The organism is Microbacterium terrisoli (assembly GCF_030866805.1).
Classification (GTDB): Bacteria; Actinomycetota; Actinomycetes; order Actinomycetales; family Microbacteriaceae; genus Microbacterium; species Microbacterium terrisoli.
Genome location: NZ_CP133019.1, coordinates 3,081,983 through 3,138,093, shown reverse-complemented (window position 1 = coordinate 3,138,093; position 56,111 = coordinate 3,081,983). Strand labels below are relative to the sequence as shown.

Annotated in this window: 55 protein-coding genes and 1 riboswitch (2 of these 56 running past the window's edge); of the genes, 36 read left to right on the top strand and 19 right to left on the bottom strand. The window is 70.0% G+C overall.

Translation table 11 applies throughout. The annotated features are described in order from the left end of the window. The 4 genes from QU603_RS14205 to QU603_RS14190 form a co-directional block, all read left to right on the top strand. A protein-coding gene (locus QU603_RS14205) for a substrate-binding domain-containing protein (RefSeq protein WP_308492027.1) crosses the window boundary here: on the top strand, nt 1-464 show its final stretch. It extends 583 nt beyond the left edge of the window; 464 of the gene's 1,047 nt are visible here — the last part of the coding sequence; the start codon falls outside the window, past its left edge; the stop codon is at nt 462-464. A gap of 85 nt (nt 465-549) precedes the next feature. Then, a complete protein-coding gene (locus QU603_RS14200; protein ID WP_308494034.1) occupies nt 550-1,707 on the top strand; it encodes a Gfo/Idh/MocA family protein in 1,158 nt (385 codons plus the stop codon). A 27-nt stretch (nt 1,708-1,734) separates the two neighbouring features. Next, nucleotides 1,735-2,736 (top strand): sugar phosphate isomerase/epimerase family protein, encoded by a 1,002-nt coding sequence (locus tag QU603_RS14195; RefSeq protein WP_308492026.1) that lies wholly within the window; start codon nt 1,735-1,737, stop codon nt 2,734-2,736. Nucleotides 2,737-2,780: 44 nt separating this feature from the next. Then, complete coding sequence (locus QU603_RS14190) at nt 2,781-3,500, top strand: GNAT family N-acetyltransferase (protein ID WP_308492024.1); 720 nt, start codon at nt 2,781-2,783, stop codon at nt 3,498-3,500. A 36-nt stretch (nt 3,501-3,536) separates the two neighbouring features. Here the strand turns inward: QU603_RS14190 and QU603_RS14185 are convergent, their stop codons facing one another. Next, nucleotides 3,537-4,769 carry an MFS transporter gene (locus tag QU603_RS14185; protein WP_308492023.1) on the bottom strand — a complete coding sequence of 411 codons (1,233 nt, stop codon included), beginning with the start codon at nt 4,767-4,769 and terminating at the stop codon, nt 3,537-3,539. Nucleotides 4,770-4,848: 79 nt separating this feature from the next. Here QU603_RS14185 and QU603_RS14180 point away from each other — a divergent pair, with 79 nt between their 5' ends. From QU603_RS14180 to menC, 3 genes are read left to right on the top strand one after another with little or no spacing between them, the layout of a single operon-like run. Continuing rightward, nucleotides 4,849-5,160 carry an ArsR/SmtB family transcription factor gene (locus tag QU603_RS14180; RefSeq protein WP_308492022.1) on the top strand — a complete coding sequence of 104 codons (312 nt, stop codon included), beginning with the start codon at nt 4,849-4,851 and terminating at the stop codon, nt 5,158-5,160. A gap of 46 nt (nt 5,161-5,206) precedes the next feature. Continuing rightward, nucleotides 5,207-5,593: a hypothetical protein gene (locus QU603_RS14175; RefSeq protein WP_308492021.1), complete on the top strand. Its 387-nt coding sequence runs from the start codon at nt 5,207-5,209 to the stop codon at nt 5,591-5,593. 9 nt (nt 5,594-5,602) lie between these two features. After that, the gene (gene menC / locus QU603_RS14170) at nt 5,603-6,736 is read left to right on the top strand and encodes an o-succinylbenzoate synthase (RefSeq protein ID WP_308492020.1); all 1,134 of its coding nucleotides are present in this window, start codon (nt 5,603-5,605) and stop codon (nt 6,734-6,736) included. A gap of 66 nt (nt 6,737-6,802) precedes the next feature. Here the strand turns inward: menC and QU603_RS14165 are convergent, their stop codons facing one another. Beyond that, the gene (locus QU603_RS14165; protein ID WP_308492019.1) at nt 6,803-7,390 is read right to left on the bottom strand and encodes a class I SAM-dependent methyltransferase; all 588 of its coding nucleotides are present in this window, start codon (nt 7,388-7,390) and stop codon (nt 6,803-6,805) included. Nucleotides 7,391-7,600: 210 nt separating this feature from the next. Between QU603_RS14165 and QU603_RS14160 the strand changes: the two genes are divergently transcribed. The 3 genes from QU603_RS14160 to QU603_RS14150 all read left to right on the top strand — a co-directional run bounded on the left by QU603_RS14160 (nt 7,601) and on the right by QU603_RS14150 (nt 11,229). Continuing rightward, nucleotides 7,601-7,999, top strand: coding sequence for a DUF4870 domain-containing protein (locus QU603_RS14160; protein WP_308492018.1), 399 nt, complete (start codon nt 7,601-7,603; stop codon nt 7,997-7,999). A gap of 97 nt (nt 8,000-8,096) precedes the next feature. Further along, entirely contained in the window at nt 8,097-9,485 is a 1,389-nt protein-coding gene (locus QU603_RS14155) for a glycine--tRNA ligase (protein ID WP_308492017.1), read from the top strand. A 229-nt stretch (nt 9,486-9,714) separates the two neighbouring features. Beyond that, on the top strand, nt 9,715-11,229 hold the full coding sequence (locus QU603_RS14150; protein WP_308492016.1) for a fatty acyl-CoA synthetase: 1,515 nt from the start codon (nt 9,715-9,717) through the stop codon (nt 11,227-11,229). A gap of 238 nt (nt 11,230-11,467) precedes the next feature. Here the strand turns inward: QU603_RS14150 and QU603_RS14145 are convergent, their stop codons facing one another. After that, nucleotides 11,468-12,298, bottom strand: a complete 831-nt coding sequence (locus QU603_RS14145) for a universal stress protein (protein WP_308492015.1) — start codon at nt 12,296-12,298, stop codon at nt 11,468-11,470. A gap of 95 nt (nt 12,299-12,393) precedes the next feature. Further along, a complete protein-coding gene (locus QU603_RS14140; protein ID WP_308492014.1) occupies nt 12,394-12,969 on the bottom strand; it encodes an HhH-GPD-type base excision DNA repair protein in 576 nt (191 codons plus the stop codon). A 301-nt stretch (nt 12,970-13,270) separates the two neighbouring features. Between QU603_RS14140 and QU603_RS14135 the strand changes: the two genes are divergently transcribed. The 6 genes from QU603_RS14135 (at nt 13,271) to cofD (ending at nt 17,890) form a co-directional block, all read left to right on the top strand. Beyond that, nucleotides 13,271-14,830 (top strand): protoporphyrinogen/coproporphyrinogen oxidase, encoded by a 1,560-nt coding sequence (locus QU603_RS14135; protein WP_308492013.1) that lies wholly within the window; start codon nt 13,271-13,273, stop codon nt 14,828-14,830. A gap of 66 nt (nt 14,831-14,896) precedes the next feature. Further along, complete coding sequence (locus QU603_RS14130; RefSeq protein WP_308492012.1) at nt 14,897-15,259, top strand: YtxH domain-containing protein; 363 nt, start codon at nt 14,897-14,899, stop codon at nt 15,257-15,259. Nucleotide 15,260: 1 nt separating this feature from the next. Beyond that, the gene (locus QU603_RS14125) at nt 15,261-15,671 is read left to right on the top strand and encodes a phage holin family protein (RefSeq protein WP_308492011.1); all 411 of its coding nucleotides are present in this window, start codon (nt 15,261-15,263) and stop codon (nt 15,669-15,671) included. Continuing rightward, nucleotides 15,661-15,933 (top strand): hypothetical protein, encoded by a 273-nt coding sequence (locus QU603_RS14120; protein WP_308492010.1) that lies wholly within the window; start codon nt 15,661-15,663, stop codon nt 15,931-15,933. Before QU603_RS14125 ends, QU603_RS14120 begins: the two co-directional genes overlap by 11 nt. Nucleotides 15,934-16,122: 189 nt before the next feature. Beyond that, nucleotides 16,123-16,932 carry a uroporphyrinogen-III synthase gene (locus QU603_RS14115; RefSeq protein ID WP_308492009.1) on the top strand — a complete coding sequence of 270 codons (810 nt, stop codon included), beginning with the start codon at nt 16,123-16,125 and terminating at the stop codon, nt 16,930-16,932. A gap of 7 nt (nt 16,933-16,939) precedes the next feature. Beyond that, nucleotides 16,940-17,890, top strand: a complete 951-nt coding sequence (gene cofD / locus QU603_RS14110) for a 2-phospho-L-lactate transferase (protein WP_308492008.1) — start codon at nt 16,940-16,942, stop codon at nt 17,888-17,890. A gap of 13 nt (nt 17,891-17,903) precedes the next feature. Here cofD and cofC read toward each other — a convergent pair whose 3' ends face one another. From cofC to cofG, 4 genes are all read right to left on the bottom strand, one after another. Then, nucleotides 17,904-18,500, bottom strand: a complete 597-nt coding sequence (gene cofC, locus QU603_RS14105) for a 2-phospho-L-lactate guanylyltransferase (protein ID WP_308492007.1) — start codon at nt 18,498-18,500, stop codon at nt 17,904-17,906. 82 nt (nt 18,501-18,582) lie between these two features. Beyond that, complete coding sequence (gene fgd / locus QU603_RS14100) at nt 18,583-19,599, bottom strand: glucose-6-phosphate dehydrogenase (coenzyme-F420) (RefSeq protein WP_308492006.1); 1,017 nt, start codon at nt 19,597-19,599, stop codon at nt 18,583-18,585. Continuing rightward, the gene (locus tag QU603_RS14095) at nt 19,596-21,062 is read right to left on the bottom strand and encodes a flavin-containing monooxygenase (protein ID WP_308492005.1); all 1,467 of its coding nucleotides are present in this window, start codon (nt 21,060-21,062) and stop codon (nt 19,596-19,598) included. The genes fgd and QU603_RS14095 overlap by 4 nt, the downstream gene beginning before the upstream one ends. Next, complete coding sequence (cofG, locus tag QU603_RS14090) at nt 21,055-23,610, bottom strand: 7,8-didemethyl-8-hydroxy-5-deazariboflavin synthase CofG (RefSeq protein ID WP_308492004.1); 2,556 nt, start codon at nt 23,608-23,610, stop codon at nt 21,055-21,057. The genes QU603_RS14095 and cofG overlap by 8 nt, the downstream gene beginning before the upstream one ends. A gap of 224 nt (nt 23,611-23,834) precedes the next feature. Here cofG and QU603_RS14085 point away from each other — a divergent pair, with 224 nt between their 5' ends. Next, entirely contained in the window at nt 23,835-24,275 is a 441-nt protein-coding gene (locus QU603_RS14085) for a hypothetical protein (RefSeq protein ID WP_308492003.1), read from the top strand. A 9-nt stretch (nt 24,276-24,284) separates the two neighbouring features. Here QU603_RS14085 and QU603_RS14080 read toward each other — a convergent pair whose 3' ends face one another. Continuing rightward, entirely contained in the window at nt 24,285-25,112 is an 828-nt protein-coding gene (locus tag QU603_RS14080) for an ABC transporter permease subunit (protein ID WP_308492002.1), read from the bottom strand. Beyond that, nucleotides 25,109-26,863: an ABC transporter ATP-binding protein gene (locus QU603_RS14075; RefSeq protein ID WP_308492001.1), complete on the bottom strand. Its 1,755-nt coding sequence runs from the start codon at nt 26,861-26,863 to the stop codon at nt 25,109-25,111. The genes QU603_RS14080 and QU603_RS14075 overlap by 4 nt, the downstream gene beginning before the upstream one ends. Nucleotides 26,864-26,998: 135 nt before the next feature. Here QU603_RS14075 and QU603_RS14070 point away from each other — a divergent pair, with 135 nt between their 5' ends. The 3 genes from QU603_RS14070 to QU603_RS14060 all read left to right on the top strand — a co-directional run bounded on the left by QU603_RS14070 (nt 26,999) and on the right by QU603_RS14060 (nt 30,387). Further along, nucleotides 26,999-28,069 (top strand): enoyl-CoA hydratase/isomerase family protein, encoded by a 1,071-nt coding sequence (locus tag QU603_RS14070; RefSeq protein ID WP_308492000.1) that lies wholly within the window; start codon nt 26,999-27,001, stop codon nt 28,067-28,069. Nucleotides 28,070-28,292: 223 nt separating this feature from the next. Next, nucleotides 28,293-29,378: a right-handed parallel beta-helix repeat-containing protein gene (locus QU603_RS14065; RefSeq protein ID WP_308491999.1), complete on the top strand. Its 1,086-nt coding sequence runs from the start codon at nt 28,293-28,295 to the stop codon at nt 29,376-29,378. Between the two features lie 79 nt (nt 29,379-29,457). Next, the gene (locus QU603_RS14060) at nt 29,458-30,387 is read left to right on the top strand and encodes a DnaJ domain-containing protein (RefSeq protein ID WP_308491998.1); all 930 of its coding nucleotides are present in this window, start codon (nt 29,458-29,460) and stop codon (nt 30,385-30,387) included. A 4-nt stretch (nt 30,388-30,391) separates the two neighbouring features. On the opposite strand, the gene QU603_RS14055 is transcribed toward QU603_RS14060, so the two are convergent. Next, nucleotides 30,392-31,771 carry a D-alanyl-D-alanine carboxypeptidase family protein gene (locus QU603_RS14055; protein WP_308491997.1) on the bottom strand — a complete coding sequence of 460 codons (1,380 nt, stop codon included), beginning with the start codon at nt 31,769-31,771 and terminating at the stop codon, nt 30,392-30,394. A 33-nt stretch (nt 31,772-31,804) separates the two neighbouring features. Continuing rightward, a riboswitch (TPP riboswitch) is annotated at nt 31,805-31,913 on the top strand. On the opposite strand from QU603_RS14055, the gene QU603_RS14050 reads away from it, so the two are divergent. The 3 genes from QU603_RS14050 to QU603_RS14040 all read left to right on the top strand — a co-directional run bounded on the left by QU603_RS14050 (nt 31,906) and on the right by QU603_RS14040 (nt 34,815). Beyond that, nucleotides 31,906-32,541: an ECF transporter S component gene (locus QU603_RS14050; protein ID WP_308491996.1), complete on the top strand. Its 636-nt coding sequence runs from the start codon at nt 31,906-31,908 to the stop codon at nt 32,539-32,541. It overlaps the preceding riboswitch by 8 nt. 1 nt (nt 32,542) lies before the next feature. Beyond that, nucleotides 32,543-34,009, top strand: coding sequence for an ABC transporter ATP-binding protein (locus QU603_RS14045; RefSeq protein WP_308491995.1), 1,467 nt, complete (start codon nt 32,543-32,545; stop codon nt 34,007-34,009). After that, on the top strand, nt 34,006-34,815 hold the full coding sequence (locus QU603_RS14040; protein ID WP_308491994.1) for an energy-coupling factor transporter transmembrane component T family protein: 810 nt from the start codon (nt 34,006-34,008) through the stop codon (nt 34,813-34,815). Before QU603_RS14045 ends, QU603_RS14040 begins: the two co-directional genes overlap by 4 nt. 139 nt (nt 34,816-34,954) lie before the next feature. Here the strand turns inward: QU603_RS14040 and QU603_RS14035 are convergent, their stop codons facing one another. Continuing rightward, nucleotides 34,955-35,680: a phosphotransferase gene (locus tag QU603_RS14035; RefSeq protein WP_308491993.1), complete on the bottom strand. Its 726-nt coding sequence runs from the start codon at nt 35,678-35,680 to the stop codon at nt 34,955-34,957. A 188-nt stretch (nt 35,681-35,868) separates the two neighbouring features. Here QU603_RS14035 and QU603_RS14030 point away from each other — a divergent pair, with 188 nt between their 5' ends. Beyond that, complete coding sequence (locus QU603_RS14030) at nt 35,869-36,921, top strand: HNH endonuclease family protein (protein WP_308491992.1); 1,053 nt, start codon at nt 35,869-35,871, stop codon at nt 36,919-36,921. A 105-nt stretch (nt 36,922-37,026) separates the two neighbouring features. Here the strand turns inward: QU603_RS14030 and QU603_RS14025 are convergent, their stop codons facing one another. Continuing rightward, complete coding sequence (locus tag QU603_RS14025; RefSeq protein ID WP_308491991.1) at nt 37,027-37,374, bottom strand: DUF488 domain-containing protein; 348 nt, start codon at nt 37,372-37,374, stop codon at nt 37,027-37,029. Between the two features lie 153 nt (nt 37,375-37,527). On the opposite strand from QU603_RS14025, the gene QU603_RS14020 reads away from it, so the two are divergent. Genes QU603_RS14020 through QU603_RS14010 form a run of 3 tightly spaced genes read left to right on the top strand, consistent with a single transcriptional unit; the run spans nt 37,528 to nt 39,911 of the window. Then, complete coding sequence (locus QU603_RS14020) at nt 37,528-38,289, top strand: SDR family NAD(P)-dependent oxidoreductase (RefSeq protein WP_308491990.1); 762 nt, start codon at nt 37,528-37,530, stop codon at nt 38,287-38,289. After that, nucleotides 38,286-39,047, top strand: a complete 762-nt coding sequence (locus QU603_RS14015) for an enoyl-CoA hydratase/isomerase family protein (RefSeq protein ID WP_308491989.1) — start codon at nt 38,286-38,288, stop codon at nt 39,045-39,047. Before QU603_RS14020 ends, QU603_RS14015 begins: the two co-directional genes overlap by 4 nt. A gap of 24 nt (nt 39,048-39,071) precedes the next feature. Then, nucleotides 39,072-39,911 (top strand): SDR family oxidoreductase, encoded by an 840-nt coding sequence (locus tag QU603_RS14010; protein WP_308491988.1) that lies wholly within the window; start codon nt 39,072-39,074, stop codon nt 39,909-39,911. Between the two features lie 16 nt (nt 39,912-39,927). Here the strand turns inward: QU603_RS14010 and QU603_RS14005 are convergent, their stop codons facing one another. Both QU603_RS14005 and QU603_RS14000 read right to left on the bottom strand, forming a co-directional pair. Further along, nucleotides 39,928-40,782: an HAD-IIB family hydrolase gene (locus tag QU603_RS14005; protein ID WP_308491987.1), complete on the bottom strand. Its 855-nt coding sequence runs from the start codon at nt 40,780-40,782 to the stop codon at nt 39,928-39,930. Then, nucleotides 40,782-41,354 (bottom strand): phosphorylase family protein, encoded by a 573-nt coding sequence (locus tag QU603_RS14000; RefSeq protein ID WP_308491986.1) that lies wholly within the window; start codon nt 41,352-41,354, stop codon nt 40,782-40,784. Before QU603_RS14000 ends, QU603_RS14005 begins: the two co-directional genes overlap by 1 nt. Nucleotides 41,355-41,437: 83 nt before the next feature. Between QU603_RS14000 and QU603_RS13995 the strand changes: the two genes are divergently transcribed. From QU603_RS13995 to QU603_RS13970, 6 genes are all read left to right on the top strand, one after another. Beyond that, the gene (locus QU603_RS13995) at nt 41,438-42,193 is read left to right on the top strand and encodes a sulfite exporter TauE/SafE family protein (protein WP_308494033.1); all 756 of its coding nucleotides are present in this window, start codon (nt 41,438-41,440) and stop codon (nt 42,191-42,193) included. 50 nt (nt 42,194-42,243) lie between these two features. After that, nucleotides 42,244-43,482, top strand: a complete 1,239-nt coding sequence (gene rlmN / locus QU603_RS13990; protein ID WP_308491985.1) for a dual-specificity RNA methyltransferase RlmN — start codon at nt 42,244-42,246, stop codon at nt 43,480-43,482. A 241-nt stretch (nt 43,483-43,723) separates the two neighbouring features. After that, complete coding sequence (locus tag QU603_RS13985; RefSeq protein ID WP_308491984.1) at nt 43,724-44,734, top strand: aldo/keto reductase family protein; 1,011 nt, start codon at nt 43,724-43,726, stop codon at nt 44,732-44,734. 14 nt (nt 44,735-44,748) lie between these two features. After that, on the top strand, nt 44,749-45,216 hold the full coding sequence (locus QU603_RS13980) for an NUDIX hydrolase (protein WP_308491983.1): 468 nt from the start codon (nt 44,749-44,751) through the stop codon (nt 45,214-45,216). Between the two features lie 67 nt (nt 45,217-45,283). Next, entirely contained in the window at nt 45,284-47,011 is a 1,728-nt protein-coding gene (locus QU603_RS13975; protein WP_308491982.1) for an ABC transporter ATP-binding protein, read from the top strand. Then, entirely contained in the window at nt 47,008-49,074 is a 2,067-nt protein-coding gene (locus QU603_RS13970) for an ABC transporter ATP-binding protein (protein ID WP_308491981.1), read from the top strand. The genes QU603_RS13975 and QU603_RS13970 overlap by 4 nt, the downstream gene beginning before the upstream one ends. A 239-nt stretch (nt 49,075-49,313) precedes the next feature. On the opposite strand, the gene QU603_RS13965 is transcribed toward QU603_RS13970, so the two are convergent. The 4 genes from QU603_RS13965 to QU603_RS13950 form a co-directional block, all read right to left on the bottom strand. Next, entirely contained in the window at nt 49,314-49,778 is a 465-nt protein-coding gene (locus QU603_RS13965) for a GbsR/MarR family transcriptional regulator (protein ID WP_308491980.1), read from the bottom strand. 24 nt (nt 49,779-49,802) lie between these two features. Continuing rightward, complete coding sequence (locus tag QU603_RS13960; RefSeq protein WP_308491979.1) at nt 49,803-51,422, bottom strand: ABC transporter permease; 1,620 nt, start codon at nt 51,420-51,422, stop codon at nt 49,803-49,805. After that, nucleotides 51,419-52,360, bottom strand: a complete 942-nt coding sequence (locus QU603_RS13955) for an ABC transporter ATP-binding protein (RefSeq protein WP_308491978.1) — start codon at nt 52,358-52,360, stop codon at nt 51,419-51,421. The genes QU603_RS13960 and QU603_RS13955 overlap by 4 nt, the downstream gene beginning before the upstream one ends. Before the next feature lie 75 nt (nt 52,361-52,435). Next, nucleotides 52,436-53,290: a hypothetical protein gene (locus tag QU603_RS13950; RefSeq protein WP_308491977.1), complete on the bottom strand. Its 855-nt coding sequence runs from the start codon at nt 53,288-53,290 to the stop codon at nt 52,436-52,438. 137 nt (nt 53,291-53,427) lie between these two features. On the opposite strand from QU603_RS13950, the gene QU603_RS13945 reads away from it, so the two are divergent. From QU603_RS13945 to prpB, 3 genes are all read left to right on the top strand, one after another. Next, on the top strand, nt 53,428-54,138 hold the full coding sequence (locus QU603_RS13945) for a GntR family transcriptional regulator (RefSeq protein WP_308491976.1): 711 nt from the start codon (nt 53,428-53,430) through the stop codon (nt 54,136-54,138). Next, nucleotides 54,135-55,661, top strand: coding sequence for an MmgE/PrpD family protein (locus tag QU603_RS13940; protein WP_308491975.1), 1,527 nt, complete (start codon nt 54,135-54,137; stop codon nt 55,659-55,661). The genes QU603_RS13945 and QU603_RS13940 overlap by 4 nt, the downstream gene beginning before the upstream one ends. 133 nt (nt 55,662-55,794) lie before the next feature. Continuing rightward, a protein-coding gene (prpB, locus tag QU603_RS13935; protein ID WP_308491974.1) for a methylisocitrate lyase crosses the window boundary here: on the top strand, nt 55,795-56,111 show its 5' portion. The gene runs 583 nt beyond the window's last position; only the first 317 of its 900 coding nucleotides appear in the window; the start codon lies at nt 55,795-55,797; its stop codon lies beyond the right edge, outside the window.

The following is a 56,111-nucleotide window of genomic DNA, read 5'->3' as shown; positions in this document are numbered from 1 at the left end:
AGGACCGGTCGAAGGGGTTCAAGGATGCCCTGAACGATTGCGGGCTGAACGTGGACGCACGCGTCGCCGCCGACTTCACGGTCGCCGGAGGCGAGTCGGCCGCGTCCCAGCTGCTGGCTGCCAACCCCAAGATCGACGCGATCTGGAACCATGACGACGACCAGGGCATCGGCGTGATGGCAGCCATCAACTCGGCCGGCCGCGACGAGTTCTTCATGATGGGCGGCGCGGGCTCGAAGAACGCGATGGACGCCATCAAGGCCGACGACAGCGTGCTGAAGGCGACGGTGATCTACCCGTCGACGCAGGCGGCCGACGGCATCGCCATGGCGCGACTGATCGCGCAGAGCAAGACGATGAGCGATCTGGTCACCCCCAGCATCCCGAACCGGGTCGTGCTGGACGCTCCGGTGGTCACGAAGGACAACGTCGACCAGTTCATCGACCTGGCCTTCAAGTCCTGAGCATCAGCCACGGCGCGGGACGCTTCGCGGCGCCCCGCGCCCCGACCGGGAGGAACGGTTCGTGAGAGACAAACTGCGCATCGCCATGATCGGCCACGGGTTCATGGGAGCCGCGCACTCGGTCGGGTGGCGACAGGCACCTGCGGTGTTCGACCTCCCGGTCGATGTCGAGATGGCGGTCGTGGTGGGCCGCGATGCCGCCGGGGTCGCGCAGGCGGCGCAGAAGTGGGGATGGGCCGAGTCAGCGACCGACTGGCGCGAGGTCATCGCGCGTGACGACATCGACGTCATCGACGTCGTCACGCCGGGTGACCTGCACGCCGAGATCGCGATCGCCGCGCTGGAGGCGGGCAAGCACGTGCTGTGCGAGAAGCCCTTGGCCAACACGGTCGAGGAGGCGTCGCAGATGCTGGCGGCGGCCGATGCCGCCGCCGCACGCGGTCGCATTGCGATGGTGGGCTTCACCTATCGACGTGTGCCCGCTGTCACCCTCATGCGCGACCTGATCGCACAAGGGCGGATCGGGCGCGTGCAGCAGGTTCGGGCCGCCTATCGGCAGGACTGGCTCGTCGACCCCGATGCACCGCTGGCCTGGCGTCTGCAGCGCGAGCATGCCGGCTCGGGGGCGCTGGGTGACATCGGTGCGCACATCATCGACATGGCCCAGTTCGTCACGGGCGAGACGATCGAGGCGGTGTCGGGGACCGTGGAGACCATCGTGGCCGAGCGGCCGCTGCTGGCAGCGGGTGCGGGACTGTCCGGAGTCGCCGGCGACGGTCGGGGAGCAGTCACCGTCGACGACGTGGCGATCTTCACGGGCCGACTGGCCGGCGGTGCGCTCGCCTCGTTCGAGGCCACGCGATTCGCCACCGGTCGCAAGAACTCGCTCACGCTCGAGGTCTCGGGCGATCGCGGCGCGCTGGCCTTCGATCTCGAAGAGCTGAATGTCCTGCATCACTACGATCGCACCGCCCCGGCCGAGCTGCAGGGCTTCACGAAGGTTCTGGTCACCGAGCCGACGCATCCGTACATCGGCGCATGGTGGCCGGCGGGGCACATGCTGGGCTACGAGCACGGGTTCGTGCATCAGGTCGTCGATCTGGTCACGGCGATCCATGACGGGTCCCAGCCGCACCCCTCGTTCGCCGAAGGGCTGGGCGTGCAGCGTGTGCTGGCGGCGGTCGAGCAGAGTGCACGCGACAATTCCGGATGGGTGCGCACGGCGGCGTACATCCCGGCGTGAGAATCCGTCAGACATCGAGGAGGAGACATGACACGTCCGATCACACTGTTCACCGGCCAGTGGGCCGACCTGCCGTTCGAGGAGGTGGCACGGCTTGCCGGAGAGTGGGGATACGACGGGCTGGAGATCGCCTGCTGGGGTGACCACATCGACGTCGGGCGCTGGGACGACGCGGCCTATGTGCAGTCGCGCCGAGACATCCTCGAACGCAACGGGCTGAAGGTGTGGACGATCTCGAACCACTTGGCCGGTCAGGCGGTGTGCGACGACCCGATCGACGAGCGGCACCGCGACATCCTGAACGACCGCGTCTGGGGAGACGGCGATCCGGAGGGTGTGCGCCAGCGTGCGGCCGAAGAGCTCAAGATGACGGCACGGTTCGCCGCCGCCCTGGGCGTGAAGACGGTCACCGGCTTCACCGGGTCATCGATCTGGAAGGCCGTGGCGATGTTCCCGCCCGCGTCGGACGAATGGATCGCGGCGGGCTACCGCGACTTCGCGCAGCGGTGGCATCCGATCCTGGACGTGTTCGAAGAGGTGGGTGTGCGCTTCGCGCTGGAAGTGCATCCCTCCGAGATCGCATACGACTACTGGACGGCCAAGGCGACGCTCGAGGCCATCGGCCACCGCGAGAGCTTCGGGATCAACTTCGACCCGTCGCACTTCATGTGGCAGCAGCTCGACCCGATCGCGTTCGTCCTCGACTTCGCGCCGCACATCTTCCATGTGCACGTGAAGGAGTCGGTCACGAACCTCGACGGACGCAACGGAGTGCTCGGGTCGCACCTGCCGTGGGCCAACCCGCGCCGTGGCTGGACGTTCATCTCGACGGCGCATGGACAGGTGCCCTGGGAGCCGCTGTTCCGTGCGCTGAATGCGATCGGCTATGACGGCCCCACCTCGGTCGAGTGGGAAGACGCCGGAATGGATCGCCTTCAGGGTGCCCCCGAAGCGCTCGCGTACGTGCGCAAGCTCAACGCGATCACTCCGCCGGACGCCGCATTCGACGCCGCGTTCTCGACGACCTGACGACGGCGGCCACAGCGGCGGCGCCGGCGGTGCGACCATGGATCATGGCCGAAACCACCGCGCCCGCCGCCGACATCAGCATCCGCGAGCTGCGCACCGTCGATGCCGTGTTCGCGGCATCCCGTGTCCTCAGCGAGGTGTGGGGCGGGGACGGCAGCGGCATGCCGCCGAACCTGCTGCGCGCCCTCGCCCATTCGGGCAACTACACGGTCGGCGTCTATGACGGCGACCGCATGATCGGCGCCTCGGCGGCGTTCTTCGCCGAGCCCGGCGCCCGGTCGATGCACTCGCACATCACCGGCATCCTGCCCGTCTATCGTGGCCACGGCATCGGCCACACCCTCAAACGGCATCAGCGGGAGTGGGCGCTGTCACACGGCGTCGAGCGCATCACCTGGACGTTCGACCCACTCGTCGCCCGCAACGCGCACTTCAATCTGCGGGCGCTGGGTGCCCACGTGGTCGAGTATCTCGTCGACCACTACGGTGCGATGGACGACGGTGTCAACCGCGGCGACGCGTCCGACCGGCTGCTGGTCGAGTGGAACCTGACGCGCCCTTCGACTGCAGCGCCGGACGACGCGCGGGTCGTGGCATCCGTCGCCGTTCCCGCAGACATCGAAGCGGTGCGGGCGCAGTCGGCGCAGGATGCTGCAGCATGGCGCGTGCGGGTACGTGACGCGTTCCTAGCCCGTCTCGCCGGGGGCCTGGTCGTCGGCGGGTTCGACGACACGCGCGGGTACCTGTTCGTCGCTGCTCGCTGAGCCCGCCGACGGGGCCACGCGACGCTGCGGGTCGCCTCAGTCGGCGCGCCGCACGCGCAGGATGAGGGCGATCAGGGCCAAGGCGATGACCACGGCGCCGTATCCGAGGCAGACCGTGCCGATCGGCAGCGCACTCACGAGCATCCCCGCGATCACCGCCGGCACGCCGAAGGCGAGGTAGGCGACGAGGAAGATCATGGCGAGCGTGTCGGCGCGCTCGGTCGACGGGATCTTGGGTGAGAGCCAGGCGAGCACGCCCGAGAACGCGGTGCCGAAGCCCCTCCCGGTCACCACGACGGCGGCCAGGTAGAGCGGCAGCGACGTCACCGCGAGTGCCACGAGCGACAGCGCCGTGCCTGCGGCCAGTGCGCCGGTGCCGAAGATCAGCGTGGTCCGCGGCGTGCGGCGGCGGATGGTGAACGCTGCGACGGCACCGGCCCCGGCGAGCAGCGTGACAGGAAGGGCCTGCCAGATGTGCCCGCCGGCGCCGAGCTGGTCGCGCACGATGTTCGCGCCGAGCGAGAGGAAGAGCCCCCCGGTCGCCCAGCCGGCCACCACGGCCGGAACCGAGCGCCAGAAGTCGGCGCGGACCGCGCCGGGCACCACCAGTCGGAATCGCAGCGACCGCCACGCACCAGGACGTCGCGGAGCGGTTTCGGGGACGAGCGCGAACAGAGCCGCCAGCACGACGAAGGCCATGGTCATGGCGGCGAACACCTCAGCGAGGGGAGCCCCGGTGACATCCAGCGCGATGCCCGACAGGATCGCGCCGAGGGCCAGGCCGATCCCGGGTGCCAGGGCGTTCCACAGGGCGGCGAGGCCGGTGCGGCCTTCAGGGGCGAGATCGAGGGTGGCCGCCGACAGCGTCGAGATGAGCAGACCACTCGCCACGCCCTGCACGATGCGGGCCAGAATCAGCAGCGCAACCGAGTCGGCGTGCCAGAACACGAACATGCTCCCCGCCAGCAGCACGAGCCCGGCGATGGCGACGGGGCGCCGGCCGACATGGTCGGAGAGCGATCCGGCCGTGAGCAGCGTCAGCAGCACGGCCACGGCGTACGCCGCGAACACGGTGCCGATGACCCCGGTGTCGAATCCGATCCTGTGGGCCAGCACCGGGTAGAACGGCGACGGCGCGCTGGCGCCGGCCATCATCACCACCTGGGCGACGATGGCCAGCACGAAGCCGAAGGGCGTGCGGTGCTGAACGCGAGACGCGACACCGGCCATCGCGGTGCCGCGGGAGACGGTGGAAGAGGTCGTGGTCATGGTTGCTCCTTTTGTTCGAAAAAACTCGAACGGATGGAGCCTAGATGACATCTCACGATAGTGCAACTATTATCGAACCATGCCAGGCGTCGCGGAACTCACACACCCGGAGCGCTCCGAGTTGCAGCTCACGGATGTGCTCTTCGCGCTGAGCGACCCCGAGCGCCTTGCGATCGTCCGTCAGCTCGCCGGCGGTCCGCTGAACATGGCCGCGTGCCAGATGACCGATCCGAATCTGCCGAAATCGACCAGATCGCACCTGATGAAGGTGCTGCGCGAGGCGGGCGTCATCCGCAACGAACCGCAGGGACGCCAGCGGCTGCTCACTCTGCGCCGCGACGACCTCGACTCCCGCTTCCCGGGCCTTCTCGATTCAGTGCTGCGCGACTGATCTCCGCTCATTCCGGCCCACGGCGGCGACCGGCTAAGGTGAGCGGATGCTCCCTTCGGACTGGACACCGCACCGTCGAGACGACGGCGAACTCGTCGGGTGGATCCGACCCGATGGCGACAGCTGGGTCGCCGTCGATCTGCTCGGGCGCGAGGCATCCGCCCCCACCGAGTGGCTCGAGGCCGAAGCCGCCCTCGAGGCCCGCGGCATCGCCTGGCTCGCCGACATCTGGATGCTCGAGAGAGAGGATGCCGCACCCCTGCGCGTGCGGATGGTCGAGGTCACCCCCGACCGCATCGTCGTGCAGACCGACGACTACGGCGCGATCGATGCACCCGTCGAGCGCTTCGAGCTGTCGTGGCCGCTGCCGCCCGTCCTGCGACCGCGCCGTGCGGGCGATCCCGACGGGCGTGTGGTCGGCGCCCCGGCGTAGCCTGTCGACATGCCGATCGCCCGCGCCGCAGCATCCATCGCCCTCGACGGCTTCGAACTGCGCGTCGTGCACCTGCCGCTCGTCTCGCCGTTCACGACCTCGTTCGGCACCGAGACGGTGCGCGAGGCGATCATCGTGCGGGCTCTGACCGCCGACGGCGACGGGTGGGGCGAGATGGTGACCTCGTCCTCGCCGCTGTATTCGAGCGAGTACACGCAGGGCGCCTGGGATGTCGCGCAGCGCTTTCTGGTCCCCGCCTTGCTCGAGCCCGCCAGACTCGCGCCCGAGGAGGTGCCCGGCCTGCTCGAACCGATCGTCGGGCATCGCATGGCCAAGGCGGGGCTCGAGCTCGCGGTGATCGACGCCGCGCTGCGCTCGGAGGGTCGCCCGCTCGGCGAGTACCTCGGCGCGAGCGTCGATCGTGTGCCCTCCGGGGTGTCGGTGGGCATCCAACGCGACCCGGCCGAACTCGTGGAGCTCGTGCGCGGCTACCTCGACGCCGGGTATGTGCGCATCAAGATCAAGATCAAGCCCGGGCGTGATCTGGCCGAGACCGCCGCAGTGCGCGATGCTTTCGGCACGATTCCGCTGCAGGTCGATGCGAACTCGGCCTACACGCTGGACGACGCCGACCTGCTCGCCGAGCTCGACCGGTTCGACCTGCTGCTGATCGAGCAGCCTCTGCAAGAGGACGACATCGTCGACCACGCGACCCTGGCCGCACGCCTGCGCACCCCGGTGTGCCTGGACGAGTCGATCACCTCGGCCAAGGCCGCCGCCGACGCACTCACGCTGGGTGCGGCATCCGTCATCAACATCAAGGCGGGTCGGGTCGGAGGGTACCTCGAGGCCGTGCGCATCCACGATCTGTGCCGGGATGCCGGTGTGCCGGTCTGGTGCGGCGGCATGCTCGAGACGGGCATCGGCCGGGCCGCGAACGCCGCGCTGGCCGCTCTTCCCGGTTTCACGCTGCCCGGCGACGTGTCGGCATCGGACCGCTTCTACATGCGCGACATCGTCACCGAGCCGGCCGTGCTCGAAGACGGCCACATCGCTGTGCCCACCGGCCCCGGGCTGGGCGTCGAGATCGATCCGGACGCGCTGGACGCCGCCACCGTCGAGCGCGTCGAGCTGCGCCGCTGACACGACGTCGCGTTTCGGTCTCGCTGCACGAAGCGTGTCGACAGAACGGCGGTGCCACCCGGCGAGTCAGGGCGCGACGCCTTCGTACAGCAGAATCGACTCGGGTGGCAGTGGACGGTCGTGCACGCGGCGGTGCCGCACCTCGACGTCGGTGAATCCGGCCGCACGCAGCGCGGGCAGCGGATCACGGTCCTGGTGGCATCCGCCGCACCAGCGCTTGGTGAGCGGCGTCGCGACGCGCTGCAGCCCGCGCATCGTCGCGCTGTGCGGTGCAAGGACGTGCTCGACGAGCAGCACCTGTCCGCCGGGGACGAGCACGCGCCGGGCCTCGGCGACGGCAGCTGCGACGTCCTCGACGGTGCAGAGCACGTATGTCGCCACGACGGCGTCGATGGATGCCGCTTCCATCGGCAGCCTCTCGGCGACAGCGTCCAGGGGGTCGGCGTGGTGGCCCCACTCGCGAGCGCGGCGGGCGAGCTCTGCACGCCGCTCGGCGTCGGGCTCGAGACCCTGCCAGGCGATGTCGGGGTGGAACGCGCCGAAGTTCTCGCCGCGTCCGGCGCCCAGCTCGAGCACGCGCCCGCGCGCCCGGCCGATGAGTTCGCGCTCGAGGTCGTCCAGGGCGTCGTCGTCGATCATCGGAGGCTTCGCCATGCACTCAGTCTGCATGCTGCGGGCGCTGAACACGACGCCTCCGGAGTCTGAGCGTAGGGCTCCGTCAGCAGGAGATCCTGCGGCGTGCCGTCGATGGGCATCTTTCCCGAGGAATTCGGCATCCCGTCAGGCATGCCCTGAGCAGGGCCGATGACGGCCCTGGGGATAACCCCGTAGCGCGCCCGCACAGGCAACGCCTAGGCTGGCCGCATGACCACACCTCCGGTTCCCCCGCAGCAGCCGCCGGGACCCCCGCAAGGCTACGGCCAGCCGGCACAGCAGCCGCTGAATCCTGCCGATGAGAAGCTCTGGGCCACACTCATCCACATCGGCGGCATCTTCTTCGAGTTCCTGCCGGCGTTGATCGGCTACCTCGTCTTGAAGGATCGCGGGCCCTTCGTGCGCGCACACGCGAAGACCGCGCTCAACTTCCAGCTGACGATGCTCATCGCCGAGGTGATCGGATGGATCACCACGCTGGCCCTCATCGGCTTCGTGATCCTGGCCGCCGTCTACATCGTGCGGATCGTGTTCTCGATCATCGCGGCCGTGAAGTCGAACCAGGGGCAGTGGTACACGTATCCGCTGTCGATCCCGTTCCTGAAGTGACGTCGCAGGGCCGGGTGATCGCCCGCCGATAGAATCGAGGATGCCGCGGGTTGCGGCATCCTCTTCTGTTTCCCCTTCTGCGACCATTGGAGCCACCGTGGCCGAGCCCAGCCGCCTCGACAAAGTCATCGCCCTCGCCCGCCATCGCGGGTTCGTGTTCCAGGCCGGTGAGATCTACGGCGGTTCCCGCTCGGCATGGGATTACGGGCCCCTGGGCACCGAGCTGAAGGAGAACATCCGCCGACAGTGGTGGCAGACCTTCGTGCGCGGCCGCGGCGATATGGTGGGCCTGGACTCGTCGGTGGTCCTGCCCAAGCGGGTGTGGGAGGCCTCGGGCCACCTCGCCACCTTCACCGACCCGCTCGTGGAGTGCCTGCACTGCCACAAGCGCTTCCGTGCCGACACGCTCATCGAAGACTTCGAGGCGCGCAAGGGCCGCAAGGCCGAGAACGGCCTGGCCGACATCCCGTGCCCGAACTGCGGCACGAAGGGGCGCTACACCGAGCCGCGTGAGTTCTCGGGTCTCATGAAGACCTACCTCGGCGTCGTCGAAGACGAGTCGGGCCTGAACTACCTGCGGCCCGAGACCGCGCAGGGCATCTTCATCAACTTCGCCAACGTCGTGCAGGCCTCGCGCAAGAAGCCGCCGTTCGGGGTCGGCCAGGTCGGCAAGGCGTTCCGCAACGAGATCACGCCCGGCAACTTCATCTTCCGCACGCGCGAGTTCGAGCAGATGGAGATCGAGTACTTCGTGCCGCCGGCAGATGCGCAGCAGTGGTTCGAGCACTGGGTGGAGGAGTGCTGGGACTGGTTCGTCGACCTGGGCCTGTCGGCCGAGAACATGCAGCGGCTGGATGTGCCGAAGGAGGACCGCGCGCACTACTCCGACGGCACCATCGACCTCGAGTACCGGTTCGGCTTCGCCGGCAAGGAGTGGGGCGAGCTCATGGGCATCGCCAACCGCACCGACTTCGACCTGTCCAATCACCAGGATGCCTCGGGCCAGTCGCTCTCGTACTTCGACCAGGCGTCGGGCCAGAAGTACATCCCGTACGTGATCGAGCCGTCGTTCGGACTCACCCGCGCCATGATGGCGTTCCTCGTGGACGCGTACCGCGAAGAAGAGGCCCCGAACGCGAAGGGCGGCACCGACACCCGCACGGTGCTCGGCCTTGACCCGCGGCTGGCTCCCGTGAAGGTCGCGGTGCTGCCGCTCTCGCGCAACGAGAAGCTCTCGCCGTTGGCCCGTGAGCTCGCCGACACGCTGCGCGCCCGCGGCTGGAACACCGACTTCGATGACGCCGGGGCCATCGGCCGCCGCTACCGCCGGCAGGACGAGATCGGCACGCCGCTGTGCGTCACGATCGACTTCGACTCGCTCGATGACAACGCCGTCACGGTGCGCGACCGCGACACCATGGCGCAGGAGCGCGTGCCGGTCGCCGACGTCGAGCAGTACCTGGCCGAGCGGCTCACGGGCGCGTAGGCGGGTCGCCTCCGTCCGAGCTCGCACGCGCGGACCTTCAGCAGTCACCTTCTGCGGGTGTCGCCGTGAAGGAGCCGCATCAGTTGACTGTTGAATCCCGGCGGCGCCGTTCGGCAGGCACTTCTGACCAGCGTCCGTGCACCGGACCCGTATGTGTTGACTGCTGAGGCTGTCGGGTGGTATCGCCCGACACCGCCGGGCCGCGGCATCCCGGCGCTAGGCTTCAGGCATGAACCCCCGCGCCGACAGCGTCGACGGCGTGCTGCGTCGCAGCGCCGCCCGCAATCCTGACCGCACCGCTCTGACCTTCGAAGATCGAACGTGGACTTACCGCGCGCTCGACGACGCCGTCTCGCGCGCGGCCGGCTGGCTGCTGGCCACAGGGGCAGCGAAGGGCGACCGGATCGCGGCGTATGGCACGAACTCCGACGCCTATGTCATCGCGTTCCTCGCCTGCGCGCGCGCCGGGCTCGTGCACGTGCCGATCAACTACGCGCTGCGCGGCGACGAGCTCTCGTACCTGCTGACCACGTCGGGCGCACGCGTGGTGCTCGTCGATCCCGCGCTGGCCGAGGCATCCGCCCCCGTCTGCGCCGCCCTCGCCATCGACCAGGTGGTCCCGCTGCGCTGTGGCCCCGGCTCGCTGCTGGATGCCGCGTCCACCGGCGCGGTGCCCTCGTTCGCCGACGAGGCCGAAGCCACCGACCTGGTGCAGCTGCTGTTCACGTCGGGGACGACGTCGAAGCCGAAGGCGGCGATGATGAGCCACGGCGCCCTGGTCGCCGAATACGTCTCGTGCCTCATCGCGCTCGACTTCACGCCCGACGACCGACCGCTGGTGTGCATGCCGCTGTATCACTCGGCGGCGATGCACGTGTTCATGCTGCCGTACCTGTCCATCGGTGCCACGATCTCGCTGCTGGGGGCGCCGGTGGTGCCCGAGATCCTCGAGCGGGTCGAGTCCGAACGCATCGGGTCGCTGTTCCTCGCGCCGACGGTGTGGGTCCCGCTGGCAAACCACCCCGACCTCGACACGCGTGATCTGTCGTCGCTGACCAAGGCGCAGTACGGCGCCTCGATCATGCCGGTGACGGTGCTGCAGCGGCTGCGCGAGCGCTACCCCGACCTGGGGTTCTACAACTGCTTCGGTCAGTCCGAGGTGGCCCCGCTTGCCACTGTGCTGCGCCCCGAAGAACACGAGGAACGCCCCGCGTCGTGCGGACGCCCCGTGTTCTTCGTCGAGGCGCGCATCGTGGACGCCGAGGGCGACGAGGTGCCGGTCGGCGAGGCGGGCGAAGTGCTCTACCGGTCGCCGCAGCTGTGCGACGGGTACTGGAACGACCCGGATGCCACGGCCGAGGCGTTCCGCGGCGGATGGTTCCATTCCGGCGACATGGTCACCCGCGACGCCGAGGGGTTCATCACGGTGGTCGACCGCATCAAGGACGTCATCAACACCGGTGGCATCATGGTCGCCTCGCGCGAGGTCGAAGACGCGCTGTACACGCACGCCGCCGTCGCCGAGGTCGCCGTGGTCGGGATGCCCGATGACCGGTGGATCGAGGCGATCACGGCGTTCGTCGTGCTGCGCGAGGGGCAGGATGCCACGGCCGACGACCTGATCGCACACGTGAAGCGCATGATCGCCCCGTTCAAGGTGCCCAAGCGCGTCGCATTCGTCGACGAGCTGCCGCGCAACCAGAGCGGCAAACTGCTCAAGCGCGAGCTGCGCGCCCGCGGCTGACCCGCGCGCTCGGCCGAGGGCTCTCGGCCGAGACGAGGGTGCTCAGCCGAGGCGAGGGCGCTCGGCCGAGACGAGGGCGCTCGGGCGAGACGAGGGTGCTCAGCCGAGACGAGGGTGCTCAGCCGAGGCGAGGGCGCTCGGCCGAGACGAGGGCGCTCGGGCGCTGAGAGTCCTCGCGCCGGCGGGCAGTCCTCCGTTCGACACCGGCCGTGGCGGGCGCGGGTCGAGCGACGAGCGCTCAGCGCACGATCGCGGTGACGGTCGCCAGTCGCGCGAGCACCTCGTGGCTGATCGACCCCAGCAGCAGCCGGGCGAACGCGCCGCGGCCGTGGCTGCCGACGACGGCGAGACGGGCCTCCTGCGCCAGTTCGGTGATGATCGTTGACGGGTAACCGCACTCGACCCGCTCGACGATCTCGAGGTCGGGGTACAGCTCGCGCACCGGTGCCAGCGCGCTGCGCAGGATCTCGGCGGTGACGCCCTGCATATCGTCGAGGTAGGGCTCGGGGTATCCGCTCAGCGGCCCCGGGATCGGCATCGGGGTCCACACGCTCACCGCCGTCAGCGCTTCACCGGTGCGCGCGGCCTCGGCGGCGGCGAACGCGAGGGCGGCGGCCGAGACCTCGGAACCGTCGGTGCCCACGAGCACGCCATGGCCTTCCACGTCCAGGTCGGGGACGACCACGACGGGGCACTGCGCGGCCGCGGTGATCCGGATGCCGTGCGACCCGCGCGTGGATCCGGGTCCCGTCGCGTCGCTGCCGATCACGAGCACCGAGGCCGACGGGGATGCCTCCACCAGCACGGTGACCGGATTGCCGCGGTCGACGCGGGTCGAGACATCCGCCCCCGCCTGTCGTGCCCGCTGGGCATGACCGTCCAGCAGCTGCTGTGCGGCGTCTTCGGCCGTGCGCACGACGTCGTCTTCGCCGACGGCGCCCACCGCTCCGCCGACGACGGCGATCAGTTCGAGGTGCTGTCCGAGGGTAGCGGCACGCGCTGCCGCCCAGTCCACCGCGCGCGTTGCCACAGCGGCGGACGTGACTCCGACGAGGATCGTGTCGCTCATGATGATCTCCCTGTGCTCACTGGGGCCGGCTAGGTCCTGTGCTCACAGGCTAGGCCACGCGCTCGCTTCGGGCGACCCCTTGCGGCCGGGTCACATCAGCTCTTCTTCGCCTTTGCCGCCGCTTTCAGCTCGCGCTTGAATTCGCGCACAGCGGCGAGGGTCTCGGGGCTCGTGATGTCGGCGACGCTGCGCAGCGATCCGTCATCGCCGTACGGGCCGGATGCCGCGCGCCAGCCCGCTCCGGTGAACCCGTACTGCTTGCCCAGCAGAGCCAGGAAGATCTTCGCCTTCTGCTCGCCGAACCCGGGCAGAGTGCGCAGCCGCGTGTACACCTCGGCGCCGGTGGGCTCATCGCGCGTCCAGATCGCGGCGGCATCGCCGTCCCAGTCCTCCACGACCTGCCGGCACAGCACCTGCACACGAGAAGCCATCGACCCCGGGTACCGGTGCACGGCGGGAGTCTGGCGGAATGCCTCGGCGAAGGCGTCGGGGTCGTAGTCGGCGAGGGTCGCGGCATCCATCGACCCCACGCGCTGCCGGATCTTCAGCGGGCCGGTGAACGCCGTCTCCATGGCGACCTGCTGGTCCAGCAGCATCCCCACCAGCAGTGCCAGCGGGTTGTTCGTGAGCAGGTCGTCGGCGGCGGTGTCTCCGGTGATGTGAAGGGCCATGTGAACCAGTCTGTCAGTCGGCATGCGAGGTCGGGATAGGTAATCCGGCCGATGTGACGGTCTATCGGGAGTTGCAGGCGGGTGACGCTGATCGGGTGCTCGACGCCTTCTCGTAGGATGCCGAGGAGACGAGCCGCCAGGGCGACGTCCACGATCTCACCACGGCCAGCGCATACGTGGCTCGGATGCTGGACAACCCCGATATGCGCACGGCCGTGTCGGAGGTTGATGTTCAGCGCCATCGGTGCACTCTCCCAGGTGCGCCACGGGTATGCGAGGGTGTGGGTGAAAGGATGGACCGGTGAGCACAGACGACCCGTCCGTCCCCGACGCGGACGCGATCGCCCTTGACGCGCTGGCAGCCCAGGCCGCACGCCGGCATGTCGCCGTGATCGGCGGCGGCGTGGCGGGCCTGGTCGCCGCCTGGGAGTGCGCGAAGGTCGGCCTGGATGTGACGGTGCTCGAGGCATCCGACCGGCTCGGCGGCACGGTCTGCACGGTCGAGTTGGACGGACTGCGGGTGGATGCCGCGGCCGACGGGTTCGGCGCGCGTGCGCTGGATCGCCTGATCGCGCAGCTGGGCATTGCCGACGATGTCGTGGAGCCTGCCACCACGCAGCGATGGGTGTACACGACCGCTGCGGCACCGCTGCCGCAGGACACCGTGCTGGGCATTCCGGAGAACATGTTCTCGGACGAGGCCCGCCACCTGCTGGGCGCGGGCGGCATGTGGCGCGCGTACCTCGACCGGCTGCGCCCGCCGCTGACGATAGGTCATGAGCGTCGCCTGGACGTGCTGGTCAGCCGGCGCATGGGGCAGAAGGTGCTCGATCGCCTGGTCGCGCCGCTGACGGCGGGGGTGTACGGCACGACACCCGACCAGATCGATGTGGATGTCGCCGCGCCCGGCCTGAACGCCGCCCTCACCCGTGCCGGCTCGCTGTCGGGTGCTGTCGCCATCCTGGCCGCCGAGCGCGGCGATGGGCCCGCCGTGCGATCGTTCGTCGGCGGGATGGGCAGGCTCGTCGACGCGCTGGCAGAGCACCTGACGGCTCGCGGTGCGCGTGTGCGGGTGGATGCCGCAGCCACCGCGCTCGAAGCTCCCGAAGGCGGCCGCACCCGGTGGATCGTGCACACCGCGACCGAGTCGGTCGCATCCGCCGAGGCCGCCGCACCCGGCGACGAGGGACGGCAGCCGGAGGAGTTCGACGCCGTCATCGTCGCGACCGACGAGCGCGCGGCGCGGATGCTGCTCGAGCCGGTCGTCGACCGGCTCGCGACCGCCGAGGCCGGCACTGCGGTCGACGGGGGCGCGACCGCCGAGGCCGGCACGGCCATCGAGACGGTCACCCTGGTCGTGGACGCGCCGGCTCTGGACCAGGCCCCGCGCGGTGCCGAGATCGTCGTCGCTCCCGGCGCGAGAGCGGCCGCGAGCGCCCAGCACCTGACCGCGAAATGGGCCTGGCTTTCCGAACAGGCCGCTCGCGAGGCACCGCACCGACACGTTCTGCGCGTCACGTTCGGCTCGGGATCGACGCCGCCCGCCACAGCCGCACTCGACGACGCCTCGGCGATCGAGCTCGGGCGGGCCGAGGCATCCGCTCTCTTCGGCGTCGAGCTGGACGCCGCCTCCGTGCGCGCGGCGACGCGTCAGCGCTTCGTGCTCGCGCCCAACCCCGCCGTGCGCGGACGCGCGGCCGAGGCCGCACGGGTGCGCAACGCCGTCGAGGCGCTGCCGCGGCTGGCCGTGACAGGGGCGTGGGTCAGCGGAAGCGGGCTGGCCCGGGTGGTGCCCGACGCCTCGGCTGCGGCCGACCGGCTGCGTCGACGAGCGCTTTTCGGCGATCGTGCGCCGGGGTGAGAGGGTGGATGCCTGAAACGGCATACAGCGTTACCCTGGGGTGAGGCAACGAGGTGAGGAGACGCGATGAGGGGCAAAGTCGGACTCGCGATCGGGCTGGCCGTCGGCTACGTCCTCGGAACGCGAGCGGGGCGCGAACGGTACGAGCAGATCAAGGAGCAGGCCGAGAAGCTCTGGAACCTTGAGCCCGTGCAGGATCAGGTCGACAAGGTGAAGGATCTCGGCAAGTCGGCTGCGATGGCGGTGCCCAGCATGCTGTGGGACGGGGCTGTCAAGGTCGCCAAGGCCGCATCCTCGCGCGGAACGGCCGGCGAACGACTGGATGCCGCCGTCGATGCGGGGCGTGAGTCCGCCGATGATGTCGCGGCGGCGGCGAAGGTCATCGCCGACGACGCGAGGCGTGCCGCCCGCAACCGCGACAGGGACTGAGATGCCCACGTCACGGAGGTATCGCGACAGGTCAGCGGACGGCTTTCTGACCCTCATCGGCGATCTGCCCGAACTCGTGCGCAATCTCGTCGTCGCCGAGATCGACGCGGCCAAGACCTGGGTGCGTCGGACGGCGAAGGATGCCGGGATCGGCGCGGGCTGGATGGCGGTGGCACTGTTCTTCCTGTTCTGGTCGGTGCCGGTGCTGCTCGGATTCTTCGTCGCGGGTCTCTCGTCGTGGTGGCCTGTGTGGCTGTCTGCGCTGGTCGTGTTCGGCATCGGCCTGCTGCTGGCGGTGGTGTTCGCGCTGCTCGGCCTGCTGCGGTTCCGCCGGCTCACCCAACGCCAGAATCCCGGCCAGGCCGTCGCCAAGGACGTGAAGATCGTGAAGGACGTGACCGATGAGTTCTGACTCCGTCATCCCCCGCACCGCGGTGCCCATCGACATCCAGGACCCCGTCCAGAAGGCGCGCGCGGAGCTGAAGGCGGCGCTTTCTGCGATCGAAGAGAAGGCGAATGTGCCCAAGCGCGTCGCACGGGCCACCGGCGAACGCGTGGCTGCGGCGCGAGAGCTCACGAGGAAGAGCCCGGCGCTGGCTGCGGTCGGAGTGGTGGGGGTTGCCACCGTGGTGGGAGTCGCCGTGTGGGGGCTGGTCAAGCTCTACACGCGGTGACCTGCGATGCGTAGCACAGCCGAGCGGGGTATGCTCGGCTGTTAGGCAGTGGCAATGGTGCGAGTGCTGCCGACGGCGCGAACCCGAGACGCGCATTGTGCGCGCCGGGGCCTAAGTCGCCCGTCGGCTGCTCGAGATGGGCGGCCGGCGTCGAATCTGATGAGCCGACCCCACCCCGAACAGCACATGATGAACCCAGTCACATCGCATCCCGCGGCCGATACGGCCAAGCCATTGGACGGATGGCGCGTCCTCGTGCCTCGAGGCGGCCCGTGGGGTGATTCCGTCGCCGCGACACTGCGCACCCAGGGGGCGGTGCCGGTGGTGGCGCCGCTGATCAACTTCGCCTCACCCGACGACCTCAAGCCGCTCGAGCGGGCTCTGGGTGAGCTCGCCGACGGCGCCTATGACTGGGTCACGCTCACCAGCGCGACCACTGTCGACGTGCTGTTCGCGTATCGGGCGAAGATCCCCGCCGGCACGAAGGTCGCCGCTGTCGGAGAGACGACCGCCGCCGCGCTGCAGTCGGTCGGCTACGACGTCGACCTCGTGCCCGCGAAGGACAACTCCGCCGCCGGCATGGCCGAGGAGCTGATCGCCCTCGAGGCCAAGCCCCGCCACATTCTGACCCTGCGCAGTGAGATCGCCAAGCCGGTGCTGACCAAGCGTCTGATCGCCGCCGGCCACGACGTGCACTCGGTGGTCGCATATCGCACCGTCGGCGTGCCCGTCACCGAGCGCATCGCCCGAGACGTCGCGAACGGTCGGATCAACGCGATCCTCGTGACCAGTGGATCGGTCGCCGAGCAGGTGCGCACGCAGTTCCGCGACATCCCGGACGAGACCCTGATCGCGGCGATCGGGCCTCGCACGGCGAAGGATGCCCGCAAGGCCGGGCTGAACGTGGACGTGGTCGCCGAGCGGCAGACCGTGGACGCCCTGATCGACGCGGTGTCGCAGTTCTCCCTGCCGCACGCGACCGACGAGTTCCACTTCTGAGGCGCGCGTGACCCGCGTCGTGATCCTTGCCGGTGGTGTGGGCGGCGCGAAGTTCACGCTCGGCGTGCGCGCAGCCCTCGCACGCGGCGGTGATCCTGAGGCAACGGTCGTCGTGAACACCGGCGACGACCTGTGGCTGTCGGGCGTGCGACTGCAGCCCGACATCGACTCGGTGCTCTACGCGCTGGCCGGGCAGAACGACACGCAGCGCGGGTGGGGCCGCGCCGGTGACACCGAGCGCGTGAACGCCGAACTGCAGGCGTGGGGTGCGGGCTGGCCGTGGTTCACGCTGGGCGACCTCGACCTCGGCACGCACCTGGCGCGCACCGGCTGGCTGCGCGAGGGACTGTCGGTGACTGAGGTGGTCGCACGACTGTCGCGGCGCTGGCCGATCGGGGTGCGGATGCTGCCGATGACCGACAGCGAAGTCGACACGCACGTGCTGCTGGCACGCGGCGATCGTATGCATTTTCAGGAATGGTGGACGCGTCATCGCGCCGCGCTCGCGCCGGTCGCATTCGAGAACCCCGGGGTGCAGGATGCCGTGCCCGCACCGGGAGTGCTCGAGGCCATCGCCGAGGCCGACGTGGTGCTGCTGGCTCCGTCGAATCCCGTCGTCTCGATCGGCCCGATCCTGGCGGTGCCCGGCGTGCGCGATGCGCTGCGCCGCGCCCCCCGCGTCGTCGGTGTCGCCGGGATCATCGGCGGCACGGTGGTGCGGGGCATGGCCGACGTGTGCCTGAGCGCGATCGGGGTCGACACCCGATCGGATGCTGTGGCCGCACATTACGGTGCACGCACGGCGGGCGGGCTGCTGGATGCCTGGGTCATGGCCGAGGAGGACGCGGCGCTCGCGCCGGCGGTGCAGGCCTGCGGCATCCACCCCGTCGTCGCGCCGCTGTGGATGACCGACGCCGCCACGACCGAGGCTGTCGCCCAGGCGGCATTGCAGGCCTGAGGCCTCGAACGGGTCATCGCAGCGCGCTGGTGCGGGGGCCGAGCCCGAGGGCGGACGCCGCGGCCAGCTGCTCGACCGTGTCGACATCGCGCTGCAGGCCGGGTGCGGCATCCAGCGGCACGCAGCCCAGTGCGCGGTGGCGTGCGTACGAGTCGGGACCGAACGCCGAGGCCCAGGGGACACCCTCGCGCGCAGTGACCAGGGTCGAGCCGGTGCCTTCGGCATCGGCGACGACGGCGCGCTCGAGCCCCTGGGCGGACCGCAGCGCTGCGGTGAGATCCGCGGGCCGCAGCGCGGGCAGATCCCCGAGCATCGCCGCGTGATGACCGGGGGCTGCAGCATCCATCCCCCGCGCGATGGCGGCGTTCAGCCCGGCCGGCGCGCTCTCGTCGACCACGCGCGCCCCGAGCTGCCGGGCGGCGGATGCGATGCCGGGGTCGGCGGTGACCACCACGACCGCGCATGCGTGCCGGGCGGCATCGATCGTGTCCAGGGCGATCGCGCGCGCCAGCGCCGCACGGTCGCCGGGGGCACCGGCCAGCCGGGACTTGCCGTGCGCGGCGGGCTTGACCGGGATGACGACCGTCCACCCCGTGCAGAACTCATCCATTCCGGCGATCAGCGGGCCTCCTGGGTGAGGTCAACGCGCGTTGTGCGCGCACAGTGGTCGAGTTATGAACACGTCTGCCCGTTCACTGCCCGTACTGCCCGAATTTCGCGCGCAGTCGCGGCAGGATCTCTTCGCCGTACATGCGCAGGAACTGCTCCTGGTCGACGCCGGGATCGTGGAAGACCAGGTGGCGGAAGCCCAGCTGAATGTACTGCCCGATCCGCTCGACGTGCTCGTCGGGGTCGGTCGAGACGATGAACCGTGACGCGACACGCTCGATGGGCAGCTCGGCCGCGCGCCGCTGCATCTCGATGGGGTCGTGCACATCGCGCTTCTCTTCCGGCGACAGGGCCAGGGGCGCCCAGAATCGGGTCTTCTGCAACGCCGTCTCGCGGTCGGGGTGGTACGAGACCTTGACCTCCATGAGCGTGTCGACGGCTGCCGCATCCCGCCCCGCCTTCGCAAGGCCCTCGTGCAGCGCGGGCAGCAGCGTGTCGGTGTACAGCGCCGGGTCCTTGCCGCTGGTGGTGATGTAGCCGTCGGCGATGCGGCCGGCCAGACGCGTGGCCGCCGGCCCTGACGCGCCGATGTAGATCGGCACCTCGTGTTCGGGCCGGTCATAGATCGTGGCGTCCTTCACCTGCCAGAAGTTGCCGTCGTAGGTCACGCGCTCGCCGCGCCACAGCTCGCGGATCAGCGCGATCGACTCCTTGAGCCGCTGGAAGCGCTCGGGCGAGTCGGGCCAGTCCAGCCCCAGCGTCACTTCGTTCAGCGCTTCGCCCGTGCCCACTCCCAGGATCACCCGGTCGGGGTAGAGCACCCCGAGCGTCGCGAACGCCTGCGCGATCACCGCCGGATGGTAGCGGAACGTGGGGGTCAGCACCGACGTTCCGATCAGCACGCGCTCGGTGCGGGCGCCCAGAGCCCCGAGCCAGGGCAGGGTGGCCGGGGCGTGGCCGCCCTCGTGCATCCACGGCTGGAAGTGGTCCGACAGGAACACCGAGTCGAAGCCGACCTGTTCTGCCAGTACCCCGAACCGCAGCAGGTCGGCCGGTCCGAACTGCTCGCTCGAGGCCTTGTATCCGAACCGCAGCGTCATCGTGCACCTCTTTCGATCGTGACGGGCAGGAACTCGCCGCCGTCGGTGTCCAGTCGCGCCCGGAACGCGTCGACGGTCCCGGGCCACAGCAGTGTCAGTCGCCCTGAGCGCTCGTCGACGTACCAGTTGTCGCATCCGCCGCTGATCCACGGCGTGGATGCCGCTGCCCGGTCGATCTCGGCGGTGTAGGCCGCCTCGGCGGCGGGATCCACGCGCAGCACCCCGCGCCGGGCCCCGAGCGCGCGGGCGGCGTACGCGGCCTGCGCCTCCATCATCAGCACCGACGAGTTGTGGCCGAGTGACGCGTTGGGCCCGTCGAGGACGAACAGATTCGGAAAGCCGGCCACCACGGTCGAGGCGAACGCGGTCATACCGCCGGACCAGTGCTCGGCGAGGGTCTCGCTCTCACCCCGGACCAGGTCGGCATAGGGCTGCTGCGTGGACTGGAACCCGGTCGCCAGCACGATCGCATCCACGTCGTACCGGGCCCCCGACCCGCCGGTCAGCGTCGTGCCGTGCACGGCGGTAAGCTCCGACGGCTCCAGCCTCACCGCGCCCGAGGCCAGGGCGGGATAGAACGTGTCCGACAGCAGCACACGCTTGCACCCGAACGCGTAGTCGGGGGTCAGCTGCCGGCGCAACACCGGATCGGGCACCTGGGCGCGCAGATGCGCGAGAGCGATCTGCCGCGCGGCCGCGGCGGCATCGGCGTCTCCCGAGCGTGAGGCGAACCGCGCCTCGCCCTCACTGTAGAGCCGATCGCGCAGACGCCGCAGCCGAGCCGGGTCGGCGGCGAACGCGGCACGCTCGGCAGGAGAATACGGCCGGTCATCGCGCGGCACGATCCACGCCGGCGTGCGCTGGAACAGCGTCACCTGGGCGGTCTTGGCCAACTCGGGCACCAACTGCACGGCAGAAGCCCCCGTGCCGATCACCGCGACGCGAGCGCCGTCGAGGTCGGCGGCACTGTCCCAGCGCGCCGAATGGAACAACGGGCCCGAGAAAGACGAAAGACCCGGAATGTCAGGAATGCGAGGCTCGGTGAGCCGACCGCACGCGAGCACGAGGGCGCGGGCCTCGAGCTGCCGACCGGTCGTCCCCGACGACGGTGAGCCGCCCGTGAGGACGAGCCAGCGGTCGGCTGCGGCATCCCATTCGGCCCCCAGCATCGGAGTGCTCAACCACGGCTCGATGCCCTCGGCTGCGGACACGCGTTCGAGGTAGGCCCGGATCTCGGCACCGCGACCGAACACGTTCGACCAGTCGGGGTTGGGATGGCCGTCGAAGGCGTACAGGTGGCTCGGAATGTCGCATGCCACACCCGGGTAGGTGTTGTCACGCCACGTGCCGCCGAGGGAGGAGGCGCGCTCGATCATGACCACGTCGGTGATCCCCGCCCGGCGCAGCGCCATGGTGGCGGCAAGGCCGGCGAAGCCTGCGCCGACCACGACCACGTCATGCACGGACGGCCACCTCACGGTAGTCGGTCGTGCGGATGCGGAACGGCCGGAACAAGTGCGCGGCCAGCCGCGCGGCATCGGCCACCGGCAGTTCGCGGCCGTGCTCGATGCCAGCCTGCGGAAGCACTCGGCCGTCGAGCAGGGTGCCGCCGAGGTCGTCGGCGCCCGACTGCAGCAGCACCGCCGCCGTGTCACGCCCCACCCGGGGCCACGGCACCTGGATGTGCCGGATGCTGCCGTTCAGCAGCAGCCGTGAGACGGCCACCATCGCGCGGTGCTCATCCCGCGCCGAGCGACCCGCCACCAGAGGCACGCCGCCGGCGGGTTCGGGCAGCGGGATCGGCACGAACTCGGTGAACCCGCCGGTCTGGTCCTGAATCGCCCGCAGCCTGCGCAGGTGTGCGATGCGCTCGGCCGCCGTCTCGACGTGGCCGTAGAACAGCACGCTCGTCGAGCGGAGCCCGGCCCGATGGGCGGCGGTGATCCCCTCGATCCAGCGGTCGATCTCGAGGTCGCCGGGGGCGACCAGTGTCCGCACCCGCTCGCTGAGCACCTTCACGCCGGTGCCGGGCACGGTGTCCACGCCCGCGTCGCGCAGACGCGCGAGAGCCTGGTCGAGCGAGAGCACGGTGCGGTCGGCGAAGTCCCAGACGTCCTGGGGACGGTACGCGTGCAGGTGGATGCCGGGGGCCGCCCGCTTCACGGCGCGTACGACGTCCAGGTAGGCGGAGGGGTCAGCGGACTGTGGGATCCGGCCCTGGATGCACAGCTCGGTGGCGCCGAGGTCCCACGCGTCGGCGGCGATCGCGCCGACCTCGTCGAGCGTGAACGCGGCCGGGTCGGCGCGGTGCTCTGCGCCGTCGTTGCTGCGGAGGTCGGTGCTGCGGGCGTCGGTGCTGCGGGCGTTGGTGCTGCGGGCGTCGGCGCTGCGGAGCCCGGTCGTGGTGAGATTGCGGTTCACGACGATGCTGACGGCCTCGCCGACCGTGTACCTCCGCACGTCGTCGGCGGACTGTGTCACCGCGTCGAGGTCGGTGCCGACCGCGCGCAGCAGCCGCTCCCAGTCGGAGTCGTCGAGCGCGGCCGGATCGGCCGCCGCGTCTTCGGCGAGCCGGGCCGGCGTGCCCGGGCGGCCCGGACTCGACGACCCCGCGTGCCCATAACTCCGTCGAACTGATCCGTTCTGCCGCGAAACGCCCGCTTCCTGGGCCGAAGTGTGCGGATTGGCTGAGTTGTGGACGCCGGTCGTCTGGTGACCGATCCGCGGGAGGTCGGCAGCCGGGGCACCCGGAGCCGAGGCCGCCGCAGGCCGCGCATCCCGCGCGAGACCGGTCTCGGGGTCGGCCAGCGCTGCGACCGCGGAGTGCAGGGCCGGATCGATCCAGGTGTCGGCATCCCGAACGAAATGCGGGTGCGCGGTGAGGCGCTCCTGCAGCGCGAAACCTGCCGCGGCGGTGTGTGCGGCCAGTTCGTCGATCTGCGGCCACGGCCGCTCGGGGTTGACATGGTCGGCCGTCAGCGGCGAGACCCCGCCCCAGTCGTCGATGCCGGCGCGCACGAGCAGCTCGAGCTCGGCGGCATCCGACAGGTTCGGCGGCACCTGGATGCGCATGTCAGGGCCCATCACGAGCCGCGCGACGGCGATCGCCGCGAGGTATTCGCGCGGGTCGGCGTCCGCTGCATCGCGCATGGCCGTGCCGGGCTTCGCGCGGAAGTTCTGCACGATCACCTCTTGCACGTGCCCGTACCGCTCATGCAGATCGCGGATCGCGATGAGCGACTCGGCGCGGTCGCGCAGTGTCTCGCCGATGCCGATGAGCACACCGGTGGTGAACGGCACGCGGGCGGCCCCGGCATCCTCGATCACCTGCAGCCGAACCGCCGGATCCTTGTCGGGCGATCCGTAGTGCACCTGGCCGGGCTCTTCGAACAGGCGCCGCGACGTCGTCTCGAGCATCATGCCCATCGACGGGGCGACCGGGCGCAGCAGGTCGAGCTCGGGGCGGCTCATGGCCCCCGGGTTCGCGTGGGCGAGCAGCCCGGTCTCGGCGGTGATCAGCCGTGCCATGTCGGCGACGTACTCGAACGTCGAGGCATAGCCGTGCTCGTCCAGCCAGGTGCGGGCGGCCGGCCAGCGCAGCTCCGGACGCTCGCCCAGCGTCAGCAGCGCCTCTTTGCAGTTGAGGGACTGCGCGTGCCGGGCGACCGTGAGCACCTGCTCGGCCGACATGAACATCGGCTTGTGCAGTTTGGCCAGCTGGCCCGGTGTGTCGACGAACACGCAGTAGTGGCAGCGGTTGCGGCACAGCGTCGTCAACGGCAGGAATGCCTTGCGCGAGTAGGTGATGACGCCGGGCCGGCCGGCACGGGCGAGGCCGGTGTCACGAACGGATGCCGCGACCTGCAGCATGCGATCGCGGTGCGCGTCCTCGGCCTGCGCGAAGGCCTGCAGCAGGGCTTCGGCTTGGGCCGCGTTCAGCCGTTCGCCCTCGGCCGCTGCGGCCAAGGCATCGGCTGCGGTCGTGTGCACGTCGGAATCGATGAGCGTCACCGTCCCAGTCTCGCATCCGCCCGGCGGGCGGGCCGCCGCGCGTCGAAATCATGTGATCTCGACACCGACACATGCATTTGACGTCAAATCGATGTGTCGCCGATGAAGTCATATGATCTCGACGGCAGGGGACGGCAGGGGACGGCAGGGGGAGGCGGCGATCGTTGCGCCACTGTGAGCAAAATCGGCGGGATGCCGCGCCCCGGCGCTGGCACACTGGAGACATGGTGACGCTGCTTTTGGACTCGACCGCGCTCGAGGTCGTGCTGTCGTTCACCGAGCGCACCCTCGCCTTCCGCCGACACAAGCTGCAGATCGATCGGTCGTGCATCGTCAAGGTGCAGCTCACCGACGACGCGTGGACCTGGTTGCGCGGGGTTCCCGACCCGGGCACCTACATCCCGTCCGCGGTGGCGATGGGCACCTGGAAGTCGGCCGGCGGCCGTGACTTCGCGATCATCCGCCGTCGCAGGCCGAGCGTGGTGATCGATCTCGAGGGGCACGAGGAGTTCCAGCGCGTCATCCTGACCACGCGCCACGGGATCGCCCTCGTCAAGGCGCTGCGCATGGATGCCGGCGAAGAGCTCGAAGACGTCGCCGACATCGTCGCCGAGCGGCCCGGCCGCAAAGCGCGTGCGGCCAAGCCACGCCCGGCGACTGCCTGAGCGGCGCGCTCACTCCACGTCGCGACGCCAGCTGGTGAGATATCCGAGCACCAGCAGCACGATCGCGTACGCCAGCAGAACGACCCCGCCGCCCCACCATTCCAGATGGGCCGAGCCCGTTCCGCTGGCGCTCATCGCGGTGTAGACGCTGCTGCCCACGAGTGCATCACTCGCGGCTCCCGGCAGGAACTGCATGACCTTGTCGAGGTTCTCGACGAATGCCGCCGCCACCCGTCCGATCGGTTCGACGAACTGGGTGAAGGCGAGCACGACGACCACGGCGGCGACCTGGTTGCGTACCAGGGCGCCCACACCGATGCCGATCAGCACCCACAGGGCGAACGCGATCACGATGCGGCCGAACATGGCCCAGGTCTCCGGGGCGCCCAACTCGGCATCCTGTCCGAACCCTGCCAGGAATCCGGCCGCGGGTCCCACCGTGGCGATCAGGGCCACGATCGCGTACAGCACGCCGATGCCGATGCCCACCAGTGACTTCGCACTGAGCACCACACCGCGGCGCGGAGTTGCGAGGAACGTCGGAGTCAGCGTCTTGTGACGGAACTCGGCCGTCACCATCAGGGTGCCGATCAGCAGCGGGAAGACGTAGCCGATGGTGGACGCCAGGCTGTACAGGACCGAGGCGAGGCCCGTCGTGGGCACATGGCCGCCCCCTTCCTGCCCTGGCAGCGCACCGGCCGCGGTGGCAGCGAACACGAATCCGAGACCGGCCGCGGTCATGCCGATGTACACGAGAAGGATCAGTCCGAGCACCCACCACATCGCGGTGGTGAACAGCTTCGTCGTCTCGGCCCGGGTGGCGGCGCTCAGGCTCATCGCGACTCCCCTCCATCGTGGTCGGACGCATCGTGGGTGGATGCCTCGTCCGCGGCGTCTTCTGCTGCGGCGGCTTCTGCGGGGGTGTCGTCGGTGGATGCGGCGGTGGACGCATCGCTTTCGCCGGTGCTCCCGTCGTCGAACGCGTGGAAGAACGCGTCGGCGGCGATGTCGGAGTCCGTCTTCTGCTCGTGCGGAACGTCGTCGTTGAGGTGGTCCGGTTCACCGGCGATGTCGTCGATGTCGTCGTCGCCGATCGTCGGGGTCGTGGCATCGTCGGGCGCCGCCGTGCTCGAGAACATCTCGGGCTTGATCGCCGGCGCTGCCGGTGCCCACCAGTCGGTCGGCGGGTTCCACTCTCGTGGGCCGGTGGGCGGCTGGGGCTGCATCGAGGGAGCGACGGTCTCCTCTGCCGGTGCCGGTGTGTCTTCGCCTGCCGGCTCGGCCTCGGCCTCGGTTGCCGGCTCCGGCTCCGGCTTCGCCTCTGGCGCCGGGATGATGTCGATCACGCCGGTCGACGCGACGGCGAATCCGCCGCCCGGAGGCCGGGTCTCGGCGGGCGTCTGCGCCCGAGCGGCCGCGCGATCGGGCTCGGCCTCAGCCTCATCCGGCTGCGGCCGGTCTCTGACGGCGACGACACCGGTGGCGGCGGTGGCGACCAGTGCGGGCGGGTCCTGAGCGGGCGCTTCCTCGTCGGCACCGGCGCTGTCCGCGTGGTCGCCCGCGGCATCCGGCTCCGGCGCCGCTTCGGCCACCGCAGGGCCGGCGCCGGCCTGTGCTCCCGAGTCCGGCGCGGGCGCGCCGGCCGGTGCTCCCGAGTCCGGCGCGGGCGCTCCGGCCTGTGCGGAGGGGTGCACGCGCATGCCGCTGACCAGTTCGAAGAAGACCTGTTCGAGCGCCGGACCCCGACGCTGCAGCATCGACAGTGCCACGCCCGCGTCCGCGGCCGTGCGCCCTACCGCCGTCGGATCCACCCCGCGAATCGTCAGGCCGGACCGCAGCACCTCGTACGGCACCTGCGCATCATGCAGCGCGGTTTCGAGAGCGGCGCGGTCGGGGGAGTCGACGAGCGTCGCATACTCCGATGCGTCCGCGAGGTCTTCGAGCGCTCCCGCGTACACGATGCGTCCTTGCGAGATGATCAGCAGCTGGTCGACCGTCTGCTGCACCTCGGCCAGCAGGTGAGACGACATGAAGATCGTGCGTCCCTGGTGGGCGAGCTCGCGCAGCAGGCCGCGCATCCACGTGATGCCCTCGGGGTCCAGGCCGTTGACCGGCTCGTCGAGCACGAGCACTCCCGGATCGCCCAGAAGCGCGCCGGCAAGACCGAGCCGCTGGCGCATGCCGAGCGAGAATCCTCCGACCTTGCGGCCCCCCACGTCGGCCAGGCCGACCAGACCGAGTGCATCGTCGACGCGTGTCGCGGGCAGTCCGGCTGCGTGCGCGTAGACGGCGAGGTGGGCGGCGGCGGTGCGGCCGGGGTGGAAGCTGGATGCCTCGAGCACGGCGCCGACGGTCTGCAGCGGCTGCGTGAGCTTGCTGTAGGGCACGCCGCCGATCGTCGCGGTGCCGCTGGTGGGGCGCACGAGGCCCAGCAGCATGCGCAACGTCGTCGTCTTGCCGGCGCCGTTCGGTCCGAGAAAGCCTGTGACGGTGCCGGGCTCGACCCGTGCGGTGAATCCGTCGACGGCGAGAACCGAGCCGAATTGCTTCGAGAGCCCCGCGAACTCGAGCACCTGACCTTCTGGCATGCCGAACCTCTCTCCATCGCGGGCGCTGTGTTCCCATCTTGGCCGAAAACCCGCTCTACGTCTGGTACATTCTGTGGCTCTTTCGCGCCCGCGCACGCATCGCGACCTGGACGTCGCCCAGGTAACGTTGCGGGGGTGACAGAGTCGCCCGCAACGCCCGAACCCACCGTCATCTCCCGCACGATCGACAGGCTCGGGCGCATCACGCTGAACCGCCCGCGCGCGATCAACGCGCTCGATCTCGATATGATCCGGCAGGTCTCTGCCGTGCTCGACGATTGGGACCAGGACAGCGATGTCGAGGTGGTCGTCATCGACGGTGCCGGGGAGCGCGGGCTGTGCGCAGGCGGAGACGTACGCAGCCTGTACGACCAGATCATGGCAGGCCATCCGGACGACACGGCGGCGTTCTTCCGTGCCGAGTACGCGATGAACGCCCGCATCGCCGAGTACCCCAAGCCGATCGTCGCGCTCGCCGACGGCATCACGATGGGCGGGGGAATCGGCCTTGCCTGCCATGCCGCCATCCGGGTGGTCACCGAGCGCTCGAAACTCGCAATGCCCGAGACCCGCATCGGCTTCACCCCCGACGTGGGCGGCACGTGGCTGCTGGCGCGCGCGCCCGGGCGCGTCGGCGAGTACCTCGGGGTCACCGGGACGGTGATGGATGCCGCGGACGCGGTCTATGCCGGCTTCGCCGATCACGTCGTCCCCTCGGATCGCCTGGACGACCTGCGCGATGCACTCGCGGCCCGCACCGATTCGCCGACTCCCACCGGCACCGTGCAGTTGTTCGACCAGGCTCCCGAGCCGTCGCGGCTTCAGGCCGCGCGCCCGTGGATCGACGACGCGTTCAGTGCCGACACGATCGACGAGGTCGTGCGCAGGCTGCGCGCGCGGCCCGAGCCGGAGGCATCGGCCACCGCCGACGTGATGGACGCGCTCTCGCCGACCGGAATGGCCGTGACGCTCGAAGCCGTCCGCCGCGCGCGAGTCCTGCCCGACCTGCGGGCCGATCTCGTCCAGGATTACGGCCTGGTGATGTGGTTCGGGCGGACGCAGCCCGATCTGGTCGAGGGCATCCGTGCGCAGCTGGTCGACAAGGATCGCAACCCGAAATGGAGCCCCGCCGCGATCGACGCCGTGACGCCCGAGATGGTTGCCGCGGCATTCGAGCACACTCCCTCCTTGCCGCTCTGGGGCTGAGCACCGGGCGCGCTGCGAAAGTCTGACACGGACCCCTGTCGCGGCGGCCTGGCGCGGGGCTAGACTCAGGTGTCTGCGTTCTGGGGACTTCGTGTCGAGTGCGCAGCGACGACACCGGCGAACGCGCCTTGCGCGTGTCCGCCGCTCGACGCCGACGTTGATCGCCTACGTCGCCCGGCTGAGCCGGTGCCGACCTATTGGGGATACAACGGAAGAGGGACTGATGAAGACATCAGTGAGCTGGGGACTGCGGACGGTGACGGGACTGGCCGCCGCGGCCACGATCGGTGCTCTGGGCATCATGGGAGCAGGAGCGGCGGTCGCCGACACCGGCTGTCAGATGGCCGGGGACTCGGGCTTCACCGCGGCGGTGGTCGCCCATCAGGGGCAGACGATCAAGAACACGACCGTGGATGCGGCCGGCTGCGACGTTGGCGTCTATGTGGATGTCGCGAACGTCACGATCAACGGTGTGAAGGTGACCGGTGCGAACGCGGCCGGCATCCTCGCTGAGCACACGACCGACTTCACGGTCATCAACTCGACGGTCGCCCACAACGGGTTCCATGCCCCGGCGGCGCCGACCCCGCCCGGAACTCCGCCCGCGGCCGGTCAGCTCGACCAGGCGTTCGCCATCAGCCTGTTCGGAGTGTCGCACGCCACGGTCAGCCGCAACACCGTGTACGATAACGGGCGCGGCGGCATCGGCGTCATGGACAACGGGCCCTTCGATCCTGGTCGCGTCGTCGGCCTGCCGACATACGCCGAGAACGTTCCGGTCAGCGATGTGATGGTCAGCCGCAACACGCTGTGGGCCAATTACGCGGGCTGCGCCATCGTCGTGTCGGCGTTCAACACCGGCAACACCGTCAATGACGTCACCATCACCCGCAACACGATCCACGGCACCACCGGGGATGCCGGAAACGTCGGCGGCATCGTGGCGCAGAGCAACGGTGTGAACAGCGTCGTCAGCAACATCATGATCAGTCGCAACACCGTCACCGACTCCGGTGAGGCCGGTGCGATCGTGCACGCTGCCGCTGCCGGTTCGATGACGAAGAACGTCACGGTCACCCGCAACGTCCTCTCCGGAAACAACTGGATGGCCGAGCACACGATCGGCGTCGAGGTCAGCTCGCGGGTGATTCCGGCCGACCTGGGCCAGAAGAACGTGAACACGGTTGTCACTCGCAACACGATCAGCAACCAGTTCTACGGCATCTGGACGCAGGGCCCGGACACTCCGGTCATCGCCAGGAACGACATCACAGTCACTGCCGGCGGTGCGTCGGTTCACTTCGAGTGACTGGCTGACAGCCTCTGAAACACGAAGCGGCTACCCTGGTTCCGGCCGGGGTGGCCGCTTCGGCGTGAGAGGAGGCGCAGTGTTCGACAGTCCGCTGTCGGCGTCGGCATACGACGTGCTCGGGGTCGATCCCACGGCCGACGATGAGGTGCTGCGCAAGGCCTATCGCCTGCGGTTGCGCCAGACCCACCCCGACACCGGCGGCGAGGCGGCCGTGTTCATCCAGGTGCAGCAGGCCTGGACGCTGGTCGGCACGGCCGACGCCCGCGCCGCTTACGATCGCGGGCACGGCTTCGAGGCGGATTCTTCGGCGACGAGGCCCGCGCAGTGGAGCGGCTGGCGAGCCTCCACCGCGCGCCCCGACAACCGACCGCGCGCTCGCTCCCACGGTCAACCGGGTGGCAGGCGTCGGGAGCAGTTCCTCACTCTGATCCGCGAGTGGGCAGGTCGCGGCGTCGACCTGCCCGACCCCTACGACCCCGCACTCGTGCGCCGTGCACCGATCGAGATCCGGCGCCTGCTTGCCGACGCCCTGGCCGAAGAGGCCACCGCGCGCATCGTCGCCGAGCTCGGCATGGGTTACACGGTGTGGCACGATGTGGCCGCCGGCCGTCAGCCCGACGAGAAGGTCGATCACGTCGTGCTCGCGCCCAGCGGCCTGTACGGCATCCTCTCCGAAGACCTCGGCGGACCGGTTCGGGTGCGTCGCGGGGAGCTGGTGGGGGATGCCGTGGCCGGAGCGCCGATCGCAGACCTGATCGCCGGCATCCGCACGATCTCCCGCGCCGCCCACGTGCGCTTCGGCGGCGCGATCGTCGTCCTGCCCGACGACGACGTCGTGCAGACGGTCGAGGAGCTCGGCAAGGTGCGCGGCGTGCGCACGGTGCTGGCGGCCCGCGGCGCACTGGCGAACGTGCTGCGCCGCGGAGTGAGCGGCGCACCCGAGATCGGCGGCAACGAGATCTTCGACGTGCGCACCCGCCTGGACCGGTCGCTGCGCTTCGCCTGACGGCTCAGCCGATGCCGAGCAGCTCGACCGGGTGGGTCAGCCGCCACCACAGGTCGGGGCCGTCGACGTCTCGGGTGAGGATCACCTGCACGGTTGCGGCATCCACCGGCCCTTTCGCCGTCAGCGACCCGACCACGTCACCCTTCGCGCGCTGATCGCCGAGCTTCAGGACGGACGTCGCCGTGGACGTGGCGCCGTTCCACAGGGCGACGCGTGCATCGGCGGAGGTCACGACCGGCACCGCCTCGCCCCAGGAGGTGCGCACGACGCCCACCGTGGTGCCGGCCGGCAGCACGGGAGCGGCCGCGAGCTGCTTCTCGACCTGCACCAGCAGTGCGCGGGCCGTGGAGTTGCGGGTCTTCTCGTTCGGCTGGTGCAGGGTCACCGCGTCGATCTGCACCGTCGTGTCACCGACGGTCACGTCTTTGCTGACCAGCAGGTTGTAGCCGTCGAGGGTTCCTGTCTTCAGACCCACGACTCCCTTGTCGCCGATCAGGCTGTTGGTGTTGTCCACGAGCCCGGCGCCGGGCAGCTTCACCGACTTCTTCGCGACGATCTCGGCGATCACCGGATTGTCCATCGCGGCGTGCGCGAGCCGGATGAGGGCCGCCGGCGTCGCCCGGTTGCCGCTGTCGATGCCGGTCGGGTCGGTGATCGAGATGCCTGAGATCTGGTGTGCGGCCAGCCAGTGCTCTGCGGCCGACGAGAAGGCCTGGGGGCTCGGCCACAGGTTGTAGACCAGGCGTGTGGCGTAGTTTCCGGCCGAGCCCAGCAGCATGCCCTCCAACAGCTGATACTGGGTGAGTGTGCCGCCGGCCGGCACGTCCAGCGCCGACTCGTTGCGCCGCAGGAACTGCCAGTACTCGGCGCGGTCGCTGTAGGTGAAGCGGTACGTCGGGCCGCTCTGCCCGACCTGCAGCGGCATGCGGTCGAGCACGACCAGGGCCGTGACGACCTTGGTGATGCTCGCCATCGTGACCGGGTCGTCGGCCGAGGCCACCGTGGTTCCGAGGCCTTCGACGGCAGCGGCGGCGAAACCTGACTTCGGCCAGGTGAGGGATGCCGCCGGCGCGGCCGGAGCGCTCACCGAACTCGCCGTCAGCGTGGGCTCCACGGCCGTCAGCGGCCACACGCCCATCGTCACGCCGTACGCGAGCAGCAGCGCGAGCACGAGTCCGATCGGCACGAGCACGCCGGGTCGCAGTGGCGAGCGCCGCGGACGATCGCTCAGCAGCGGAGTCGCAGTGCTGGACACGTCGCTCGAGACGGTCGCAGAGGCGGTCGCGGTGGTGGTAGGCGACGCGCCGTCCCACCAGTTCAGAGCCTGCGCAGTACCCGCTGCAGGTCGAGTCGGTCCGCCGGGCGTCGCATCGGCAGAGATCACCTGTCCACGCTATCGGACCTTGCCTATAATGAGCGGTACCACCACGGGAGTCCGGTGTGCCGGGCTGAGAGGAAGCGACCACGCTTCGACCGTCGAACCTGATCTGGGTCATGCCAGCGCAGGAAGGAGTCATCATGCACGCATCCGTGTCCGCAGAGCCTCAGGCCGCGACATCCGCTCATCGTTTTCAGTGGCGCGTCGTCGACATCGTCGTGGGCGCCGTTCTCGGTGTCGCCGTCGGCCTGATCTTCTGGGCCTGGAACACGATCGGCTACGCCTGGTTCGAAGCCGCCGACGCGTTGACGCCGGGGCTCGGCGGCATCGCCGTGGGCATCTGGCTGATCGGCGGGGTCATCGGCGGGCTCGTGATCCGAAAGCCCGGGGCCGCCCTGCTGGTCGAGGTGGTCGCCGCGATCGTGTCGATGCTCATCGGCAACGTCTGGGGCGTGTCGACCGTTCTGGAAGGGATCGCCCAGGGGGTGGGCGCGGAGCTCGTCTTCCTGCTGTTCTTCTATCGTCGGTTCACCCTGCCGGTGGCCGTGCTCGCGGGCATCGGTGCAGGGCTGGGCGCCTGGATCTTCGAACTGTTCTACGGCACGTCGCCGAACATCCTCAAGACGGTCGAGTTCAACCTGATCTACCTGGGCACGATCCTCATCTCGGCCGTGGTGCTGGCCGGAGTCGTGGGGTGGATGCTGGTGCGGGCGCTGGCCGCGACGGGAGCTCTGAGCCGGTTCGCGGTCGGGCGGGAAGCGCGCGAAGAGGTCTGAGGTGACCCGTCCGGCGCGCGTCGAGGCGACGGGGTGGGGCTGGCGCTACGCCGGCCGCAAGGCACCCGCCGTCCGTGACGTCACGTTCACGATAGAACCCGGCGAGCGGGTGCTGCTGCTGGGGGCGTCCGGTGCCGGCAAGTCGACGCTGCTGCTGGGCATCGCGGGGCTGCTCGGCGGCGCCGACGAGGGGGAGCTGAGCGGCCGCATGCTCGTGGACGGCGCACCCGCGCAGAGCCAGCGCGGCCGAGTGGGGCTCGTGCTGCAGGACCCGGATGCCGGGGTCGTGCTGTCGCGGGTGGGCGACGACGTCGCCTTCGGGTGCGAGAACCTCGGGGTGCCGGCATCCGAGATCCCCTCCCGCGTCGCCGAGGCGCTCGATGACGTCGGGCTCGACGTGCCGCTGGACCGTGCTACCGCTCAGCTGTCGGGCGGGCAGAAGCAGCGGCTGGCGATCGCCGGGGTGCTGGCCATGCGGCCCGGAGTGCTGCTGATGGACGAACCGACCGCCAATCTCGATCCGACCGGCGTCGGCGAGGTGCGGGATGCCGTGGCACGCGCGGTCGCGGCGACCGGGTCGACACTGGTGGTCATCGAGCACCGCACCGAGGTCTGGGCGGGCCTGATGACGCGCGTGATCGTGCTCGACGCCGCCGGCGGAGTGCTCGCCGACGGCGCGCCGGACGAGGTCTTCGCCGCGCAGGGCGATGCGCTGGCCGCGGCGGGAGTGTGGGTGCCGGGGCGCGGTATCGACCTGCCCGAGCTCGCGGCGGGGGCCCCGGCCGACGCGCAGCCTCTGCTGTCGGCGCGCCGGCTGGCGGTGTCGCGGGATCGACGCACACCGGTGCGCGGTGATCTCACGTTCGACGTGTCCGGGGGCGCTGCGACCGTCGTCACCGGGCCCAACGGCATCGGCAAGTCCACGCTCGCGCTGACGCTGGCCGGGCTGCTGCCGGAGTTCGCCGGCGAGGTGGTCTCATCCGCCGCGCTGGCGGGCGCGCGCGGGCGACGGCCTTCGCAATGGCGCTCGCGTGAGCTGCTGACCCGCATCGGCACCGTGTTCCAAGAGCCCGAGCATCAGTTCCTCACCCAAACCGTGCGCGACGAACTGGCAGTCGGTCCGCGGGCGCTCGGGTTCGGCGCCGCGGCCGTGACCGGTGTCGTCGACGACCTGCTCGAACGGCTCGGGCTGCACGCCCTCGCCCGTGCGAACCCGTTCACGCTGTCGGGCGGACAGAAGCGCCGTCTGTCGGTGGGGACCGTGCTGGCCACCGGCCCCCGCGTCGTCGTGCTCGACGAGCCCACCTTCGGTCAGGACCGCCGCGGCTGGATCTCGCTCGTCCAGCTGCTGCAGGACGAGATCGCACGCGGCACCGCCGTCGTGGCGGTCACCCATGACGAGGCCGTCGCCCGGCACCTGGGCGGGCAGCGGCTGCAGCTGGCGGCCGCAGAGGCGGTGGCCCGATGAGTGCGGTGACCGAGCGCGCGAAGACGGCCGAGAGACGGGGCGAGGCACCGCGGGCCTGGCTCGACGGTGTCAACCCGGCCACGAAGCTGCTGCTGGCGCTGATCCTGTCGGTGCCGCTGCTGGCCTCGATCGACCCCGTCAGCGCCGTGGTCGCCGTCGCCCTGCAGGTGCTGTGCGTGCCGCTGACCGGCATCAGACTGCGCACCGTGCTGCTGCGGCTGCTGCCCGTGCTGCTGGCGGCTCCGATCGCCGGCGTCAGCATGCTGCTGTACGCCGATCCCGGCGGAACGGTCTATTGGTCGTTCTGGCACGCCACGATCAGCGATGCGTCGATCGCGCTCGCCGTCGCCGTGAGCCTTCGCGTGCTGGCCCTGGCGCTGCCGACGATCCTGCTGTTCGGGCGCACCGACCCGATCGAGCTTGCGGCCGCCCTCGCCCAGATCGTGCACCTGCCGACGCGGTTCGTGCTCGGCGTGCTGGCCGGCACGCGCACACTCGGGCTGTTCCTGGAGGACTGGCGGTCGATGCAGCTTGCGCGCCGCGCGCGCGGCGTCGGCGACCGCGGAGTCATCCGGCGGTTCTTCTCGATGGCGTTCGTGCTGCTCGTGTTCGCCGTGCGCCGCGGGACCACGCTGGCCACCGCGATGGAAGCCCGCGGCTTCGGCGCCCCCGGCACGCGCACGTGGGCGCGTCGGTCGACGTTGAGCGCACGCGATGCCGTCGCCGTGGTCGGCGGCGTGCTGCTCATTGCGGTGGCACTGGCCGCCGCCGTCTGGGCCGGGACGTTCCGCTTCGTCTGGTCCTGAGCTCCGGTCGGCACCGGACCCGGCGGTCGCCGGGCACAGCTGCGGGGATCGTGGCCGACACGCCGTCACCCCAGCATCCCACCCCGGCGTGTCGAGAACATCCCCGCTCGTGTGCACACCGCGGGCCGCGACAGTTCGGTCACGTCGCGTTCCACAGGTCGCGGTAGTACGCCAAGCGCTCGCGGTCGGGGGCGACGCCGTATGCCTCGATGAGCGCGTCCTCCCAGCCCGGACCGTAGTTCCACTCGGTGCTCATGGACGCCGCCGCGATGTCCGCCCAGCGGTCGGCCAGGCCCAGCCCGCCCAGGTCGACGTGCGCGATCGGCTCGCCGGCGTCGTCGAGCAGCGTGTTCGGACAGCACGCGTCGCCGTGGCACACGACGAGGACGTCGACGGGCGGGGGAGTGCGCAGCGCGTCGGGGACGAGGATGCCGCGGGCCGTGGCATCCTGAATCCGCTGCTGGACGCCCCAATCGAACGGACACTCGTCGACAGGCAGGGCATCGTGCAGGGCCCGAAGCCCCCGTCCGACCGCGCGCGCGGCCGTGGCCGGGTCGGCGATCCAGCGCGGGTCGACCGCAGAGCGCCCGTCGATCGCGGCGGTCACGAGCCACGTGTGGGTCGAGTCGCCGCCGACGTCGAGCACGCGCGGCACCGGCGTGAACCGCGCGGCCCACGCCAGCCGTTCGGCCTCGGCGGCGACATCGAGTTCGGGATGCCGCGGCCCCCACTTGATGTAGCGTCTGTCGCCGGTGCGGAAGGTGATGCCGCCCAGCTCGTTGCGCCACACCGGCTCGAGCTGCGCGCCGCGCGCGAGCGCGCGCACGGCCGCGGGGACCGGCACCGGGGCGAGGGGAATGCTCACGGGTTCCATCCTGCCGGGTGCCGGCGGCGGGTGCTTCCGGGGAGGCCGGCCCGTCGAGAACGCACAAACTGTGCATGTGGGGGAACCGCATGTGGTGCGACATCCGACCCTGGATGCGGGAGAATATCGGTGGTGGTTCGGGTGCTGGGATCCGAGCCGGGGAACGGCGGGTGCGCAGGCGCCCCGGGGTGACTGTGAAGAAGCGGTTCTGGCGGCGTCCTGTCGTCTGGGTGGGTGTCGGCGTGTTCGCCGTGGCGCTGGCCATCGGCGTCGCCAATACGGGTTCGGGCGCACCGGGAACGGCGCCGTCGAGGCTCGCAGAAGCCTCGTCGAGCACGCAGAGCGCCGGTGCGACGCCCACCGCCATGCCGACGGCATCCACTGCCACGCCGACGCCGGTGCGCACCCCGTCGGCGCGACCGCCGGCGACGACGGGAACCGCCCTGGCGCTGCTGCAGACGCTGCCGGTGAAGGGCCGCGCACCCAAGACCGGCTATGACCGGCCCGTCGTGTTCGGGCAGGCGTGGAAGGACGTCGACCGCAACGGCTGCGACACCCGAAACGACATCCTGCGCCGTGACCTGACGCACGTCACGATCAAGGCCGGCACGCACGGCTGCCTTGTGCTCACCGGCACACTGCACGATCCGTACACAGGGACCACGGTCACGTTCCAGCGCGGACGCGGCACGTCCAACGCCGTTCAGATCGACCACGTCGTGGCCCTGATGGACGCGTGGCAGAAGGGCGCGCAGCAGCTGAGCCAGGTCCAGCGCGAAGAGCTGGCCAACGATCCGCTGAACCTTCTCGCGGTGACGGGCCGGGTCAATGAGCAGAAGAGCGCAGGGGATGCCGCGACCTGGCTGCCGCCTGCCAAGGGCTATCGGTGCTCCTACGTCGCACGTCAGATCACGGTCAAGGCGAAGTACCGCCTGTGGGTGACCGCGCCCGAGCGCGACGCCATGACCCGGATCCTGCAGACCTGCCCGGCGCAGAAACCGGCCACCGCGGGCACGATCGCGCTGATGCCGGATGCGGTGGGCACCGCACCCGTCCCGGCGCCGGTCACGTCGGCACCAGCCACGTCGGCGCCGGCCACGTCGGCACCGGCCAGTCCGAAGGTCGTGCATCCCGGGGCGTTCTGCAGTCCGGTCGGGGCGACCGGCGTCACGGTGAAGGGAACGCCGATGACCTGCTCGATCAAAGCGGGTACCACCCGTGCGCGCTGGCGGGCTGCCTGAGTCGGTCGCACACCACCCGCTGCACGCACCACCTCGCCGCGGTGCGCAGACATCCGCCGCACGCTCGCGTTGACTCGACCGAACCCGACCCGACCCGGCGCGGGCTCAGCCCTGAAGCGCGTCGCGCAGCAGCCCGGCGTGGGTGTGCTGCTCGTCGTGTGAGCTGAACAGCAGTGTGACCACGTCGTGCCCGGCGATCTGCTCGCGCAGCGATGCCAGGGCGGCCTGGTTGTCGGCCAGCTCAGCCGTGTAGGCCTTCTCGAACTCGTCGTGCGGCAGGTCTTTGTGATGGAACGCCTTGCGCAGTTCGCCGCTGGGGGCGACGTCCTTGTCCCACAGGTCGATGTCGGCCTTCTCCTTCGACAGCCCGCGCGGCCACAACCGGTCCACCAGCACGCGGAACCCGTCGGATGCGGCCGGCTCGTCGTAGACGCGCTTCACCCGAATCTCCATGCTCCCAGTCAACACCCGCCCGGGCTACTCTGGGCACAGGTGCCGATGACGCACAAGCTGGCACCGAGTCCCGCGTATGCTGGCACTCAATGTCGAAGCCGGCGCAGCCGGAATGTCGAAGCCGGTCCTGCCGGCGGGTTCGAAGGAGAACGCATGGAGATCACGGGAGCATCCGCCCTCGTCACCGGTGGCGCAAGCGGACTGGGACGTGCTACCGCCCGGCGCCTGGCCGCCGCCGGCGCCCACGTCACGATCGTGGACCTGCCGGCCTCGGCGGGCGAGCAGGTCGCAGCCGAACTGGGCGGCGCTTTCGCCCCCGCTGACGTCACCGACCCCGAGCAGGTCGCCGCCGCCGTGCAGGTCGCCGCCACGGCCGGCCCGCTGCGGGTCGTGATCAATTGCGCCGGCATCGCGCCGCCGGCGAAGGTCCTCAACCGCGAGGGCAACCCGTCGCCGTTGGCCGCATTCGTCAAGATCATCCAGGTGAACCTGATCGGCACCTACAACGTCATCGCACAGGCATCGGCCGTGATGAGCAAGACCGACCCGACCGCCGGCGGCGACCGCGGAGTGATCGTCAACACCGCAAGCGTCGCGGCGTTCGACGGTCAGATCGGCCAGCCGGCGTATTCGGCCAGCAAGGGCGGCATCCACTCGATGACGCTGCCCATCGCCCGCGAACTCGCCCGCTACGGCATCCGGGTGTGCACGATCGCCCCCGGCATCATGGAGACCCCGATGCTCGCAGGTCTGCCCGAGGCCGCGCAGGCCTCGCTCGGCCAGCAGGTGCCCTATCCGGCGCGGCTGGGCACGCCCGACGAGTACGCGAGCCTGGCCCTGTCGATCATCGACAACGGCTACCTCAACGGTGAGACGATCCGCCTCGACGGGGCGATCCGGATGGCGCCGAAATGACCGACCCGATCCTCTTCTCGGTCACCGACGGCCTTGCCCGCATCACGTTGAACCGTCCCGAGCGGCTCAACGCCTTCAACGCCGATTCGGCGCGGACCTGGGCCGACATCGCCCGCGAGGCGACCACTCGTGACGACGTCGGGGCGATCATCGTGGATGCCGCGGGCCGCTCGTTCTGCGCCGGCGGCGACGTGCGCGACATGGCCGAGAAGATGGGCTCAGGCGCCGACATCACCTCGCTGGCCGAAGTCATCAACTCCGGCATCCGCGCCCTGGTCGAATCGGCGGTTCCGGTGGTCGCCGCAGCCCACGGCACGACCGCCGGCGGAGGCCTCGGCATTCTGATGGCCAGCGACTACGCCGTCGTCGGCGAGGACTCGCAGATCGGCAGCCTGTACGCCAACGTCGGCCTGACCCCCGACCTGTCGGTCTCGGCGCAGCTGTCCCGTGCGGTGGGCGAACGGCGTGCGCTGCAGCTCGTGCTGCAGGACCGCATGCTCTCGGCCGCCGAGGCGCTCGAGTGGGGTCTGGTCGCCGAGGTCACGGCCCCCGACGCCGTCGGACTGCGCGCCGAAGAGATCGCGCACTTCTGGCTGTCGGGCGCCCGCGGCGCGTACGGTCAGGCCAAGCGGCTGGTCCGCTCGCAGCGCAGCCGCACGTTCGCCGAGCAGTTGAGCGAAGAGGCCCGATCCATCGGCGCCGCCTTCGACACCCCCGAAGCGCAGGCACGCATCCGCGCATTCACCCAGAAGCGCTGACGCTCTCCACTCCAGAGGACCGACATGACCGACAAACTCCTGGCAGGCAAGACGATCCTGATGTCCGGCGGCAGCCGCGGCATCGGCCTGGCGATCGCCCTGCGGGCCGCGCGCGACGGCGCCAACATCGCACTGCTGGCCAAGACCGACACGCCGCATCCGAAGCTCGAGGGCACGGTGCACACCGCCGCCGAGCAGATCCGCGCCGCCGGTGGCAACGCCCTGCCGATCGTCGGCGATGTGCGCAACGACAGCGACGTGTCCGGCGCGGTGCTGACCACGCGCGGTGAGTTCGGCGGCATCGACATCGTGATCAACAACGCGAGCGTGATCGATCTGTCGGGCTCGCTGGAGCTGGCCGCCAAGAAGTACGACCTCATGCAGGATGTCAACGTGCGCGGCACATTCATGCTCTCGCGTGCTGCCCTGCCGCAGCTGTCGGATGCCGCCAACCCGCACATCCTCTCGCTCTCGCCGCCGCTGAACATCACTGCGCGCTGGCTGGGTGCGCACACCGGGTACACGCTGGCCAAGTACGGCATGACGATGGCGACGCTCGGCCTTGCCGCCGAGTTCGCCGATCGGGGGATCGCCGCCAACACTCTGTGGCCGCGCACCACGATCGCCACCGCCGCCGTGCAGTTCGCCCTGGGCGGGGACCGGATGATGAAGGTCAGCCGCACTCCCGAGATCTACGCTGACGCGGCCTACCAGGTGATCACGCAGCCTTCGCGCGCATACACGGGCCGGTCGCTGATCGTCGAAGACGTGCTGGCAGCGGCCGGGGTCACAGACCTGTCGGGCTATGCCGCCGTGCCGGGAACCCCCGACGAGGCACTGTTCCCCGACATCTTCCTGGACTGACCGAGCGCGTCCTCGCTCAACGACCGAGGAGTCCGTGCCGGGCGAACGCGGCCCACACTCCGTCCTCGGCGACCGTCCCCGTGACCTCGTCGGCGATCGCGCGCACGTCGGCTGCGGCATCCCCCATCGCAATGCCGACCCCGACCGTCTGCAGCATCTCGATGTCGTTCATGCTGTCGCCGATCGCGATCGACGACGAGACGGGCACGCCGAGCCGCTCGAGCAGCAGTGTGATCGAGGTGCCCTTGTTCATGCCGCGCAGGCTCACCTCGCCGCCGGAGGAGTCGAGATAGGGGATCGACCCGGTGATCACATGGAACCGCTCGCCCAGTCCGTCGCGCACGAGGCGGTAGGCCGAGGCATCCCGCCCCAGGAACGTCGCCTTCGCGATCGTGTCGGTGGGCGCGGCGCCGCGGTACGTGAAGGCGGTCGTGAGCCGGACGAGGCGCTGGGCGGATGCCGCGGCCAGCCGCGGATCGGGGCTCTCGCGCTGCAGGATCGGCCTCATGCGCGCGAGCAGCCCCGCGCTCGGGTAGGCGTCATCGAACGCCTGCAGCGTGTACTCGAGATCGTGCGCCGTGAAGAACGAGACCAGGGTCTGGACGTCGGCGGGCGCCATCGCGCGGGAGATCAGCAGCGCCCCGTCGGACTCGATGAATCCACCGCCGGCGGAGATCACGCCGTCGAAGCCGACCTGCAGCACGTGCGGCAGGATGCTCGCACGCGCCCGCCCGGTGCACAGATACACCCGGTGCCCGGCCGCGCGGGCGCCCCGGACGGCGGCCACGGCCGAGTCGGGCAGGTGCTGCGCGTGATCGACCAGCGTGCCGTCGATGTCGAGGAAGACGACGCGGGGTGCCGGCGTGGCCATCAGACGCCGTAGTCGGCGCGCACGGTGTCGCGCAGCTGCGCGCTGCAGGCGGCGACGGCGGCGCGCCAGTCCGTGATCGCGTCGTCCTGCGCGCGGTCCGAGACCGCTTTGAGCACGCGGATCGGCACGCCGAACTGCGCGGCGACCCACGCGTAGGCGTAGGTCTCCATGTCGACCAGGCGTGCACCCAGCGGCAGGATCGCCTGCACGGCTTCGGCGCCGTCGACGAAGTGGTCGCCCGTCGCGATCGTGACCGCGCTCGCCGACGGCGATGCGCCGGCGACCGTCACCCGCGCCGGCAGCGATACGTGCTGCCCGACCACACCGTCGATGTCGGTGACGTCGTGCTGGATCGCCGCGTCGATGTCGTACACCGCAGGCTCCAATGCCGGGTCGATGGCCCCGGCCGTGCCGACCACCAGGACCTCCTCGTAGCTCTTGGCATCGAGGGCACGCGTCAGGGCGAACGTGGCCTGCAGCTTGCCGGGGCCGGTCACGAGCCGGTCGAAGCCGGGCAGGTCAGCGGGAAAAGCCACGAGTTCGGCATCCAGTGCCGCGACGAGAAGTCTCACTCGCCCATTCTTCCAGGCACCCGTAAGGATCAGATCGGGTCGCGGCTCAGACCCTCGCGTCGCTTCGGTAGCGTGAGCGGGTGATGCTGCCTGACCTGTCCGTGCTGGCGTGGCTCGCGCTCGCGGTCGGGGCGGCCGTGATCGGGCTGTCCAAAGCGGCGCTGCCGGGGGCGGCGACCCTGGCGGTGGCTCTGTTCGCCGCCGTGCTGCCGGCCAAGCAGTCCACCGGCACGATCCTGGTGCTGCTGATCGTCGGCGACGTCTTCGCGCTGTGGGCATACCGCCGGCACGCCGACACCCGCACCCTGATCCGACTGGCGCCCGCCGTGATCGTGGGGCTCGTCGGCGGCGCGGTGTTCCTCGCCTTCGCCTCCGATGCCTGGGTGCGCCGGATGATCGGGCTCCTGCTGCTGACGGTGGTGGCGGTCAGTCTCTGGCGGCGGGCACGGCGGGCCCGGCGGGAGCCGGTTCCCGGCGACGCCGGTTCGCATCGGGTCGCCGCAGCCACCTACGGCAGTCTCGCCGGATTCACCACGATGGTGGCCAACGCCGCCGGGCCGGTGATGTCGATGTACTTCCTGGCCGCACGCTTTCCGGTCAAGGCGTTCCTGGGCACCTCGGCCTGGTTCTTCGCGATCGTCAACATCACCAAGCTGCCGTTCTCCATCGGCCTCGGCCTGATCACGCCGTCAGGGCTCCTGGTGAACGCGGTGCTCATCCCGGTCGTGGTGGCTGCCGCCTTCGGCGGTCGACTGATCGCGGGGCGCATCAGCCAGAAGCTGTTCGACCGGATCATCATCGCGCTGACGGTGGTCGGCTCGCTCTACCTGCTCGTGTGAACTCGGCGCCCCACCAGCATCCGCGCAGGCGTCTCGCCTAATCTGGACACATGACCGCCACGCCCGAGACTCCCCTGCGCACCCAGGTGCGGCCCAAGACCGAGGGGTGGACGCAGAAGAAGGATGCCGAGGGCCGGCCGCTGCTGCAGTTCGCCAGCCCCAGGCGGGGCAAGCCGCCCGTGCACCTGGCCGACCTCACGCACGAGCAGCGAATCGAGAAGGTGACCGAGCTCGGCATGCCCGGCTTCCGTGCCGCCCAGCTGGAGAAGCACTACTTCGTGCACGGTACGCACGACCCGGCCGCGATGACCGATCTGCCCGCCGACGGGCGCGAAGAGTTCGTGCACGGCATGCTGCCGCCGCTGCTGACCGAGGTGCGCCGGCTGCAGACCGACCGCGGCGACACCATCAAGTTCCTCTGGAAGCTGCACGGCGGGGCGCTGGTCGAGTCCGTGCTGATGCGCTACCCGGGCCGCATCACGCTGTGCGTGTCGAGCCAGGCCGGCTGCGGCATGAACTGTCCGTTCTGCGCGACCGGCCAGGCGGGGCTGACCCGCAACATGTCGGCCGCCGAGATCGTGGCGCAGGTGGTGCGCGCCAACCGGGTGATCGCCGAGGGCCAGCTGGGCGATCCGCGCGAGTTCGGGCACGAGGGCGAGCGGGTCTCGAACATCGTGTTCATGGGCATGGGCGAGCCGCTGGCCAACTATGCACGCGTCATGCAGGCGGTGCGCGTCATGGTCGACAAGAAGCACGGCCTGGGCATGAGCGCGCGCGGCATCACGATCTCGACGGTCGGGCTGGTGCCGGCCATCCGCAAGCTGTCCGCCGAGGGCATCCCGGTCACCTTCGCGCTCTCGCTGCACGCGCCCGACGACGAGCTGCGCGACGAGATGATCCCGGTCAACTCCCGCTGGAAGGTCGATGAGGCACTGGACGCCGCGCGGGAGTACTTCGAGAAGACCGGTCGCCGAGTCTCGATCGAATACGCCCTGATCAAGGACATGAACGACCACGGCTGGCGCGCCGACCTGCTCGGCGAGAAGCTCAACGCGCGCGGGCGCGGCTGGGTGCACGTCAACCCGATTCCGCTGAACCCGACCCCCGGGTCGGTGTGGACGGCATCCACCCGGGCCGCGCAGGACGAATTCGTGCGCCGACTCGAAGCCCACGGCATCCCGACCACGATCCGCGACACCCGCGGAAAGGACATCGACGGCGCGTGCGGCCAGCTGGTGGCCACCGAAGCCGACCAGCAGGCGGCCGAGGGGACCCCCGCCGAGGTCTGAGCGGACCCCGCGTCCCGCCCGTGTGCTTCTCGGGTTGCCGACTTTCAGTCGGCAGCTGTGACCGCTCTTCCTGTGGCGAATGGTCACAAGTGCCGACTGAACACCATCGGCCCGGGGCGCTTCGGCTCCGATGGCCTCATGGCCGCGATCATCGGCATCGTGGTCGCCGAGCGTGCCGACACAGCCGGCCCCGCCGCCGGCTGTGTCATCGCACCCGGTCCGGCACGAGTAGCGTTGAGGGATGGTCGAATATCGCCACCTCGGCAACAGCGGACTGAAGGTTTCGGAGATCACCTACGGCAACTGGGTGACGCACGCATCGCAGGTGGACGATTCCGCCGCGATCGCCACCGTGCATGCGGCGCTGGATGCCGGCATCACGACATTCGACACCGCCGACACGTATGCGAACACGGCCGCCGAGGTCGTGCTGGGCAAGGCTCTGGCAGGACGACGCCGCGAGGGGCTGGAGATCTTCACGAAGGTCTACTGGCCGATCGGCCCGAAGGGGCCGAACGACGCCGGGCTGTCGCGCAAGCACATCCGCGAGGGCATCGACGGGTCGCTGCGCCGCCTCGGGGTCGACTACGTCGACCTGTACCAGGCGCACCGCTACGACTACGAGACGCCGCTGGAAGAGACCATGCAGGCCTTCGCCGACGTCGTGCGACAGGGCAAGGCCCTCTACATCGGCGTGAGCGAGTGGACCGCCGAGCAGCTGCGCGATGCGGCAGGCCTCGCGAAAGAGCTGCACGTGCCGTTCGTGTCGAACCAGCCGCAGTACTCGATGCTGTGGCGCGTGATCGAAGAGAAGGTCGTCCCCACCAGCACCGAGCTCGGTCTGTCGCAGGTCGTCTGGTCGCCGATGGCGCAGGGCGTGCTCAGCGGCAAGTACCTGCCGGGCCAGCCGGTGCCTGCCGGATCACGGGCGACCGATGAGAAGAGCGGCGCCCAGTTCATCAAGCGCCTGCTGCGCGATGACGTGCTCGCCGCGGTGCAGAACCTCAAGCCCATCGCCGCAGACCTCGGCCTGACGATGCCGCAGCTGGCCATCGCGTGGGTGCTGCAGAACCCGAACGTCGCCTCGGCTCTGGTCGGGGCATCCCGCCCCGAGCAGATCGCCTCGAACGTCGCGGCATCGGGCGTGAAGCTCGACGGCGACGTCCTGGCAGCGATCGACGCGGCTCTGGGCGATGTCGTCGTGCGCGACCCGGCGAACACGTACGACGTCTCGCCCAAGACGCGGCCCTGACCCCGGGGGCTGCCGTGGTCACGACGAGCGCGGGACTGCTGCTGCACCGTCGCGGTGATGCAGGCGGCCTCGAGGTTCTGATCGCGCACATGGGCGGGCCGTTCTGGGCGCGCAAGGACGAGGCGGCATGGTCGATTCCGAAGGGCGAGTTCGATCCCGCGGTCGAAACGGCGATGGATGCCGCGACCCGCGAGTTCCGTGAAGAGCTCGGTGTCGATCCGCCCGCCGGGCCGTACGTCGAGCTGGGCACGTGGGCGTACTCGTCGGGCAAGAAGGTCACGGTCTTCGCCGCCGACGGCGTGGGGTTCGCGTCATCCTCCTTCTCCTACGGCACGTTCGAGATGGAGTGGCCTCCGCGGTCGGGGAGGCGAGCCGAGTTCGCCGAGGTCGACCGCGCCGAATGGATGCCGGTGGAGGCCGCGCGCCCGCGTCTGGTGAAGGGTCAGCGCCCCGCGCTCGATGCGCTGGTGAACTCCGTATAGCGCAGCGTCGGTGGCCTATGGCAAGCTAGAAGGTCCGCGCATTCGCGCGATCCCCCTGGAGTCGCTTGTGCTTGCGAAAATCCTCGTCCGCTACCTCAAAAAATACCGCTGGCTGCTGCTGGGCGTTCTGGTCTTCCAGTTCGCCTCGGCGATGGCCCAGCTCTACCTGCCCCGGCTGAATGCCGACATCATCGACCTGGGCGTCGCCAACGGCGACACCGCCTTCATCTGGTCGCATGGTGCGTTCATGCTGCTGATCTCCCTCGGCCAGATCGTGGCATCCATCGTCGCCACGTACTTCGCCGCCCGCGCGGCCATGGCGGTGGGCCGCGACATCCGCCGCGATGTGTACGACCGCGTCAGCGATTTCTCCGAGCGTGAGATCTCCGCGTTCGGACCGGGATCGCTGATCACCCGCAACACGAACGACGTGCAGCAGGTGCAGATGCTCGCGATGATGGGCGCCACCATGCTCGTCACCGCGCCGCTGCTGGCGATCGGCGGCGTCATCATGGCGCTGCAGCAGAACGTCGGGCTCAGCTGGCTGATCGCCGTGTCGGTGCCGACCCTGCTGATCGTGGCGATCATCGTCATCAGCCGCATGGTGCCGCTGTTCCGCCGCTACCAGACCAAGCTCGACGCGGTCAACCGCATCATGCGCGAACAGCTGACCGGCGTGCGCGTCGTGCGCGCGTTCGTCCGCGAGCGCATCGAAGAGGGCCGGTTCCGCGAGGCCAACACCGACATCATGATCGTCGGACGCAACGTCGGGTCGCTGTTCGTGCTGCTGTTCCCGATGGCGATGCTCGTGCTGAACGTCACCGTCGTCGGCGTGATCTGGTTCGGCGGCATCGCCGTCAACGACGGCTCGGTGCAGATCGGCACGCTGTTCGCCTTCATGCAGTACGTCGGTCAGATCCTCATGGGCGTGCTGATGGCCAGCTTCATGACGATGATGATCCCGCGTGCGGCGGTCTCGGCGGACCGCATCGGCGAGGTGCTGGATGCCGACACCTCGCTGGCACGTCCCGACAGCCCGGTGAGCGACTTCTCTCGCCCCGGTGCGGTGGAGTTCGACGACGTGACGTTCACGTATCCGGGCGCCGAGGCACCGGTGCTGCAGAACGTGTCGTTCCGTGCCGAGCCGGGCGAGACGGTCGCGATCGTCGGATCGACCGGATCGGGCAAGACGACGCTCGTCTCGATGATCCCGCGCCTGTTCGACGTGACCTCGGGCGCCGTGCGCGTGGCCGGCGTCGATGTGCGCGAGGCCGACCTCGACATGATGTGGAAGGGCATCGGCCTCGTGCCGCAGCGGCCGTTCCTGTTCACCGGCACCATCGCCTCGAACCTGCGGTTCGGGCGTGAGGAGGCCACCGATGCCGACCTGTGGGAGGCGCTGGAGATCGCCCAGGCGCGCGACTTCGTCGCCGAGAAGGAGGGCGGCCTGGCCTCGCGCATCGCACAGGGCGGCACGAACGTGTCGGGCGGGCAGCGCCAGCGGCTCGCGATCGCGCGCGCGATCGTGCATCAGCCCGACATCCTCGTCTTCGACGACTCGTTCTCGGCGCTGGACCTGTCCACCGATGCGCGGCTGCGCCAGGCGCTGTGGAAGCACATGCCCGACGTGACCAAGATCGTGGTCGCGCAGCGCGTCTCGACCATCACCGATGCCGATCGCATCGTCGTGCTCGATGACGGTCGGGTGGTCGGGGTCGGCGCACACGACGACCTGCTGGTCACCTGTACCACCTACAAAGAGATCGTCGACTCGCAGCTGGGGGTGCACGCATGAGCGCGCCCGACATGCTCACCGAGGAGGAACGCCTCGAAGAAGAGCTCGCCGAACAGGCGCGACTGAACGCCGACGACTGGAGCGGCGGGGTCGCCCCGGGCAAGGCCGCGAACTTCGGTCAGAGCTTCGGCCGGATGGTGGGGCTGCTGAGGCCCCACTGGATCGGCTTCTCGCTGGTGTCGCTGGCCGGAGCGGTCGGCGTCGTGCTGGCCGTCATCGCGCCGAAGGTGCTCGGGCAGGCCACGAACATCATCTTCGAGGGCGTCGTCTCGCTGTCCCTGGCCTCTTTCTTCCCGGCCGGTGCCACGCAGGCGCAGGTCGTGGCGGGACTGCGTCAGGGCGGTCAGAACGACATCGCGAACATCGTGTCGGCCATGGACGACTTCCATGTCGGTGAAGGCGTCGACTTCGATCGCCTGCGCTGGGTGATCATCGGGGTGCTGGCCATCTACGTCGTCGCGGCACTGCTGAGCTGGCTGCAGGGCTATGTGATCAACGTGATCATGGTGCGCACGATGTGGCAGCTGCGCGAAGACGTCGAGGCGAAACTGAACCGCCTGCCCCTGTCGTACTTCGACAAGGTGCAGCGCGGAGAGCTGATCTCGCGCGTCACGAACGACATCGACAACATCACCCAGACCATGCAGCAGTCGCTGTCGGGAGCGCTGACCAGCGTGCTGACCGTCATCGGCGTGCTGGTCATGATGTTCTCGATCTCGTGGCAGCTGGCGCTGGTGGCGCTGGTCTCGCTGCCGCTGATGGCGGTGATCTTCGGCGTCATCGGGCCGAAGTCGCAGAAGGCGTTCAGCGTGCAGTGGCGCAAGGTCGGTCGCTTGAACGCCCGGGTCGAGGAGTCGTTCTCGGGCCATGCGCTCGTGCAGGTCTTCGGCCGGGAGAAGGACTCGCGTGCGCAGTTCGCCAAAGACAACGACGAGCTGTTCGAGGCATCCTTCAAGGCGCAGTTCCTGTCGGGCATCATCATGCCCGGCATGATGTTCATCGGCAGCCTGACCTATGTCGGCATCGCGGTGCTGGGCGGCCTCATGGTCGCCTCGGGAAACCTGCGCCTGGGTGACGTGCAGGCGTTCATCCAGTACTCGCAGCAGTTCACCCAGCCCCTGTCGGAGCTCGGCGGCATGGCCGCGGTCGTGCAGTCGGGCACGGCTTCGGCGGAGCGGGTGTTCGACCTGCTCGATGCCGATGAGCAGCAGCCCGACGCCGACGACGCGCCCGAGCTGGTGCCCGGCCGCGGGGTCATCGAATTCGAGAACGTGGAGTTCTCCTATGACCCGACCCAGCCACTGATCCGGGATCTGTCCTTCCGGGTCGAGCCCGGGCAGACCGTGGCGATCGTGGGTCCCACCGGCGCCGGCAAGACGACTCTCGTGAATCTGCTGATGCGGTTCTACGAACTGGACGGCGGGCGCGTCCTGCTCGACGGGCAGGACACGTCTGAATTGACCCGCGACGACGTGCGAGGCCGCACCGGCATGGTGCTGCAGGACCCGTGGCTGTTCGCCGACACGATCCGAGAGAACATCCGCTACGGGCGGCAGTCGGCGACCGACGATGAGATCGTGGATGCCGCGTCCGCGACGCGCGTGGACCGCTTCGTGCACTCGCTGCCCGACGGGTACGACACCATGCTCGACGAGGACGCCTCGAACGTGTCGGCCGGCGAGAAGCAGCTGATCACGATCGCCCGTGCCTTCGTGGCGCAGCCGTCGGTGCTCATCCTCGACGAGGCGACCTCGTCCGTCGACACGCGCACCGAGCTGCTGCTGCAGCACGCCATGGCGGCACTGCGCGCCGGGCGCACCTCGTTCGTGATCGCGCACCGGCTGTCGACGATCCGCGATGCCGACCTCATCCTGGTGATGGAGCACGGCGACATCGTCGAGAAGGGCACGCACGACGAGCTCATCGCCCGCGAAGGCGCGTACTGGCGGCTCTACCAGTCGCAGTTCGAGCAGGCCGCGGCCGACATCGACCTCGAAGAGGCTGTCACGGCGGCGACGGCGTCCGTCCCGGTCGTGGCGGCGGCGGACGAGACGCCGGCTTGATTCACCGACCGGCCCTTCGTCTCAGTTCAGCGAGACGAAGGGCCGGTCGGCAAGAGCGGCAATGCCTCGAAAACCGTATTGAACTTCCCGTTCACACAGCCGTGAGAGGGCTTCGGGTCAGCGTGGCGGCAGCGGGCCACGAGTCCCTTCCTGCAGGCCGTTGTGTGAACAGGAGGGTGAATGCTGATTCTGAAGGTGTCGAAGCTGCGCAGCGGTTCGCGCTGTGGTGCGTCGCACTGTCACCCCTCGAGCGCGGCGCGCTCCGCTTCCCACTCCTCGACGAGCTCCGGCATCCGTCGCGCCATGAACCGCAGGAACGCCGACATCTCGGTCGCGTGGGCCGCAGCATCCGAGTCTTCCTGCTCGGCGTGGATCGTGTCGATCAGATCCGCCAGTCGTAGGTAGACGGGCGCATTCGCGGTCATCACCCCGAACCACGAGTCCGAGACCATCTCGTAGCGCTCGCGCCGGTGCCCGGGCAGCGACCGCCGGCGGATGAAGTGCAGCGTCTCGAGGTAGCGTACCGCTCCCGACACGGCGGCCGCGCTGACCCCCAGCCGGTCCCGCAGGTCGGCTGCCGTGTAGCCCTCTGCGGGGGCGGCCAGCAGCGCCATGAGCACGCGGGCCGGCATGCGGGGCATGCCGGCCACGCTCATCACCGAAGCGGCCTGCTCAGCGGCCTCGATCGCGCGGTGCTCACTCATCCGTTCGAATCTATCGGTGCCGGGTCATCCATCGGCGGCAAGCGGGCGGCGGCGCTGCAAGAGGAGGGATGCCGCAGCCCCGACCACGACGATCGCGACGAGCCACCACAGCCCGCGCGCGTCGACCTGCCCGCCCTCGATCACCGGGGTCACCCCGAACGGCGAGAGCCTGGTGGTCCACTCGGGCATGCCGAACAGCGGTCCGAACATGCCGAGCATCGTCGCGACCAGCACGAGCGCCCAGCCCAGACCGATCGTGGCCCGTGGCAGCAGCACGAAGATCAGCGCCGTGATCACCGTGAACACCGAGGCGGCGACGAACTCGCCCGCCCCGGTGATCAGTGATGCGCGGTACAGCTCCGACCCGCCGCCCTGCGCCGCGATGCCCACGAAGGCCGCCACGACGGCAGATGCCACCACGATGACGACGGCGAAGGTCGCCACCAGCAGGTAGTCCGCGAGCCACCGCACCCGGCCCACCGTGGTGGCCAGCACCGGCTCTGCGGTGCCGTGTGCTTCTTCTTGTCGCGCACGCACGAGGGTCTGCACAGCGCAGCACGCGGCGACGATGCCGAGCATCGTGAAGAAGATCGTCACGACCGACTCTTCGAGCGAACCGCCCTGTGCGAGCTTCTCGAGGATCTGCGCGACGGCGGGGTTGTCGCCCGAGATCTGGTCGACGAGACCCCCGAGGGTCGTGGCGAGAATGCCCACGATCGCCCCGCCCACGGCCCACCCGATGATCGAGCCCGACGCGAGCCGCCACACCAGCGCGTGCGCGCCGGACAGAGCCGGCCGCGCATGCGCCCTGCCCTGCCTGCCGGCGAAGAAGCTCGCACCGATGTCGCGCACCGACTGCAGCCAGGTCGCGGCGACGGCCAGAACGAGTCCCACCGCTGCCGCCAGCACGATCGGCGCGGCGTTGTCCGCGTCGAACGGACGAGATTGCTCGGCCCAGGAGAACGGTGAGATCCACGCGATCCACGCGCTGCTCGTATGCGTGAGGTCGTCGCTGGGTGTTCCTGCGGCGTTGCCGATGCCGCGCAGCAGAAACGTCGCCACGAGCACCCAGATCGTCAGGGAGTTCGCGCCGCGCGAGGTGCGCATCAGCTGGGCGGCGATCAGGCCGATTCCGAGGAACGCGAGGCCGGTGGCCCCGGCGGCGGCGCCGGTCACCCATGATCCCGCCGGATCCAGGCCCGTGGACACGAGCGCGAGAGCCGACAGCACCGCCAGCACGACGTTCGCGAGCACCCCGTGCACGATCGTGGCCACTGTGGGCATCGTGCGGCCGGCCGGGGTCGCCGACAGCAGCTCGGCCCGCCCCGCCTCCTCGTCGGCGCGCGTGTGCCGCACGGCGAGGAATGCGGACATGAGGGCGGCGAGGATCGCCAGCCACGGCAGCACCTCGAACGCGAGGAACGCCCCCTCACTCGTGCCCGCCGGCAGACCCCGGAACATCAGGATCACCGGGTTGGCCAGGGCGGCGGCCAAGATGTTCTGCCGGTCGGCGACCGTCGAATACGACTGGGTGACCCCGGCATAGCCGGCGTACGCCATGAGAGCGGTGCTGATGGTCCACAGCGGCACCTGCAGTGCGTCGCGACGCAGCCGCTGGCGCAGCAGCGCGAAAAGCCGCCTCATCGGCTCTGCCCCTGTTCGGCTGTCTCGAGACCTTCCGTGTCGTCGCCGTAGTGTCGCAGGAACAGTTCTTCGAGCGAAGGCGGCGAGATGCGCAGACCTTCGGCGCCGATCGCTGCGACGGCCGGCAGCGCCTGTGAGATGTGGTCGCTGTCGATCGTGAACCGCGCTCGACCCTCGTGGACGCCCGCGTCGTGGGCACCGGGGATGGTCGCCAGCCGGTCGGGCGTGAGGCCGTCGGCGACGAAGGACACTTCGGTGCGCGTGAGGTGGCGCAGTTCCGACAGCGTGCCGGAGTCGACGATCCTTCCGCTGCGGATGATCGAGACCCGGTCGCAGAGCTGCTCGACCTCGGAGAGGATGTGGCTGGACAGCAGCACGGTGGCTCCGGCATCCTTCACCCGCTGCACTTCGCGATGGAAGATCACCGACATCAGGGGGTCCAGGCCGCTGGTCGGCTCGTCGAGGATGTACAGGTCGGCCGGTACGGCGAACGCGGCGATGAGCGCGACCTTCTGCCGGTTGCCCTTCGAGTAGCTGCGGCCCTTCTTGCGCGGGTCGAACTGGAACTCCTCGGTCAGCCGGTCGCGTTCGGCACGGTAGGCGCGGTCGCGGTGGGCGGCGCCGCGCAGCCGGGCGAGAAGGTCGATGGCCTCGCCACCCGACAGGTTCGGCCAGACGCTGACGTCGCCCGGCACGTACGCCGTGCGGCGGTGGATCGCGACGGCATCGGTCCACGGGTCCATCGCGAACACGGATGCCTCACCGCCGGTCTTGCGCGCCAGGCCCAGCAGGATGCGGATCGTGGTGGTCTTGCCTGCACCGTTCGGGCCGAGAAAACCGTGCACCTGACCGGTCTGGACCGTCAGGTGCAGGCCGTCCAGGGCGTGGACGCGACCGTAGTGCTTGTGCAGGTCGCGAGTGTCGATCACTGTGGTCATGAGACGCGAGCGTACACGCATTTCACAAATTTGTGAACACGTGCGGTGCGGGATGCCGATTCTTGTCTTCGGCCGTCAGCCACCGGGGCAGTCGCCCGACGTGCCGAAGCAGACGTGCGTGTTCTCGAGCGCCGGCGCCTGCTCGTGCGGCGTGAACCGCCCCTGCGGGATTGGGAAGGCGAGCGCCGCGCCGAGTGCCAGCACGAGAGCCGCGCCGGCCAGCGCGGCCATGCCCCGGCGACGCCCGATCAATGCGAGCACGGCCGCTACCGCCAGCAGACTGAGTGAGCCCAGCGCGGCGAACTCGTAGCGGTGGATCTCGTCGACCGTGGGCATCTGCGGTCCATCGAGCGAGAAGTACACGCTGAAAGACAGCATCGGCAGGGCGAGTGCCAGTGTCGCGCCGGCCGCCAGGCACACGAGGGCCGCCGCGAACCAGCCGGTGCGCCGCCGCGGGTCGCGCCGACGATAGACGATCCCGGCGAGCGCTCCGACGATCGCGGCGCCGGTGAGTCCCGAGGCGTACCAGATCGGGAGGATGGGCACCGGCCCAAGGGCGAAGGCGCCGCCGGTCACCAGGGCGCCGCCGACCAGGCCGATCAGCGCTGCCGCCCCGATCGCGAACCAGGCGATGGCCGTCGCCGCCATGCGGCGCACCAGAGTCGCCAGCACCAGAAGCGCCACGAGCCAGGCGAGGATCGCCGGGCTCAGCAGGTATCCGGCGATGGTGGCCACGCCGATGACCTCGCCGGTGGCGATGAAGGCGTGCAGCATGGAGCCGGCCACGAACGTGGCGAGCCCGACCCCGAGCGTGACGACGACCTGTGTCCGAGCCGTGCCCTGCGGCGCGGCCTCGGATGGGGCAGCCACGGTGAGTTCGTCCATCGCTGGGGCGCTGTCACCGGTCGGGTGGGGTGTCGCATCGCTCATCGTCGAAGCGTAGCGGGGCTGGCTGAGATGGGCCGGAGCGCACGAATGTATACCGACGCATCGGCTTTGCCCATGCAATTGGCCTTCAAGCGTTACGTATGTATACACTAAGCGTAGACCACGGAACGGGGGTGTCCATGCGTGCGAGTGATCGGGCTTACCGGAGGCTGCTCGACGAGATCCAGTCGGGGGCGCTCGCCCCGGGTGCCGTGCTCGGCGAGGTCGAGCAGGCCGCCCGGCTCGGTGTGAGCCGCACGCCGCTGCGCGAAGCGCTCGGGCGCCTCGCCGCCGACGGCCTGGTCGTGCAGCAGTCGCCGCGGGTGACCGTCGTCAGTGAGATCGACGCCGACGACATCCGCGAACTGTTCGAGGTGCGCCGCGCACTGGAAGAGACCGCCGCGCGTCTGGCTGCGCAGCGGGGGGATGCCGCGGCCTTCGCCGCGCTCGCCGACGGCTTCGAGCGACTGCGCCTGGACGACGTGGAGTCCACCCCCACGCACGACGACCTGTTCTCCCGGTTCGACGCAGAGCTGGATGCTTCGGCATCCAACGACTATCTGACCTCGGCGCTGCGCACCATCCGCACACACTTGGTGCGCGTGCGACGCCTCGCGCGGGAGAGTCCCGGCCGGCTGTCGGCCGCCGTCGCCGAGCATCGCGCCATCGCCCGTGCGATCGCCGACGGTGACGCCGAGCGCGCCGCCCACGCCACACACCTGCATCTGTACAACGCGCTGGAGAGCATCCTCGACTCGATCGAGGGTACGCGACCCGTCTCGGTCGCCTCCGGCATGTCGGCTCGGCCTCCCCGGTCGCAACCGACGAACTCTCGAGAAGGAGCAGCATGACCGTCACACACCACGTCCGCGTCCACCGCAGCGACGAGGACCTGCCCCGCGAGGGCCAGCTCGCCTGGAAGATCGCCGAAGTCGCCGCCGATCCGATCCCCCTCGACGAAGACGTCGTCGCGATGATCATCAACCGCATCATCGACAACGCCGCCGTGGCTGCGGCATCCCTCACTCGTGCGCCCGTGAGCGCGGCACGCCAGCAGGCCCTCGACCACGCCGTGTCGATCTCGGGCGACGGCTCGACGGTGTTCGGCTGCCCGCTCGAGCGGCACACGAGTCCCGAATGGGCCGCATGGGCCAACGGCGTCGCCGTGCGCGAGCTCGACTACCACGACACGTTCCTGGCGGCGGAGTACTCGCACCCGGGCGACAACATCCCGCCGATCGTCGCAGTCGCCCAACACGCCGGCAAAGACGGTGCGGCCCTCGCCCGGGCGATCGCGACCGGCTACGAGGTCCAGATCGACCTGGCCCGCGCGATCAGCCTGCACAAGCACAAGATCGATCACGTCGCGCACCTGGGCCCGTCGGCTGCCGCCGGCATCGGAACCCTGCTCGACCTGCCCGTCGAGACGATCTACCAGGCCGTCGGCCAGGCGCTGCACACCACCACGGCCACGCGTCAGTCGCGCAAGGGCGAGATCTCGAGCTGGAAGGCCCACGCCCCCGCCTTCGCCGGCAAGATGGCCGTTGAGGCCGTCGACCGGGCGATGCGCGGCGAGACCAGCCCGTCGCCGATCTACGAGGGCGAAGACGGCGTGATCGCCTGGCTGCTCGACGGCCCCGACGCCTCGTACGACGTGCCGCTGCCGGCGCCGGGAGAGGCGAAGCGGGCGATACTCGACTCGTTCACGAAGGAGCACTCGGCCGAGTACCAGGCGCAGGCCTGGATCGACCTGGCCCGAAAGCTGCACAACGAGCACCCCGACGCGTTCTCACCCGACAACGTCGCCTCGGTCGTGCTGCACACGAGCCACCACACGCACTACGTGATCGGTTCGGGTGCGAACGACCCGCAGAAGTACGACCCGCAGGCGTCGCGCGAGACGCTGGACCACTCGATCCCGTACATCTTCACGGTCGCGCTCCAGGACGGCACGTGGCACCACGTCGATTCGTACCTGCCCGAGCGCGCGCAGCGTGAGGACACCGTCGCGCTGTGGCACAAGGTCACCACCGCCGAAGACGAGGAGTGGACGCGCCGCTACCATTCCGAAGACCCGAACGAGAAGGCGTTCGGCGGCCGCGTCGAGATCACCTTCGCCGACGGCGGGCGCATCGTCGAGGAGATCGCCGTCGCCGACGCGCACCCGCTCGGGGCGCGGCCGTTCGAACGCTCGGACTACATCCGCAAGTTCCGGATGCTGGCCGAGCCGGTGCTCGAGCCCGAAGAGATCGAGCGGTTCCTCGATCTGGCCCAGCGCCTGCCCGAGCTGTCGGCCGACGAGGTCAAGCAGCTCTCGATCGTCGCCAAGATCGGTGTGCTGGCGGCCGCGCCCGCCCCGAAGGGGCTGTTCTGATGCCGGTCGGACGTCGGACCCCGAACACAACGGCGGGGATCTTCACCGACGCGCCGTCTGCGGCATCCCCCTCCCCGCGTGTCGCGGAAGATCCCCGCAGCTGTGCACACGCCGCCCGAGAAGGAGACCGTTGATGCTCTACAGCCAGACCCCGCCCGCCGACAAGCGCCGCCTGCTGCGCGAACGGCTCGCCGCCGGCGAGCTGCTGCGCTTCCCCGGCGCGTTCAACCCCCTGAGCGCGCGGCTCATCGAGCGCAAGGGCTTCGAAGGCGTCTACATCTCGGGTGCCGTGCTCTCGGCCGATCTGGGACTGCCCGACATCGGCCTGACCACGCTGACCGAGGTCGCAGGCCGTGGCCAGCAGATCGCCCGCATGACCGAGCTGCCCGCGATCATCGACGCCGACACCGGGTTCGGCGAGCCGATGAACGTCGCCCGCACGATCCAGAC

Bases quoted from the DNA above. Each gene is read 5' to 3' on its own strand.
- cofC (WP_308492007.1), bottom strand. From the start codon at position 18,500: ATGGATGAGTTCTGCACGGGGTGGACGGTCGTCATCCCGGTCAAGCCC.
- QU603_RS13985 (WP_308491984.1), top strand. From the start codon at position 43,724: ATGGTCGAATATCGCCACCTCGGCAACAGCGGACTGAAGGTTTCGGAG.
- QU603_RS14020 (WP_308491990.1), top strand. From the start codon at position 37,528: ATGGAGATCACGGGAGCATCCGCCCTCGTCACCGGTGGCGCAAGCGGA.
- QU603_RS14115 (WP_308492009.1), top strand. From the start codon at position 16,123: ATGAACCCAGTCACATCGCATCCCGCGGCCGATACGGCCAAGCCATTG.
- QU603_RS13995 (WP_308494033.1), top strand. From the start codon at position 41,438: ATGCTGCCTGACCTGTCCGTGCTGGCGTGGCTCGCGCTCGCGGTCGGG.
- QU603_RS14185 (WP_308492023.1), bottom strand. From the start codon at position 4,769: ATGACCACGACCTCTTCCACCGTCTCCCGCGGCACCGCGATGGCCGGT.
- QU603_RS14190 (WP_308492024.1), top strand. From the start codon at position 2,781: ATGGCCGAAACCACCGCGCCCGCCGCCGACATCAGCATCCGCGAGCTG.
- QU603_RS14160 (WP_308492018.1), top strand. From the start codon at position 7,601: ATGACCACACCTCCGGTTCCCCCGCAGCAGCCGCCGGGACCCCCGCAA.
- QU603_RS13965 (WP_308491980.1), bottom strand. From the start codon at position 49,778: ATGAGTGAGCACCGCGCGATCGAGGCCGCTGAGCAGGCCGCTTCGGTG.
- QU603_RS14165 (WP_308492019.1), bottom strand. From the start codon at position 7,390: ATGGCGAAGCCTCCGATGATCGACGACGACGCCCTGGACGACCTCGAG.
- QU603_RS14025 (WP_308491991.1), bottom strand. From the start codon at position 37,374: ATGGAGATTCGGGTGAAGCGCGTCTACGACGAGCCGGCCGCATCCGAC.
- QU603_RS13955 (WP_308491978.1), bottom strand. From the start codon at position 52,360: ATGACCACAGTGATCGACACTCGCGACCTGCACAAGCACTACGGTCGC.
- QU603_RS14050 (WP_308491996.1), top strand. From the start codon at position 31,906: ATGCACGCATCCGTGTCCGCAGAGCCTCAGGCCGCGACATCCGCTCAT.
- QU603_RS14175 (WP_308492021.1), top strand. From the start codon at position 5,207: ATGCTCCCTTCGGACTGGACACCGCACCGTCGAGACGACGGCGAACTC.
- QU603_RS14125 (WP_308492011.1), top strand. From the start codon at position 15,261: ATGCCCACGTCACGGAGGTATCGCGACAGGTCAGCGGACGGCTTTCTG.
- QU603_RS14005 (WP_308491987.1), bottom strand. From the start codon at position 40,782: ATGGCCACGCCGGCACCCCGCGTCGTCTTCCTCGACATCGACGGCACG.
- QU603_RS13950 (WP_308491977.1), bottom strand. From the start codon at position 53,290: ATGAGCGATGCGACACCCCACCCGACCGGTGACAGCGCCCCAGCGATG.
- QU603_RS14040 (WP_308491994.1), top strand. From the start codon at position 34,006: ATGAGTGCGGTGACCGAGCGCGCGAAGACGGCCGAGAGACGGGGCGAG.
- QU603_RS14065 (WP_308491999.1), top strand. From the start codon at position 28,293: ATGAAGACATCAGTGAGCTGGGGACTGCGGACGGTGACGGGACTGGCC.
- QU603_RS13960 (WP_308491979.1), bottom strand. From the start codon at position 51,422: ATGAGGCGGCTTTTCGCGCTGCTGCGCCAGCGGCTGCGTCGCGACGCA.
- QU603_RS14075 (WP_308492001.1), bottom strand. From the start codon at position 26,863: ATGCCAGAAGGTCAGGTGCTCGAGTTCGCGGGGCTCTCGAAGCAATTC.
- QU603_RS14120 (WP_308492010.1), top strand. From the start codon at position 15,661: ATGAGTTCTGACTCCGTCATCCCCCGCACCGCGGTGCCCATCGACATC.
- QU603_RS14200 (WP_308494034.1), top strand. From the start codon at position 550: ATGATCGGCCACGGGTTCATGGGAGCCGCGCACTCGGTCGGGTGGCGA.
- QU603_RS14085 (WP_308492003.1), top strand. From the start codon at position 23,835: ATGGTGACGCTGCTTTTGGACTCGACCGCGCTCGAGGTCGTGCTGTCG.
- QU603_RS14145 (WP_308492015.1), bottom strand. From the start codon at position 12,298: ATGAGCGACACGATCCTCGTCGGAGTCACGTCCGCCGCTGTGGCAACG.
- QU603_RS14080 (WP_308492002.1), bottom strand. From the start codon at position 25,112: ATGAGCCTGAGCGCCGCCACCCGGGCCGAGACGACGAAGCTGTTCACC.
- QU603_RS14150 (WP_308492016.1), top strand. From the start codon at position 9,715: ATGAACCCCCGCGCCGACAGCGTCGACGGCGTGCTGCGTCGCAGCGCC.
- menC (WP_308492020.1), top strand. From the start codon at position 5,603: ATGCCGATCGCCCGCGCCGCAGCATCCATCGCCCTCGACGGCTTCGAA.
- fgd (WP_308492006.1), bottom strand. From the start codon at position 19,599: ATGACGCTGCGGTTCGGATACAAGGCCTCGAGCGAGCAGTTCGGACCG.
- QU603_RS13945 (WP_308491976.1), top strand. From the start codon at position 53,428: ATGCGTGCGAGTGATCGGGCTTACCGGAGGCTGCTCGACGAGATCCAG.
- QU603_RS14195 (WP_308492026.1), top strand. From the start codon at position 1,735: ATGACACGTCCGATCACACTGTTCACCGGCCAGTGGGCCGACCTGCCG.
- QU603_RS14015 (WP_308491989.1), top strand. From the start codon at position 38,286: ATGACCGACCCGATCCTCTTCTCGGTCACCGACGGCCTTGCCCGCATC.
- QU603_RS13970 (WP_308491981.1), top strand. From the start codon at position 47,008: ATGAGCGCGCCCGACATGCTCACCGAGGAGGAACGCCTCGAAGAAGAG.
- QU603_RS14140 (WP_308492014.1), bottom strand. From the start codon at position 12,969: ATGGCCCTTCACATCACCGGAGACACCGCCGCCGACGACCTGCTCACG.
- QU603_RS14130 (WP_308492012.1), top strand. From the start codon at position 14,897: ATGAGGGGCAAAGTCGGACTCGCGATCGGGCTGGCCGTCGGCTACGTC.
- rlmN (WP_308491985.1), top strand. From the start codon at position 42,244: ATGACCGCCACGCCCGAGACTCCCCTGCGCACCCAGGTGCGGCCCAAG.
- QU603_RS13940 (WP_308491975.1), top strand. From the start codon at position 54,135: ATGACCGTCACACACCACGTCCGCGTCCACCGCAGCGACGAGGACCTG.
- QU603_RS14010 (WP_308491988.1), top strand. From the start codon at position 39,072: ATGACCGACAAACTCCTGGCAGGCAAGACGATCCTGATGTCCGGCGGC.
- QU603_RS14180 (WP_308492022.1), top strand. From the start codon at position 4,849: ATGCCAGGCGTCGCGGAACTCACACACCCGGAGCGCTCCGAGTTGCAG.